Here is a 57,671-nt window from a genome sequence, read left to right on the forward strand (position 1 = left end):
CTATTACCTTTTTATCATGCTTTCTGTTTTACAAATGGCACTCGTAATGTTTATAACACCAGGATTAACTGCAGGAGCCATTAGTTCTGAGCGTGAAAAACAAACATTAAATATGCTCTTAATGACAACGCAAAGCTCATGGCAGATCATATTAGGTAAGCTCATGTCATCTATCGCGTTTTTAGGTCTACTGTTAGTTGCAGGATTACCATTATATAGTATTGTATTTTTATTCGGTGGTGTTTCGCCGTTACAATTAATCACTATCTTTTTCTTTTATTTCATTACGATGCTGGCAATCGGAAGTATCGGGATCTTCTTCTCGACCTATACAAAGAGAACCATTACTTCTATGATTGCGACATACGGCTCTATGGTGTTTTTAGGTGGCTTTACAGCATTTTTCTTCTTCGTAGGTGTGATTATTGACCAAACAGTTATAATGGGAACAACATCGTTATCACCGTTAACTTATTTTTGGGCAAGTATTAATCCTGGAGCGTTAGTCCTTTCAATCCTATCAGGCGATATGGTAGAAGGGCTGTATGATTTAGTAGGAATCGAGGTACCATTATGGATTCCGTACTTAATTTTCTATGTTGCCATTACAGTTATTACACTTTGGCTTTCTGTGCGAAAATTACGTGTGAATATGAAACGTGGTTAAAGGAGGCTCACTGAATGGACCGAAAAAAACGACTATGGCAAACAATCACTCAAGTTCGTTTGCATTTAACGTTCGAGACTCTATTTCGTAATATGCAAAAAGGATTGCTTTATGCGGTCCTTTCCTCATCCATTATTCTATTAGTATCGCGGCTGTTTGTTTTACCTTACTATGCAAACGTAGCCTTTGGTGCTGGAATCATTGCATTTATAGCCTTGCTTTCAAAAGCATTTATCGACCGAACAACAAAATTAGAGGCTCTACACAAGCTTGATGCCTACTATCCATATAATGAGCTCGTTACAGCATTAACGAATAGTAATGAAGAAAACCCTTTAGTACAATCGCTATTAAAGCGGGCTTTTGATGAAAAAGATCAAGCATTCAAAAACTTTAAAAAACGACAAAAAAGGCTGTTTTTACCTAAAACTTTAGCGGTCACAGTTGGTTTAGTAGCTTTCCTCTTAGTTTTAACGATATTCCCAGCTGCAACTCAGCAAGAGGCGAAGGTCGTAGAGGAAGAGCGGGCTATCACAAAGGAAATAGAGAAAAAAATAGATGATTTGGAAAAGAAGAAGCTTTCCGAGCAATCTAAGAAGGAATTACAGGAGCTGAAAAAAAAGCTAAAGGAAACAGAAGATGCTGAGCAGGCTTTACGTGAAATAGTGAAAAAACAAAAAGAGTTAAAGCTTGAGGAAAACAAGCTGCAGGAAAAGCAGGACATGGCTAACACAAATGGAGAAGGCCTTTCAGCTCAAGAATCAAAGCGATTAGCCGAGCTTAAAGAAATGAATAAGGAGCTAGCAAAGTCAGCAAGCACAGCTCAAGGTTCATTAAGTAAGCTAGGTAAGCCAGTTGATTTGAGTCTTCAAAATACAATTGCCAATGCACTTAATAATCAACAGTCTAGTGCTGCATCAAGTCAAAATCAATCGTCTAATGGACAAAACAGTAATCAAACAGGACAGGGGCAGGCTGGACAAAATAACGGCTCCTCCCAAGGAAACAATCAAAGCGGATCTGGAAGTGGTAGTCAGGGTAATAGCCAAGGTAATAATAATGGATCCAATGGGCAAGGAAACGGTAGTGGCTCTGGCAATGGTCAGGGAAGTGGCTTGGGGAATGGTGCTGGACAGGGGCAGGGTCAAGGATCTGGTACTGGAAAAGGTCAAGCTGGCGGTCAAGGGGGCAGTGGCGCTGGTACAGGTGCTGGTAACCGAAATTTATTAGCCATCCCGTCGCGTCTTGGTGGATCAAGTAGCACAACCGTAGATGGTGGTAAGCTAGGGGAAGGAAAACCTATCGAGGAAAAAGGTCCAGTCCCTACAACAAAAGGAGAAATACGACCCTATCAAGAGGTTGTCGGTAGCTATCGGGATAGCTATATGAGATCTACAGACCGTTTACAGCTACCAACCGATTTACAGCAAATGGTTCAATCCTACTTTACGTCGATTGAATCTAATAATTAGGAGGGTTCCAATGGCATTTAGTGAGCAGCAATATAAAGAAATGAGCGAAAGCTTTCAAAAAGTAAGGCAAGAAATACAGCAATTTATCGTTGGTCAGGAGGAGGCTGTAGAATTTACACTATACGCCATTTTAGCTGATGGCCATGTGTTACTTGAAGGGTTACCTGGTCTCGGAAAAACGATGCTCGTTCGTACCATTTCAGATGTGTTGGATTTAAGCTTTTCTAGGATCCAATTTACGCCAGATTTAATGCCGGCAGATATTACAGGAACAAGCATGATTGAGCGTCTTGAAAATGGAAAACAACAATTCACCTTCCAAAAAGGGCCAGTTTTCAGTCAAATGGTGTTAGCGGATGAAATTAACCGTGCTACCCCGAAAACACAAAGTGCCCTGCTAGAGGCGATGGGTGAAAAAACGGTTACGATATTAGGGGATACGAAGCAGATGGAAAGGCCCTTTTTCGTATTGGCTACACAAAACCCGATTGAAATGGAGGGGACATATCCACTCCCTGAAGCTCAGCTTGACCGTTTCCTATGTAAAGTCTTACTACCTTATCCTAGTAAGCAAGAGCTACTGACAATCATGAAGCGAACAACAGGGGCTGAGCCAATTAACTTATCGAAGGTGATGAACACAGACGAGCTATGTATTGCACAGCAAATGGCGAAGGAAGTAATAATAGCGGATGATTTACTTGGTTATGCCATTCAAATTGTTACAGCTACAAATCCCTTTAGCGAAGATGCTCTGGAAGAAATCAAACAATATGTTCAATACGGTAGCGGACCTCGTGGTGTACAAAGTGTCATCAAGCTCGCGAAAGCTAGAGCATTAGTACAGGGTCGCTTCCACGTATCGATTGCAGATATTAAAGCTGTAGCTAGGCCTGCTCTTCGACATCGGATGCTACTAAATTATGAGGGAGAGGCTGCAGGGAAAGTGCCGGATGATATGATTAATATTATTTTAGAAAAAGTACAGCAAGGAGTAGCACTATGACGAAGCCGGCACTGCTTCTGCAAGATGATTGGCAAATCAAGCTACGTCGATTTTCACTCTCATCTCGCTCAAAACTAAGAGGGCAGCATAAAGGCTCACATCGTTCACAGCGCTTTGGTACAACGATGGATTTTAGCGATTTTAGAGAATATCATCCTGGAGACGATGTGCGACAAGTAGACTGGAATGTTTTTGCGAGGACGGATAAATATTTTATTAAACGCTTTTTAGATGAGCAGGAAATGCGCGTCCATGTGTTACTTGATGCTTCAAAATCGATGGCACAACCTGAAAAATGGCGCTTTGCATGTCAGCTTTCTCTTGCATTAGGCCTAACTGTTCTACAAAATGACGATCGATTTTCCTTTTCAGTAGTAGCTGGGGATAAAACACCACCATTTCGAAAAAAAGGAGCTATTTATCGACAAGCATTAACACAGCATATTTCAACATTGCCAATTCCATCTTTAAAGGATTCCTTTGCGAAGTATGCGCTACAGGCATTACCTAAAGGACAAACAATGCTAGTCATAATTACAGATGGACTGGAGCAAATGTCAGAGTGGGAGATGGTCATTAGTAAATTACCACGCTTCGCTAAAGATATTCGTATCATTACAATCGGAACGGAACAGGAAATGAATCCTAGCTTTTCAGGTGATATCGAGCTTCAGGATATCGAAAGAGATAACAAATTAAATGTTTCAATGACTAGCAGAGTAATTGAGCAATATATGGAAAAAAAGCAAGCTCATGAAAAAGCATTTGAATCTCTTTGTTCTAAATATGGAATTGCTACGATGCAATTAGTAGTAGACGAAGGATTTCAGCATGCCTTTTTTAATAAGCTAAGAAAGGCGAACTGGATACAGTGAGGTGAGCATATTGGGATTTGGTAGCTTAAACTTTTTATGGACACTCATTGTGCCATTAATCGTACTACTCTATTACTTTTTCAGAAAGAAATATAAACAAGAAACGGTATCTTCAACAATATTCTGGGAAGAAGCAATGCAAGAAACAAAGGTATCACCTTATCTAAAACAGCTGCAAAAAAATGCTTTACTATTTTTACAGCTTGCTGCACTACTCCTACTCGTTTTTGCTCTGATTAAGCCGTTTATACCTTCAACAACAGTTGCGGGATCACAAGTTATTCTGATTGTTGATACTTCAGCAACGATGTTAGCTGGAAAAGAGCAGCCGATTTTTGAAGAGCATATTAGGCAAATGAAAAAGCTTACGGAAGAGCTTCACAATAAACCTGTAACTCTTATTACGTCAGGAAATTCTCCAGAAGTACTCTTAAGGCAGGAATCAGATAAATCGGTCATACTTCAAACCTTAGATTCTTTATCTGTTACATACGAAGAGGAGCAACTGCCAAAAGCAATTAATGTAGCACAAGCACTTATTGGCAATGAGGCAACCTCTATTTATGTGTTTACAGATTCTATCGAGCGAAATATGCTTCCAGTGGAAAATAACTTAGTAGAATGGCATGTTATAGGGGCCGAAAATGCAAAGGATAATATTTCAATTACAAAGCTTGCTGCCACTTCAAATGAGCAGAATATTACAGCACTTGTGCAGCTTCAAAATGATACCGAGGAAAACGTAACATTTAACCTTAAGCTTACAAATGATAAAAAGGAACAACTTGCACAAGAAGAAGTGACAATTGAGCCCCATGAACAAGTTTCCAAGCTCTATGATCAAATACCTACTACATCAACCATATATGCTAGCATCGATGTAGAGGATGATTATAAAGTGGATAATGAAGCCTTGACGTTACTTCAACCCAATACAATGGAAGTGTTAATCGATCCAACAATGCACAGGCTTGTTCAAAAAGGGTTTATAGCCGTGTACGATGAGGTAACTTATTTTGACGAAGCATCAACAAAGAATGCAACAGAAAATGCATTCTTTGTTTCAAATGATGTTGAATTAATGAATAAAATAAAAACACCTATGTTTTTGATTGGTCGTAATGACAAGGAACCAAAAGAAATAAACGCCATGGCTGATAACACTAAGCATCCACTATTCAGCTTTAGTCCTTTAGAGGATGTATATATTAGCAAGCTTTATCCGCAGTTTGATGATTATGAAACAATCGCTACAGTGAATGAAGAGCCATTTATTCAGCTATCACCCTCTGGAGATATCATTTTATTAACTGATCTTGAGGGTACAGATTGGCCACTGCATCCTTCGTTTCCACTATTTTTATGGAGTACTATCCAGGAGTTAACTACAAGTGGACAAGCTCTTGGTACATTTACACCGCTAGAAGAAAGGGCTATTCCTTTAGTAGAAGGAGATTGGTCTATTTATCGGGCGGATGGAGAATATGTATCTTCATTCGAAAATGGAAAAAGGTTCAGGGCACCAGCAGAACCTGGTCTATATAGAGTGGTAGCGGAAGGTGAAGAAAAGCAATTTACCGTTGGGCTATCACAAGGAGAAAGGCTCATTAAAGAAGGAGCAAGCTTTACAATTGGTCAATTACAGGAAAAAAGTAAGAAAGAGCAACAGAAAATTTCAATTGTTCCGTATTTAATTATTTTAATATTAACAATAATCGTTATCGAGTGGGAGGTGCAAAGACGTCGTGGATTTACGAATTGAGTACCCTTTAGCTCTCATACTTTTTATCCCACTTTTCATCTATTTGTTTTGGACATGGAAGCGGCACCGGAAACAACTGAAAAAAGTTCATATGGCTGTGTTTGCAACGCGTATTTTAACGGTTTCCATATTAGTATTAGCGTTGGCAAATCCTTATCTTTTATTGCCGCTAGAAAAGGAGCAGGTTGTATTTTTAATCGACCGATCTGCATCCATTAAAGGTGAAGGGGATAGCGCAGTTAAGTTTATTAATGATAGCTTAGATTCTAAACAAGAGCATCAGGATGTCGGTATTTATTCTTTTGCGGAACGTTTGCAAACTGAAGTATTATTATCGAACAAGCTAGATAGTGTTCCTGAACTTAGTACTATAACCATGGATAGCCAAACAAATATAAGTAATGCATTGCAATTAGTTTCAGGCATTGCTGATCGACAAAAGGCAACGCGCATCGTACTTCTTTCTGATGGATTACAGACGAAGGGAAATGCACTAGATGAGGTAACGAAATTTTCCAATTCTAATGTAACTGTAGATGTTGTTCCATTAACAAAACCAGCTTTACAGGATGTCGTCATCGAAAGCTTTACCTCGCCACAAGTTGCTTTTGATGGGGAAGAGCAGCTATTAATTACAGAGATTTCCTCATCAACAAGAACAACTGCTAGCCTTACACTTTACGAAAACGATGTGGTCATTCATCAACAAGATGTAACTCTAGAAGAAGGTGATAATCGGTTCACATATTCACATATCGGTTCGGCACAAGGGTTAGTCAAATATGAGGCAATGATTGGCGTCGAAAATGATGCCGTATTAGAAAATAATAAACTAACAAGTGCAACAACTGTAAAAGCACCGCCGAGAGCGCTAATCGTTCATAACCACGAGAACGGTACGTCCATCCCGAGCATCTTAGGAGAAAATACAATAGCCTACGATGTGATGTCAGCAGCAGATTTGCCAAGCTCTTTATCTAGCTATTTAGCGTATAACGCCATCATTTTCGATAATGTTCCAGGTCATCTTGTTGGGGAAGCAAAAATGGACGTAATCGAGCAAGCTGTGAAGCATTTTGGAGTAGGCTTTATGATGGTCGGTGGTGAAAATAGCTTTGGTCTAGGTGGATACTTTAAAACGCCAATCGAAGCTTTACTACCCGTCGAAATGGAGGTTAAAGGGAAGCATGAACTCCCTACCCTTGGGCTCGTACTTGTAATTGACCGCTCAGGTAGTATGATGGGCAGTAAGATGGAGCTTGCAAAAGAGGCAGCCGCTCGCTCTATCGAATTATTGCGAGACAGTGATACGCTGGGTGTGATAGCTTTTGATTCAAAACCATGGGAAGTAATCAAAACAGCCATGTTAAAGGATAAGAAGGATGCGCTTGATAAAGTATCCTCAATTCCAGCGAATGGGGGGACAGAGATCTATTCTTCCCTTGAACTTGCCTATAAAAATTTGCAGGATTTACCCTTACAGCGAAAGCATATTATTCTTTTAACAGATGGGCAGTCCGCAACAAATTCATCCTATGAGGACTTACTATCCACTGGCTTAGATAAAAACGTTACGTTATCAACCGTAGCAATTGGGAGCGATGCCGACCGTACGTTATTAGAAAATTTAAGTTTGTTAGGAAATGGCCGTTTTTATGATGTAACTGATGCAACAATGATCCCCTCTATTCTATCTAGAGAAACAGCTATGATTTCACGGACATATATTGAGGACAATCCATTCTATCCAACCGTTTATAATGCTACTAATTGGAATACCTTATTCAACGAGGGTGTGCCGGAAATGAATGCTTATATCGGTACGACAGCAAAAGCAATGGCTAACGTTATTGCTGAGAGTGATAAAGAGGATCCTATTTTAGCCCAGTGGCAATACGGTTTGGGAACAACCATTGCCTTTACATCGGATTCATCTGGAGCTTGGGCTGGAGATTGGGCACGCTGGGAAAATTGGCGGAAATTGTGGCAAACAGCCATCGCTGAAATGCTACCAAGCTATCACGAAGTTGCTTATGATATAAAATCTCAAGGAAATGGTAGCTACATTATTACAGACTCTACTAATGAGGCAGCATTTCTAAATATTGCTGCAGTAAATGAACAAGGGGGAGAGCTACCAATAGAAATAGAAGTACTTTCCTCAAGTAAAGTACGAGTAACTGTTGATAGTGATCCAGGGCTTATTTTCTTTAGTGTTGCGAATAAAGAAGGGCAAATTTCCCAATCCGGTATACACGTACCTTACGGAGATGAGTATGCAGCACTCCCGTCGAATACTGCAATGCTCAAAAAAATCGCAGAACTTGGAAACGGGAAATTATTAGAAGATCCGGAAGAAGCTTTTCGTGAATTTAAGCAACAGGGGGTCGAAAGCAAGTCTATTTCCCACTGGCTCTTATTAGCAGCGATGTTACTATTCTTTATGGATATTACACTTCGACGCTTCGGATGGTCGTTCGTGTTAGCTTTAAAGGGAAAATCTAAGCCAACAAAAGAATACCCAATTGAAACGAATGTAGGAAAAGTATTACAAAAAATGAAAAAGAAATAATAGAAAGAGTCACATCGATAGGTATTTTGTCTGATGTGACTTTTTCTGTATTTTTTTGCGAATTCGCAACATTTTTACTATATTATTCGCAAAAATCTTCTAAAAAATAGAATTAAAACTACAAAGTTGATTAAAATGATAGAGTGATTTTAATACATAGAATTACTATTTTTACTAAAGTAATTTAAAAACAAAAGGGGAGTAAAAATGTTTAATTTCACATCAATTCGCAAAAAAATCTTGTTTAGTTTTAGCATCGTTGTATTCATTATGATCTTAAATAGTAGCTATAACATTTATACGACGAACAAAAATAATACACTTACAGATGAAATGGTCAACGAACAAATTAACCTGTTAATTACAGATTATGAACTATCAAATTCAATTGCTCTTCGAATTGCAGCTGTACGTGGCTATGTACTTTCAGGTGAGCAAAGATATAAAGATATTTATATGGAAAATGTTGAACGTGCATTAGAGAACGAAAAAATTCTGTTATCATTAACAAAATCTGAGGAGTTCGAGCATTATGCTTCAATGGCAAAGGAATGGAATAGCTTTATCAAAAAAGAAGTATTTGATGTATATGATGCAGGTAATGCCGAGCTAGCGGTAAAAAACCTTACTACTATGAATGAAACGGCAACTGAAATACGTGAAGGGTACGAAAGCTTAGCTGCAAATCGTAAAGCCTTTATTACAGAAACAGGGAACGATTTGCTAGAACAGGGAAAACTGTCTCTCATTCTCGGGTCTATAGTTGGCATTGCTATTGTAGTATTAGCCATTATAATTGCGATAGCTAGCGCACGCTCCATTTCTAATCCTATTAGAATCGTTACGAATAGAATGCAGCAAATTGCAGCTGGGGATTTAAGCGGGAAAGCTATCGAATCTTCTGCAAAGGACGAAACAGGGCAATTAACAGCTGCTACTAATGAAATGGTAGAGCAAATGAATGATCTATTAAAGCATATTCAAGCCATAGCTGAGGATATCGCCTCTCATAGTGAAGAATTAACGCAATCCTCCCATGAAGTCAGTACGGGTGCAGAGCAAGTAGCGTATACGATGACAGAAATTGCAAATGGCTCTGAAATTCAAGCAAATAATGCAAGTACAGTAGCGTCAACAATGAATGATTTTACTACACAAGTAACGGATGTTAATAACCGTAGTATTGAAGTCACACAATTCTCTACAAACGTATTACAATTATCGCATGAAGGTCGAGAGCTCATGTCATCTTCTACACAGCAAATGGCTACAATTAACACAATTGTTAAAGATGCCGTTGTAAAAGTAGAAACATTATCTAATCAAACCCAAGAAATTTCTAAGCTTGTTTCTGTTATACATGACATTGCTGACCAAACAAATTTACTAGCATTAAACGCTGCAATTGAGGCCGCTCGAGCAGGTGAGCATGGAAAAGGCTTCGCTGTCGTTGCGGACGAAGTAAGAAAATTAGCCGAAGGAGTATCCCACTCTGTAGTTGATATTACGAATATCGTGAATTTAATTCAACAGGATTCAAGAATGGTAACAGCATCGCTAGAGATGGGTTATTCGGAAGTAGAGAAGGGTTCAAAACAAATTTCATCTACGAACGAGACGTTTTCAAATATTTCAAGATCAATTGATGCCATGTCTGAGCATATTTCGGATATGTCAGAAAAGCTAGAAGTTGTAGTACAAAACACTGCTACGATTAATAAATCTGTAGATGAAATTGCCGCGGTTTCGGAGCAATCAGCAGCTGGTGTACAACAAACGACCGCAACAGTAGAAGAAGCAGTAAGTTCGATGGAAGAAATTACAACAAGTGCCTCTAATCTATCTCAAATGGCAGATAGCCTACAAGAACGAGTAAATAAATTTAACTTAGTATAGTGCATGAGGGCTATTACGGTTCAGTATCGTAATAGCCCTTTTTATTATCTATATTTTGGAACTAATTCCTTATCGTTTCGTTTTATATGTGAGTGGAATTTTAAAGGAGGTTATTATGGAAGCTGATGTTACGATAATGCTTGCTTTTGGTGCGGGGCTCTTAACATTTCTATCCCCATGTGTATTTCCACTGTATCCTGTATTTCTGTCATACATAACAGGTATTAGTATTAACGAATTACAGAGTGGCGAAATACGAGGAAAGTGGAAACAGGTTCTACATACGATTTCTTTTTTACTAGGTTTTTCAATTATATATTTAATCTTAGGGTTTGCTACTTCAGAAAGTGCCCAATACTTGAAAGTTTGGTATTTCGAGTATGGTGATTTAGTTCGCCAAATCGGTGCCATTCTAATGATTTTATTTGGTTTAGTAACAATAGGTCTGTTACAGCCTAAGTTTTTAATGAAGGAACGAAAACTAAACATTCAAAATCGACCTGCAGGCTACTTTGGCTCTATGCTCATTGGCTTAGCCTTTGCAGTGGGCTGGACCCCTTGTACTGGACCTATTTTGACTGCAACGCTAGGGCTAGTTGCTACCAATCCTTCACAAGGCCTATGGTATATGGCCGCTTACATTTTAGGCTTTAGTATTCCGTTTTTACTAATGGCATTTTTTGTTACAAAATTCTCTTGGTTAAAAAAATACAGTGCAACAATCATGAAGGTAGGAGGTGGAATTATGATTGTTATGGGACTTATCTTATTTTTTGATAAGTTTTCAATTATTAATTCGTTATTCCAGCCTTTTTTTGGCGACTTCCAAGGGTTTTAAATTGCCTTCCATTTAATTTTTTTTTTTGGAGTTGGACCTATTAACCGGTTCAGCTCCTTTTTTCGATAATCACACTAATTTATCAAAATATTTACATTTAATAATAGACATGCTTTATAATTTTCATAAATAGAATGTAATATAAAGGGAGTGAGAACACTTGGAAATTTTCATTTATTTACTCGTTAGCTATTTAATCGGAAACTTTATGACAGCCTCCTTTGTTGGAAAACTATATGGTGTTTCGCTTCAAGATGAAAATAGCGGGAATTTAGGAGCACGAAATGCTGGCCGCACATTAGGCAAGCTTGCATTTATGTTGACATTACTAGGAGATGCATTCAAGGGAGCGTTAGTAGTTATCATAGGAAATTCACTAGATTTCTCATCGTTTCTCATTACTTTAGGTATATTATTTGTTATTTTAGGACATTTATATCCATTTTGGCTGCGGTTTAAAGGCGGAATGGGGATTGCTACGATGATTGGCTCTTTTTTAGCTTTTTCTCCAACGTTCATGCTTGCTATGATTGCAGGAACTGCGCTGTTTCTTATTTTTACTAGAAGCTTAACGCTTAGTATGATAGGTGGTTTCATGGCCTATAGTTTTGCTATTTTATTTAGTGGCAATTTTCACTGGAGCCTGTTGATTGGCGTGTTAGTTTTATTAACTTATGAGCATCGTGATAATCTGATGAAAAGAGTGAGATAATATGTATTGGTGTAAAATTGCTACAACCGATCATGAATTTAATGAGATTGCTGCACTTACTTACGAAACTTTCGTAGAGGAAATACCTCAGCATAAACCAAATAAGGAAAAACGACTGGTCGACCGATTCCATCATGAAAATACATATGTTGTCGTATATAAACATAGTGAGCTTGTAGGAATGGTTACTTTTCGAGATCAACGACCATTTTCATTAGATGAAAAAATTGGAGAAATAGAACAGTTTATATCGCCTGAGCAATGTGAAAAACTTTGTGAATTGCGATTACTAGCTGTAAAAAAAGAGCACCGAAACGGGCGAGTCTTGATGCGGTTAATGAAGGCGCTCTATGCTTATTTTTTTCATGAAAACTATTCAGCCTGTGTGATTTCCGGTACAACAAGGCAGGAAAAGCTATATAAACAAATTGGTTTTACACAATTTGCAACAGCCTTTGGGACCGAAGAGGCAAAATACTTGCCAATGGTCTTAACGAAGGAGAAAATTCATTCCTTCAAAAAGCGACTTCTGGATGAGCGTTATACGTTTTATCCTGGACCCGTTTTACAGCAAGGACCACTTGGATTGACGAATTTATCTCATCGTTCACCCGAATTCAGTGATTTATACGATACAATGATTCATCAGCTTTTACTGTTGAGTGGAGCAAGGAATGTCACAACCCTCGTCGGATCAGGTACATTAGCAAATGAAGCTATGCTTGGTCAGTTAAAGTCTGATTTTAATAATGACGTAGGTATAATTATTTCGAACGGTGAGTTTGGCGAACGTTTAGCTTCTCAAGCACAAGCATGGCAGCTGCAATTTCAAAAGATTTCATACGCTTGGGGTGAGCCATTCCAACTTAAAAACATAAAGAGCCTTTTAGAAGACGGTCAATATAAATGGTTGCTATTCGTACATGGAGAAACATCTACTGGTACGATAAATCCGATAAATGAATTAGCAAAATATTGTAGAGAAAACTATGTAAAACTTTGCGCCGATTGTATTAGCTCATTTGGCTCTAAGCCTTTTTCTATGGATGAACTCTATTTAGCAACAGCTGTCAGTGGCAAAGCAATAGGAGCATTAAGCGGATTATCTTTCGTTTTTTCCAATGAAACGTTCCTTTATAGTAATGCACCGCGCTATTTAAATTTACCTTATTACAATAAAGGTGAAATTCCTTTTACAATACCTGCTTATTTAGTGCAAAATGTGGCACGAGCACTTCTAGCTTACCCACAGCGCTATCAAGAGCTAGAAAATCGAATGAATCAACTATTATCGTCAGATTTATTCCATCGGCACGGTATTAAGACGAGCCATTACCCGATGATTGCAACACTTCAGTGTAATCCGAAGTTTAGTAGGGATGCTAAGCTTAATGGATTGTTTCTCCATGATGAAAGCAATTATTTAAAAAGGAACATGTATACACAAATTAGCGTTATTGGACCTGATTTTACGGAAGCCTTTAAAAAGCTTCAGCAATACTACGATCAATATTTAAAAGTACTACAAAAATCTGAACAGTACTTAGGATAATTTAGTAAGGGTGATCAATGATGAAGGATACAAGTTTAATATTAGAAGGTGGAACATTCCGAACCCTATTTACAGCAGGTGTGCTCGATGCGTTTATCGATGAAAAAATAACTATGCCGTATGTAGTTGCAATATCTGCAGGGGCCATTAATGCTTGCTCTTACATTTCCGAGCAAAAGGAACGTACACTGCGTGTTATTAGAAATTACCGTCATGATAAGCGATATATGGGCATCGGCAATTTCCTAAAGGAAAAAAGCTATTTCGGATTAGATTTTGCCTATAATGTTCTACCAAATAAGCTAGAGATCTTTGATTGGGACAAATATCAGGCTTATAATGGTAAGATTGAATTTGGTGTTACAAATGCAGTTACTGGGGATGTAGAATACCTAGATGCCCTTCATATGGATAAGGAATGTATGCTGCTTCGGGCAACTTGTGCAATACCGATCTTATTTCCAGAAATAAAGATTAATGACACTCCGTATTACGACGGGGGTTTAGCAGACCCCATTCCAGTGCAAAGGGCGGAGCAAAGCGGTTTTGAAAAGCATGTCTTTATTCTTACACGTCCTCAAGGATATCGTAAAAAAATGGACCGAAAAAGCAAATGGGTAATGAAGCTATTATCTCGTAAATATCCAGCACTTTCTAATCTTATGGCAACTCGTGTAGAGCGTTATAATAGAACACTCTCTTATGTTGAGGGGCTAGAAAAAGAGGGACGTGCATTTATATTCCGACCAGATTATTCTCTTAATAGCTTTGAAAAGAATATCGGCAGAATGAATGAAACATACCAAATGGGCTATGACCAAACAATGAAGCAATTAGATGCTTTTACGAAGTTTATTCAAACATAGAAGGGAACACTGTATCGAAAGCAAAGCTCAAAAAGAAAAGATGGTGAACATGAGGCAAAAACCGATTTATGTAGAAATTGAAATGAACAGCCATATAGATACATTATGGCGCTATACGCAGCAGCCTGAACTTCATGAACAATGGGATTTACGCTTTTCCTCAATTACTTACAACGAAAAACTTCCTCATGATGAAGCACAAACGTTTACATATACGACAGAAATAATGCCAGGAATTTCTGTAAGTGGCTGGGGCGTAAGTAAAGGAACACACGAAAAGTCTAACGGTGTCAGAACATCTTCTCTCCATTTTGGTACAGAGCAACGACTATCACCAATAGCGGAAGGAAAGGGATATTGGCAATATATTCCGAATAGAAAAGCTGTAACCTTTTTAACACAGTATGATTATCAGGTACGATTCGGTTTTTTAGGAAAAGCCTTTGACATACTATTTCGTCCATTAATGGGCTGGGCGACCTCGTTAAGCTTTGATGTACTAAAGCGATGGATAGAGGATGGAGAACGACCAGCCACACAATACCGCCGATTTTTTTCGTTTTATTCTATATGCTTTTTATTTTTCTTTATTTGGTTGTATCAGGGGCTTGTACCAAAAATTTTATATATTCATCCACTTGAAATTCAACTATTGATGCAATTAACTGGGAAAACGGAAAATATAGCCGAACTGGCAGTTTACGGAATTGGAGCCGCTGAAATCGCTTATGCCATTTTATGGTTAACTCCTGTTAAAAAAAACTATTATTAGGATTACAAATTATACTATTTCCCGTTCTTACTATTGCTACTGTATTTGCAGACGCCTCTACAAGTACAGGACCGTTTAATGTTATTTCATTGAACATGTCTCTATGGGTTTTATCTATTATTGGTTTCTTACTTTGTACTAATTTACCTACCGCAAAAAGCTGTAACCGTAAAAGGGGGAGAAAAAGATGAACATTTATTCAACACTTTTAGGAGAAAATTTTTCTAGGCTACACCCTAAGCTACAACAACGTTATATGCTATCATTTGACAAGCCATTTGAGGCAAGTGGGACAATGCGAGCAATAAAGTCAGGAACGAAACTACTCTTTCCCTTTTATAAACTGGTGACGAAAACGAATTTTTTATTTCCAGAATTCGGACGGGATATCCCGTTTCAAATTAAAAATACAGCTTATTATAATTCAGCAGGGGAAAGAGCTTTTCATTTTCCTCATATTACTCGTTACTTTAATGCAAAAATGACCATCGATCAGGATAAGAAAATCGTCAAAGACTATTTAGGGGATCCTTCATTTTTTTATTCTGATTTACGTTTTGATGTAACAAAAAACGGGCATTTACTAGTTCGTTCTGGAAAGCAAAAGCTAGTTTTCGGATCCTTGGAGCTACCGTTTCCACAAAAATTAGAGGGAAGAGTGATAGTGGAAGAAGGCTATGATGACAGAAGAGAAGTATTTACAATTCATGTATCGATTTACAATGACATTTTAGGGAGGATTATGATGTATGCTGGAGAATTTACTGAAGGTACTTCGTAGTCCTCTCATTCTACTCGGTCTTGTATTATTTATTATTTCACTATTTTTTGGTACTCAACCCTCCTATTTATACTATTTAACCGTTGCTCAGCTAATTTATACTCCCATCATGGTGGAGCATATTGTGAAATTACATAACTGGGAGAAGCTAATCATTGCCACGGGGATGCTTTCAGTTTCTATACTGACTGTTGAAGTAACACCTGAATTAGCGAATATTGCAGCAGGAATGTATGTATTAGCAACGTTTGTCATTGCCAAAAAGGGAATAGAACGATTTTTACACAGAGGCTTTACGAATAAGGCTGAAATTGTTATAGATATTGGTGTTATATACATTGCTATTGGTGGGCTTTGGTTTTTGGCCTATATAGCTGGAATCGATACAGGCTTTCCACCCATTATTAATTGGTTAACCTCTATTCATTTTCATTATTCAGCATTTCTACTTTGTATTTCTCTCGGATTAATCGGTCGTTTAACCCAAGGAAGGCTCTACAATTTTATCGCTGTTATATTTGTAACTGGACCGATGCTTGTTGCGTTAGGCATTACATTCTCGAGAATCCTCGAAATCGTTTCTGTGATTCTTTATATACTTGCTATTTATGCATTATTTTTTATGCTATTTCGTATTAGAATGCCATTTCTGCAAGCGCTTAGTATCCGATTAACAATTGCTTCATTATGTTTTACGATTTTGTGGTCTCTATTATATGCTTACGGAAATTTAACAGAAAAAACGATTGTTACGATTCCAGATATGCTTCATTTTCATGGATTCTATAATTGTGTTATTTTCGGCCTTTTCACTATTGTTGGATGGTCTATTAAAGTTCCGGAAACAAAACAGCCGCCCTATTCTTTCCCAGTAAGTGGGATTCGTGGGAAACTAAATGAAGTAGGGGAGGGCTTTCCTGGATTAGTAGATAGCTTAGCAGATTTTGTGGATTGTTCGACACTTCCGAGGAGTATTACGCATTTTTATGAGCATACAAACCAGTATCGCTTATTTGCCTCAGTTACTTGGAAGCCTTGGTTTAAACCATTTGCATTTATCTATCAAGGAATTAGTAAAAAGATAGGTCAATTAAATTTACCGTATTCTTCTCATAGAGTGGAGATGACTGGCACGATTCATTCTGTAGATAATTCATTAGATGGTCGAGAAAAACCTCGCGTTTGGAAGCGACAGATTGAGGATGAGACTGTATTTGTAGCCATTTACTCGAAGCATACATCTAACGATAAAACGTATATGAATATCGCTTTACCATTACCTTTTTCTACAATGGTCGGTATATTAGAGCTCTCTGAACAGCACGGAGAACTACATATAAAGAGCAACGGGACCGGGGATAGTGGTACCTACTTAGCAATAGGCAATTATGTAATGAAGCTACCTCTTCACGAATATTTTATCATTACTGAAGAAGCAGGCGATTTAATAGCAACACATATTATGACTATATTCGGTTTACATTTTTTACATATCGACTATAAAATCGTATTGAAATTGCAGAAAGAATAGCAGGAACTAGAATGAAATTAATAGAGTTGGTCAAGTTAAACGAGTGCAATTTGGATGAAGTCGGCTGCTATTGACTTCGGAGCAAACCGAAATCAGCCCGGGATAGAAAAGATTGAATAATAGTTATTAGAATGTGGGGGAAATATGGAATCCAAGCTAATTATTATACGAGGTAACTCTGGGAGTGGAAAAACAACGATTGCAAAAAGTCTTCAAAATTATTTGGGACGAGGAACATTATTGGTTTCTCAAGATGTTATTCGGCGTGAAATGTTGAAAGTTCAAGATAGAGATGGAAATCTATCTATTGATTTGATTCGTCAAATCGCGGAATATGGTAAAGAAAAATGTGAATTTATTATCGTGGAAGGAATCTTATGCAAAAGTCGTTACGGTGATATGCTGAATGATTTAATCCAGTTCTATAATCATAAGGCCTATACATATTATTTTGATTTATCTTTTGAGGAAACAGTAGCACGTCATAACTCTAGAGAGAAAAAGAAGGCATTCGGAGAGGAGTCTTTACGTGCCTGGTGGAATCCAAATGATTATCTCGATTTGGATGGAGAAATGAGATTGACCCATGATATGTCACAAGATTATGTGTTGAAACTGATTTTAAATCAACTGCAAGCGTAATTTAAGTTTGTAATATCAATATATTTCTTCAGCAATTAGCCCAGATTGTCCAACAACCATAGGTAGATAATCATCAACTCTTTTTATAAAACCGAAACATAAATCTACTGAAAAAGAATCCATTTTGATTATTCTTTTTTTCAAAATAGATTCTTTTTATTTGCCGTAAAATACAGATTTTCTATCAATCTTTATTTAAAGCCAACATCAAATAAGGTCCTGGCTCATCATTTTATAGTTCTTCTAGTTCCTGCATTTTTTCATAAATTCTTCGTTTTCGATAGAGCATCATTCCGGCTTCGGCTACATCGTGAATCATTGATCTATTCGCATATGCTCCGAAAAGAATGCCTGCGATTGGCACCAATTGAAATAGCTTTTTCCAGCCGAATTGATCTCGGTACGTGAAAAATACCTCCTGCCACCCTTGTAGCTGGGAAATCATGTTTTCAGATGCCTGATTGTTCTCGTGCATTGTTGAAAGCTCCTTTAAAATCGCTTCTTTACCTACAATATCTGCTGAGGAAAATTGTAAGCATTTTACGATAAACACACGCTCTAATTTATCATTAGGGTCATACCCATGAAGTATGGCGATTTCCTGAAGCGTTTTTAGTGCCATTCCAAGTACTACCGGAATATCAATTGCTAAAGTAAATATGCCACCAATGCCTGTTGAAGCACCTTGAACCGTTGCTAGCTTTACACGATTTTGCTGAAGCGCTTCACTTAAGGAGATCATTGATTCAATTGGTAAATTAGCAATATCCTTAATGGACTCGATGTTTTGAACCTTACTTTCTTTTTTGACCTTTTCAATCATTCCTCGTTCACTTATTAAATAACGTCCACCTGTTTGAATATAATTACCTAGCTCTGCTACTAACTCAGCAATTTTATTTTGAATAAATGCAGGCGTCACCTTGTCCAAAATTTTGAAAGGAATTCGACCAATTTTTTCCCAAAACCATAATCCTTTTTGATCCTTCTCCCATTTTTCAATTGTTAATAAATGCTGCGCCAATTGTTCTTTCGTATCCATTTAACTCTCCTTAGATTATGAATTCATTGGTATTATTACGTATTATTGCATCAAAAAGTTTCAATAATTTAATTCGTCCTTAAATTTTGCAAGTATATTATGGCGAAAGAAAAGCACACTATTCACGTTAAATAAAATTTTCTGGAGGTAATAGAATGTCTAATCAACACCAGCCAAATCCTGATGATCGATCAAATAATGTCGAACGCTTAAACAGCATGGTACAAGACACAATAGATAATTTAAATAAGTCACAGGAAACACTAAAAAATGCAGGAAGGGAAGAACGTCAAAGAATTGAAGAAAAAAATAAGCGACGTGAACAGTCCATATCCGCAATGAGAGCCGAAATAGAAGATGAAGCAGCTTCTAGAGAACGAGGTTACCATTAAGATTACCGTAATCCCTAATTCAAACATTGAGTTAGGGCTTTTCTTCTCCTTTTAACGTTCGCCCAAAGTGAAGCCACTTTTATTATAAGGAGAATTTATGATACCATCTGTATGCAAGGCAAATAGATTATCTAGTATTAAGAGGTATGAAAGGTATGAAATCATTCATCATAAATTTAATTGAAATGAATATAGTGCTTGGAGCTAGCTTTAGCTTTTTGTTGATGGTTATACTTGCATTTATACCTGCAATGCCTATACCATTAGTTGCAAGTATCATTGGGAATATTTTCTCGATACCGGTCGCATTAACAATCAATTTAGGTGGAAATGTACTCGGGTCTTGTCTTATGTTTTTATTAAGTAGAACTAGTTTTAAGAAATTTGCGGAACAAAAAATGAACAAATGGAAATCGGTTACAGGTTTCTTTCTTCTACTTGAAAGAAATGGTTTTTTAGCAGTGTTAATCGCTCGGTTGATTCCGATTATGCCCTCAGCAGCGATTAATTTAATTGTGGGTATTTCTAACATCTCAATGACCTCGTTCATATTAGCAACAATTATAGGCAAGTTTCCAACAATGCTTGCTGCAACAATTGCAGGTAGTCAGTTTAATGAACATCCAGCCATTTCGATTTTACTTTTTTCGCTCTATTTTTGTGTTCTTATAATAATAGGCTATAAACTAAAGAAACATTGGACATACAAAAACGAATAAAGATAACAATAAATAAAAAGGGGTATAGTCTTGCTAAAGAAATTATTAATAATCGAAGATGAAGTAATTATGTTAGATTTATTTAAGATACATTTAAAAAATCAATATGATTTAACTTTAGTAGAAGACGGAGCAAGGGCATTAGAAGTTATTCAAAACAATACATTTGATTGTATCATTTTAGATATAATGCTTCCTTATATTGATGGCTGGTCGATATGTAAAATTATTCGAGAACAATCAATAACCCCCATATTAATGTTAACAGCACGCTCTGAAATAGAAGATCGTGTAAGGGGACTAGAATTAGGAGCAGATGATTATTTAACGAAGCCTTTTGATTTTGAAGAATTAAAAGCAAGGATTTCTGCTTTATTACGAAGAAGCGAATACCAAGATCAAAATCTCCAAAATAATATCTTATCATTTAATAATGGTTTACTTCGAATACATAAAGATAGTCGAAAAGTTTATTTTGATAATAACAGAATTGATTTAACCTCTAAAGAATTTCAATTATTATGTGTGATGGGCGAATCCCCATCCCGCGTTTTTACTAGAGATGAATTACTAGACTTCATAGGTGACTTACACGATTCAAGCAAGTTGCGATCGGTCGATTCACATATTAAAAATATTCGAATAAAATTTAGACAAGTCCAGACCGGTGTAAAAATCATTAAAACTGTTTGGGGTCTAGGCTATCAAATTATCCTTCCTGGAGTAGAGTAATGAAAAAAAATAGCATTGTATTTAAACTAGGAACTATCATTTTCATTTTATTTCTTTCAATACTAATTCCATTTGCATTTTTTATTGATCGAATATTTTTAAATGTTTATTCGATCTATTTAAATGAAAACATTAAAGAAACTGCTGATCGAATTGTAAATGCCGCTTCAACCTCCAATGAATCCATGGCTACTTATTTAGAAAATCTAGATAATATTACGGATCATGAATTAATATATTTTAATAATGCAGGAACAATTTCAACTGAGGGCTTTAAGAAGTTTGAGAAGGGCGATACTCTTCCTAGCGAATGGCAGACAAAACTGAAACAAGGATTATACATAGATAATGAATGGTTAGATGAAAGTACAAATGAAAAATTTTATTATATTATTCAACCTTTCATAAAGGATGAACAGTTTCAAGGCGGTGTAGTTGTTGTAGCTTCAATTACTGAGCTACATAGTAAAATGCACGGTGTCCGAAATTGGATTATTATCGCTTTTATCGCTGCGATCATTTTAGCATTGGGTTATACGCTCTTTTTATCATGGCGCTTATCCAGACCATTAATTCGAATGGAGCATGCTACTAGAGAGATTGCAAAAGGGAACTTACAAACCCGTATTGAAGTAACTTCTAATGATGAAATTGGTTCCTTGGCAAGAGCTATTAATGACTTGAGTATTGAATTAAACAACTATCGGAGTAATAGAAGTGAGCTGCTAGCAAATATTTCCCATGAATTACGCACACCTATTTCGTATTTAAAGGGGTATGCACAAATAATTAAAGATGAACAATATGCAAGTAAAGATGAATTGCAAAATTACGCCGCCATTATAGAAGGCGAGTCGAATAGACTAGCTAAGCTTATCCAAGAGCTGTTTGAATTATCTAAAATGGAAGAAGGTAACATTCAATTATATGTTCAATTAATTGATGTAGAAGATTTAGTCCAATCTGTCGTTCAAAAAGTACAATTAAAAGCTAACGAAAAAGGATTACACTTATATTCAATAGTCGACGAAAGAATTCCAGATATCTATACAGACGGCTTGCGATTAGAGCAAATTTTGATTAACTTATTAGAGAATGCACTTAACTATACGGAGCAAGGAGAAGTATCAATAAAAGTTAAGGCAGATAAAAATCATATTTGTTTCATTATTAAAGATACTGGATCTGGTATTCCGGAAGAAGATATACTCTTTATTTTTGATCGCTTTCATCGAATAGAAAAGTCTCGAGTACGCCATATGGGAGGTACAGGTTTAGGACTAGCTATCGTAAGAGAACTTTCTAAGCATTTGCAAGGAGAGATTACCGTAAAAAGCTCACAAAATAATGGATCGAGCTTTATTGTTACACTTCCAATCATACTTACAATCGAAGATGAAAATATAAAGCGAAATGGCGACTAACAGTTAATTGTTTGTCGCTATTTTTTTCACCCCATAAGACGATATTCATATTTACTCCAAACTTTCTCCATACTTTCTCCATATTTAACAATTAATATAAAGGTGAAAATTGTATATTAGGAGAGAAGTATATGTGTGGTTTTATCGGATATATTAATGGACAAAATAAAATTAATCATCAACAAACAATTGAAGCTATGATGAATACAATTATTCACCGTGGTCCCGATAGTGGTGGTATTCATACTGATCATCATATTACACTCGGCTTTCGTCGACTTAGTATCATCGACTTATCTGAAACAAGCAACCAGCCATTATACAGTGAGGATGGTAATGTAGTTCTTGTATTTAATGGTGAAATATATAACTATCAATCACTATTTATAGATTTAAAGGAGAAGGGGTATCACTTCAAAACGAAATCAGATAGTGAAGTATTAATTTATGCTTACATAGAATATGGATTTGATTTTGTGAAAAAGCTTCGAGGTATGTTTGCTTTTTGTATTTGGGATAAAGCAAACAATCTTGTATATATTGCACGAGATGGTTTCGGAATTAAGCCGCTATACTACACAAATAACACTATAGATGGGACGTTCATTTTTGGCTCTGAGATCAAATCATTTTTACCTCACCCAGCTTTTATAAAAGAATTAAATAAGGACGCACTTCGACCTTACTTAACGTTCCAATACTCTACGATGAATGAAACTTTCTTTAAAGGGGTATACAAATTACCTCCCGCTCACTATATGGTTATTAAAGACGAAGCTATACAGTTAGTAAAATATTGGGATAAAAAATTCAATGCTAAAGAGAATAGCCTTGAACATAATGTAAAAGAAATTCAACAAACAATGCGTAATTCAGTAGACATGCATCAAATTAGTGACGTAAAAGTAGGATCATTTTTATCAGGTGGTATTGATTCAAGCTATATTACAGCACTTCTTCGCCCAAAAAAATCTTTTTCTGTAGGCTTTAAGGATTATGAAGAAATGTTCAATGAAACAAACCTCGCTATGGACTTATCTGAGCAGCTTGGCGTTCAAAACGAACGAAAATTTATCTGTGCAGAAGAAGTTTTTGAAGCATTACCAAACATTCAATATCATATGGATGAACCTCAATCCAACCCTTCTTCTGTTCCGCTATACTTCCTTAGTAAATTAGCAAGTCGTGACGTTACTGTTGTATTATCTGGAGAAGGAGCAGACGAAATTTTCGGTGGCTATTCTTGGTATCAAAAATCAGACCGTAGACAAAAGTACGAAAAAGTCCCTTTTACACTTCGTAAACTTATTGGCCGTATCGCAAAAGATTTACCAAAAAATACCTGTACAAATTTCCTTATAAAGGGTGGGCAAACTGTGGAAGAGCGTTTTATTGGGCATGCAATCGTATGGGATGAAGAAGATGCCCTACAAGTGCTTAAACCTGCTTACCGTCAAGGTCCATCTGTAAAAAATATCACCAAACACATTTATGATGAAATTCCTGGTGAAGATGATGTAACAAAAATGCAATACTTAGACTTGCATTTATGGATGCCTGGAGACATCTTATTAAAAGCTGACAAAATGAGTATGGCACACTCAATCGAGCTCCGAGTGCCTTTTTTAGATAAAGAAGTGATGGAGGTTGCTAAAAGTATTCCGACTAAATATCGTATAAATGGTACTCAAAAAAGTGACACAAAATATGCCCTACGACAAGCTGCGTTGAATGAACTCCCTGAAGATTGGGCAAAACGAACGAAACTTGGATTTCCGGTCCCTATTCGTCACTGGCTACGTCACGAAAAGTATTACAATTTTGTAAAAGAAACCTTTCAAAAAGAGTATGTTAATGAATTTTTTAATCAAGACGACCTTATATACTACTTAGATCTCCATTATCACAATAAAGCAAATAAGGCGCGTCATATTTGGACAGTTTATATCTTTTGTATTTGGTATGAGCAATTCTTTGCTGAAAATATTAACAAGGAATATAATTAATGGTAAATCACTTCCGTAAAGTGAGGCAAAGAAATGCTATTTTTAAACAGCAAAACCAATTATCCATTTTTTTATTTTCTTTTGGAACAAAACATTGTACTCGTGTATGAATTCAAAACCCAAAATTATATAACACAGCTAGACTTTATCAATTTAATCTCACTATATGAAATACATACTGAAGATGAGTTTGATCAGTTTAATCATGAAAATTATAATCCAATGGCTGGAGGGGTTTATTTAGAGCTAGAGGATACTAATCAAATGGTAGCTGAAATCAACAACAAAATTCAAAAACAACGTGCAAATTTCCAATCCCTTCAACAAGGACCGATTCACCTTGTGATGTCAGAATCAGCAGCAGGATCTTTACGCGTAGGGCTACCTAGACCTAAGACAGTTATTGGTATACCAGATTCCTTTGACAGTGGTCCGTTGTGGCAGCTCGATAAAAAAACAGGTTTAATGTTACGAAATGAATGGCTATATGACCATATCAATGACGAGCAAGAGGACGGAGAATATTTAAATCGTTTCAACAGAGCATTACGTCAAATGGAGGATATTTCAACAAACGTCCCAATCTTTATTTGGTATAGCGATAATGAGGATGAACAGGTAGGTTTTCGCTTTATTCTCTACTTATTAAAGGAAAAGGGAAATGATATTTTTCTAATGAATACTACGGAACTTTATAGGGAAGTAGGGCAGCCTATTTTCCATACAAGTCAAATGGATTCCGACAATCTAAGACTACTTTTTGAAAACAACTCCAGGTGCAAACCATTATCAGAAAAACAATTACTTCGATTTCATGCAGAATGGGAGGAGCTTGCCGAAACAGATGGACTCCTACGTATATGGGATGGCGGTAATATACAGCATGTATCAGAGAATTATTATGACTCATATATCATTGAATCAGTCAAAAAGCTCCATAAGAAACAAGGACAGCTAGATTGGATTAGGACTGCAAAGCTCCTTGAAGAACTGCTGCAAGATATGAAAATATCTAAAAATATTTTCTATTTAGAATACCGAATCAGGCATTTAATCAATAATGGACTTCTAGAGTTAAAAGGAATACCAAAATCAATGAGACACTATAGTATAAAGCTTCGGTGAATTGATTTAGTTATAGATGCCTCTAATACGCTGACTTTGGCGGTAATCCACTCAAATGATGATGTTACTGCGAGAAATATTTGAGTGAATTGTTGAAAAATTCACATTGCTGTGATACAATCTATCTAATTTAATAGTCTTATCAAGAGAAGCTGAGGGACTTGGCCCTTTGACGCTTCAGCAACCTCTAACCGTGTTAGAAAGGTGCTACTTCCAGCAAGGTATTTCCTTGAAAGATAAGAGCGAGTAACGTTAAACCTCTCATTCTTATACTGGAATGAGAGGTTTTTTAATGGTTAGCTTTGTATATTTGATAGACGAGAAATGGGGGATCAGCATTGCCAATCAATATTCCGAAGCAATTACCGGCTGGCGAGCATTTACGACAAGAGAAAATTTTCGTGATGGAGGAGGACCGCGCGAAAACACAGCAAATTCGTCCACTAAATATATTAGTGTGCAACTTAATGCCAGAAAAAGAGAAAACGGAGTTGCAATTATTACGGTTATTAGGAAATACACCACTGCAAGTCAATATTACTTTTTTAAATACAGCTACATATGAATCAAAAAATGTATCTAAATCTCATCTGGAGCTTTTCTATAAAACATTCGATGAAATAAAACATCGTCGCTTCGATGGCATGATTATTACTGGAGCACCCGTAGAGCGGATGGAGTTTGAAGAAGTATTATACTGGCAAGAAATCACAACGATTATGGATTGGGCTAAAGTAAACGTAACGTCTATTATGTATATTTGTTGGGGAGCTCAGGCAGCGTTATACCATCAGTTCAATATTGGTAAATACGAGCTACCGAAAAAATGCTCTGGTGTTTATTCTCACGTTATTACCGATTTAACTGTAGATTTAGTCCGAGGATTTAGTGATGAATACGTAGCTCCGCATTCTCGTCATACATCGGTTTCTATTGATGAGGTTCGTGCGCATCCAGACTTACACTTATTAAGCTATTCTGACGATGCAGGCGTGTTTATTGTTCAGTCGAAGGATAATAAGCATATTATGATTACCGGACATTTAGAATATGATGCTACTACGTTGCGTGATGAGTATGAGCGAGATATTGCAAAGACAGATAATGTGGAAATGCCTGTGAACTATTTCCCAAATAATGACCCAGCACAAGAGCCAAAAAACACATGGCGTGCTCATTCACACTTGCTGTTCTACAACTGGTTAAACTACTATGTATATCAAGAAACACCATATAAATGGGATTTTGTTGAAGAAAATATTGAATTTCATATTTAAGAAATACCGCATGGCAGAAAGATATGTCATGCGGTTTTAATCCTTTTTACAAGCAGTATAACGAAGGTTACTATTAAAATAACAAAGGATGATGTATATGTTTCCAATCTTAGAGACAGAAAGACTTTTGCTGAGAGAAATCACAGAGCACGACACACAAGTAATTTTTAACCTCTTTTCCAATGATGCTATTACACGATTTTATGGCCAGGATAATTTAACACTTATAGAGCAAGCCGAGCAATTTGTTCACTTTTTCGCTAAGAGCTACAAGGAGAAGCGCGGTATGAGATGGGGGATAGAATTAAAGGGACAAAAAGGCATAATCGGTACTATAGGCTATAATCATTATTCCCCGAAGCACAAAAGAGCTGAAATAGGCTATGAATTACATCCAGATTATTGGGGATACGGCTACGCTAAGGAGGCTGTATTAAAGGCTATCTCATATGGATTTAGCGAATTAGGCTTAACAAGAATAGGAGCTATTGTATTTCTTGAAAATGATAGCTCTAACCATTTATTAAAATCCATTGGTTTTCAACAAGAGGGTATATTAAAAGCATATATGTATCAGAACGGCCAAGCTTATGACACTTACATTTATTCATTGTTAAATGAGAATTAACGAAAGGAAAATCCAATGACCACTTCATTTTTAATTATTCTTCCTATTGTTTTTACGATTTTTATCGTTGCTTCCTGTTTTGCATTTTACAAGTTTCGTCATTTTTTCTCACGAGGTCAATAAAACAAGGTAGCACTCACATATTGTGGGGGCTACCTTGTTTTAAACTAATTTAGAGAGTAAATCTTGAGAAGGTGCAGCGTCTAGATCACCATTGTTTGCTGCCTTCCCCAATAATCTTAGGAAGGTCTGTTTCATCTCTGTATTTAACGCCTCTAAATCAAACACATCAAACTTGCATTTTGAGAGAGGTATCGTTTCGGATTCACTAAATCCATCCTTATAAAATAGATTCCAAGTAATGTACTCACCGTCATCATCAATTCCAATCGAGCACGTGAGCAAAAAGTTTTCAGCAGTTGCCTCTGCTACAACTTCCTCATAAAAATCCTCATCTTCTAATAGCGCATGTAAATTGTCAAAAGCTTTGGATGTTACAATCGTTATCATCACGTCAACTCCTCTGTTACCATACTTAATTATAAGCAGAGCTTTCCTTACCCGTCAAAGCAAAGAATAGCTTTTCATTAATTTTCAGCGCCCATTGAACAATCGGTCCGAGTCCAAAAGACATAATAACTGTACCAACCCCAATCGGACCACCTAGTAAGAAACCAATAATTGCTACGAGAACTTCCATTGTCGTTCGTGCCTGACCAACACTCCAGCCAAGCTTATGTGAAAGTAGTAGCATTAAAGCATCACGTGGTCCTACACCGAGGTTTGCCACAATATACATCCCACAGCCAAAACCTAGCAACAATAAGCCAATACAAAATGACAGTAATTGTGGGAGGAATCCCGTAAAAGGGGGTAAGATAGCATTAAAAATATCAATAAAAATGCCCGCTAAAAACATATCAAGAAATGTGCCGATTTTCGGTAATCGTTTCATGAATAAGGAGTCAATAGCTAAAATGATCAGTCCGATAATGATAGACCATGTGCCAATTGTTAAGCCAAACGTATCTGCAAGACCAATATGAAGTACATCCCAAGAGCCTACACCAATTGATTTCGCTTTAATTGTTAGTGTAATACCAAAGGATAAAATAACAATCCCTAATAAAAAAAATGTACTGCGCCAATAAATATGTCTTTCCATGCATGTATCCCTCTATCTCTGTTGTAGAAATAATTCTAAGCTGTCACAATTTATTATAGCTAAGGACAGAGCCAAACCGCATTTTTCTGCCAATTCCCAAAATAAAGACTTTATAAGCTACAAAGTCAAAAAATCCCCACTAGAATGAATTCTAGTAGGGGAGTTTAGCTAAAGTTTATATTGTTTTACTAAAATATCTAATTCTGTGGCCAATGAGGCGAGCTGTTCTGTTCCTCTTGACACTTCTTTGATTAATTCACTTGATTGGATAGCAGTTGCAGCTGTTTCTTGCACCCCTGCTGATGCTTGTTCGGTAATGACTGTTACTTCTTGAATAGAAGCATGGATTTCTTGACCTTCATCTGCCATTCCATGTACATTGAGCAACATATTTTCGACATGTGTAGCAACTCCCTGCATCGCTGTATTAATAGAGTTAAAGGTTGCTGTAGTTTGCTGTAATTGGCTAGATCCTTGTTGTACCTTCAAGAACCCCGCCTCAAGCGATAGATTAACATTTGAAGAATCCCGTTGAATCGTGCTAACAATCATTGTTATTTCATCTACGGATTTGGCAACTTGTTCAGCAAGTTTTCGAACTTCTTCTGCTACAACAGCGAACCCTTTTCCATGTTCACCTGCACGAGCAGCTTCAATCGATGCATTTAATGCTAACAGATTCGTTTGATCAGCAACATCTTTAATAATCGATACAAAGGATGAAATATCCTGAGCTTTAGCATCTAAATCTTTCATTTTCTCCATTGAGTTTTGTACAATTTCATAGATAGATTGCATTTGGTCATTAGAGTGAGTAATTAACAATCTTCCCTCATGTGATAGGGCAACAACTTCGGCTGTTCCTTGCTGTAATTCGGTTGCACTCTTACTTGTATCTTGAAGTTTTGCCGCATAGTCATTCATTATCGTTGATAACTCTGTTGTTGCTAGTATTTGTTTTTCTGTTCCTGTTGCCAGCTCTTCCATCGTATTTGCTATTTGTGTAGCACCTGAAGCAACTTCCTGTGATGCATAGGATAATTCTTCACTGAATGAGGAAACCTCTGTTGCAGATTCCGCTACTTCAGTGAATGTTTGATGTAGGTTCTTTTGGAAATGCTGCATATTTTCAATCAAGTCACCCACTTCATCCTTAGGCTTCTTAAGTTCCAATCGATTACGTAGATCACCTGTTGCTAAAATAGACATTTGTTGTGAAACAGCCTTAATTGGTTTGGAAATAGAACGACTAAATAGTAAAGAAATAATCACTACAACAATTATCGTAGCAAGTAGAACAGTAGTAGCGATTATAAGAGTTTGTCTTTTCGTAACGGCTATAACCGATATGTCTTGACTAGCTTGTATAATTCCGATAATTTTCGTGTTTGTCGGATCATACATCGGCATATACGTTTCAATTATTGAATCATTGTCCAAGCGAACCTTATCGCCTTTCTGAATTGAAGCCAGCAGTGTATCATTTTGTAGTATTTGACCGATATTCGTTTTTTCAGAAGAAACGACAACAGTTCTTTCTTCATTATATAAATCTATGCCAATATCCGGTAGTAAAGCTTGTAGTTCACCTAAAAAAGTATCATCTAAGCCCGTTTGTAGCGTTCCAATAATTTGACCATTCTGAACTAGAGGAACAAATGCACGAACCGATAGCCCACTACTACCAAACTCAAAGCCAGCACTCGTATTTCCTTTCAAAGTAGACTGAATTGCTGGTAAATCCGTTTTACTGTCACCATATGTATCCGGTTTATGGCTACGGAATATAACAATTCCATTAGGATCTCCGACTTCAAATACCGTCACACCATGCTCTGTTTGTAATCGCTGAAAAATAGGGATTAAAGCTTCTTCAATTTTATTACGATCACCAGAAGAGAATGCACTTAGTACGCCTTCATCTTCAGCATAGAGCTTTGAAAGGCTTAAAAGTTTGTCTGCGGTTGCTTCAAAATGAGTTTCTACTGTATGTTCGATTTCGATTTGCTGATTTTCACTCATATCATTCAAACTTTTTGTTGAGGTGAAAAATAATATCGTAACTGTTGTTATTAACGCAAGAATCGTTAACGATAAAAATACAGCTAATAGCTTTTTATTTAGTGTGTTAAATTGCATATGTTCTCCTTTCTACACATTCTATTCCAATATAACATAAAAATAGTTCGATTCGTCTATAGGTTTTGCGGGTTAAGGGTATAAAAGCACAAAAAAGCGTGGACTAGAAAGTAATATCTCTCTGGTTCACGCTATATTTTTGTCGTTGTTTATTTAGAAATGATGCACTCAAAACAAGTATGTCTGCTTTTCACACTGCCCGTTTATATTCATAAGTTAACTCATCTAACCTCTTATTTACTGTTACATATAAATCGTGCTCATTGAAAAACCACTCATCCGCTTTTTCTATATAAAAATGGATGCCTTCGATCACTGCTTCTACACCCATTTCATGTGGCATTTCACGATTCATCCCGATTGAAAAACCTTCATGGAAAGGGGAGGAGCCACCGTACCGTGCATAAAAACGAATATGGTCTCCTTGTTTAACTTCCATTTCGTCTTTAAACCAATGTAGTGCCTCATTTGTTACGATTATATTCATCCTGTTATCACCTCATGTATTATTATGCCATAACAATCTAATAAATATAAAAAAAGCCCTCTAATATAGAGAGCTTAAATCCACTTAACTTTTGGTTCAGTGCCTGCTTTAATACGTTTAATATTTTCTCGGTGGCGATAAAAAATAAAAGTAAATAGGAATGCTACTAAAATAAATAATGCCCAGTCTTCTTTAAAGAATCCATAAACTATACTATAAATTAGGGCTACTGATGCAGCAATCATCGATGTTAAACTTACAATCTTCGTAACTTTTAAAGAGAGAAAGAATGTAAAAAATAGTACAACAAAAAGTGGCCACGAATATCCTAATAACACACCTGCACTTGTTGCAACTGCTTTTCCTCCACGGAATCCTGCAAAAATCGGGAACATATGACCAACTACTGAAACGATCCCTAAAATTAGTGGATGAATTGTCGAATCTGCGAAAAACGGCATAAGTGGAAGTAATACGGCTGCTGTTCCTTTAAATACATCAATAATTGTTACAACAATACCTGCTTTTTTCCCTAAAATTCGGAATGTATTCGTCGCACCCAAATTTCCGCTACCATGTTGACGAATATCTGTCTTGTAAAACCATTTGCCAATCCATAAACCAGATGGAATAGACCCGATTACATAAGCACAAATAAGTATCAAAGTATTTGTCACAAGTTGTGCTCCTTTCAAAAATCAAAATTATTAGTTGGTACTAATAGGTTGTGATAACATTTTACACTTTTTTGATGTGGAAGGGAACAATTTGTACTACTTTTTATTTTTTTAGAAGGAATTCCTATCCATTTTCGTGAATACCAATAGAGCGTGAACTTTTAAACAACACATTTAAATGATACAATAAATGTCTAAAACCACTGTTAGACAATATTGACAGTGAATGCTACGATCAGTACGATGGAATAGCAACAGAACGTTTGTTTGTTTTTTGGAGGGGAATATATTTGGCAAAACAACAGCCTGGGATCGCATATAATGACGATGCCATTCAAGTATTAGAAGGATTAGAAGCAGTTCGAAAAAGACCTGGGATGTATATTGGTTCCACTGATGGTCGAGGCCTTCATCACTTAGTGTATGAGATTGTTGATAATGCAGTTGATGAAGCACTAGCCGGATTTGGTTCACATATTGTCGTAACAATTCATGAAGACCAAAGCTTAAGTGTACGTGATTTCGGACGTGGTATGCCTACAGGTATGCATAAAATGGGGAAGCCTACACCCGAAATTATCTTTACAGTCTTACATGCAGGTGGAAAATTTGGACAAGGTGGCTATAAAACAAGTGGAGGACTTCACGGTGTAGGTTCCTCCGTAGTGAATGCTCTGTCAACATATTTAGAGGTAACGATTCATCGCGATGGACAAATTCACCGTCAACGATTTGAACAAGGCGGAAAGCCAGTATCATCTCTTGAAATCATTGGCAAAACAAAGGAAACAGGAACACTTGTTCATTTCCTTCCCGATGCTTCAATCTTCTCTGTCACTAAATTTAATTATGATACGTTAGCTGAACGTTTACGAGAGTCTGCGTTTTTACTAAAAGGATTAAAAATCGAATTAATTGATAAGCGTGGCGAAGGTCAACATAATGTTTTCCATTATGAAAACGGCATTGAGGCATTTGTATCGTACTTAAACGAAGAAAAGGACGTACTGCATCCAGTAAAATACGTAGAAGGCACTCAACAAGAAATCGAAGTGGAATTTGCTTTCCAATTTAACGATGGCTATTCCGAGACAATCCTATCGTTCGTTAATAATGTTCGTACACGTGATGGTGGGACACATGAAACGGGTGCAAAAACAGCCTTGACACGCGTCTTTAATGATTATGCACGAAAAATTGGCCTCCTGAAGGAAAAGGATAAAAATTTAGAAGGTGCAGATATTCGCGAAGGCTTATCTGCCATTGTTTCAGTTCGTATCCCTGAGTACCTACTTCAGTTTGAAGGACAAACAAAAGGGAAGCTAGGAACAAGTGAAGCACGTTCTGCTGTAGATTTAGTTGTATCTGAGAAGCTCCTATATGTGCTCGAGGAAAATGCTGAGCTATCCGCTTCACTTGTTCGTAAAGCAATTCGTGCACAGCAGGTTCGTGAGGCAGCTCGAAAAGCGCGTGAAGATGCACGTAATGGGAAAAAGAATAAAAAGGCAAATACTCTTCTATCAGGTAAGCTAACACCCGCACAATCTAAAAATGCTTCAAGAAATGAACTTTATTTAGTAGAGGGTGACTCTGCAGGTGGTTCAGCTAAGCAAGGGCGTGATCGAAGCTTCCAGGCGATTCTACCACTGCGCGGAAAAGTTATTAATACAGAAAAAGCAAAGCTGCAGGATATTATGAAAAATGAAGAAATCGCTACAATCATTCATGCAATTGGAGCAGGTGTTGGAGCTGATTTTTCTGTTGAAGATTCCGCTTACGATAAAGTTGTCATAATGACCGATGCTGATACTGACGGTGCACATATTCAAGTACTCCTACTTACATTCTTCTATCGCTATATGCGTCCTTTAGTAGAGGCAGGAAAAGTTTATATTGCTCTTCCGCCTCTGTATAAAGTATCTAAAGGTAGCGGTAAAAAAGAAGTGCTCGAATATGCTTGGACAGAAAACGAATTACAAGCAGCAATCAAAAACATTGGCAAAGGCTATGTGATTCAACGCTATAAAGGTCTTGGTGAGATGAATGCGGATCAGCTATGGGATACAACGATGAATCCTGAGACGCGAACGCTAATCCGTGTCACGATTGAAGATGGAGCTCGTGCTGAACGACGAGTAACAACATTAATGGGCGATAAAGTAGAACCTCGTCGTAAATGGATAGAAGCCAATGTAAACTTCGGTATGGAGGATGAAGCCAATATTTTAGAAAATGAATTCATCCATCAAGAGGAGGAATAACAAATGACGAGTGAACGTTTTCAAGATTTACCATTAGAAGAAGTTATGGGTGACCGATTTGGTCGCTATTCAAAATATATTATTCAAGACCGCGCACTACCTGATGCACGAGACGGTTTAAAGCCAGTACAAAGACGTATATTATACGCGATGTTTTCAGATAACAATACACATGATAAACCATTTCGTAAATCTGCCAAAACAGTCGGAAATGTAATCGGTAACTATCATCCACATGGTGATTCATCCGTTTATGAAGCGATGGTTCGTATGAGTCAGGATTGGAAAGCGCGCCATATGCTAATCGAAATGCATGGTAATAACGGTTCTGTAGATGGCGATCCAGCTGCTGCGATGCGTTATACAGAAGCCAGATTATCGGCTATTGCTGCTGAAATGCTACGTGATATCGGAAAGCGTACCGTAGAATTTGTACCAAATTTTGACGATCAGGATGTTGAGCCAACTGTTTTACCTGCACGATTCCCTAATTTACTTGTGAATGGCTCTACCGGAATTTCTGCAGGCTATGCAACAGATATTCCGCCACATAACTTAACAGAATCTTTAGATGCCGTATTAATGAGATTGGACAAACCACAAGCATCAGTGGACGAGCTCATGACAGTATTAAAGGGCCCTGATTTCCCAACTGGAGGAATAATTCAGGGGGTAGACGGGATTAAAAAAGCTTATGAAACTGGTCGTGGGAAAATCATTGTTCGAGCAAAAGCTGAAATTGAAGCGATTAAAGGGAGTAAGGAGCAAATTGTTGTACACGAGCTTCCTTATGACGTAAATAAAGCGAACCTTATTAAAAAAATTGATGAGCAACGTGTTGATAGACGCTTAGAGGGAATTGCAGAAGTACGAGATGAATCTGATCGAACAGGGCTTCGTATTGTGATAGAAATGAAAAAAGATGTTCAGGCACATGGTATCTTAAATTATTTATATAAAACGACAGACCTGCAAGTAACGTATAACTTTAACATGATTGCCATTCATAATCGTCGCCCAACAATGATGACCCTACCTCTGCTTTTAGATGCGTATATTGCGCATCAAAAGGAAGTCGTCACAAAGCGTTCGGAATACGACTTAATGAAAGCAAAAGACCGCTTACATATTGTTGAAGGACTTATGAAGGCTTTATCCATTTTAGATGAAGTCATCGCAACAATTCGTGCTTCTCAGGATAAACGCGATGCAAAAAATAATTTAATTACGAAGTTTCAGTTTACAGAAGTCCAATCAGAAGCAATCGTTAGCTTACAACTATACCGTTTAACAAACACTGATATTACAGAGCTTCGAGCAGAGCAGGATGAACTATCGAAGCTAATTGAACAGCTAACAGCAATATTAAATGACGAGAAAAAGCTTGTGAAAGTGATAAAACAAGAACTATCGGATATCAAAAAACGCTTTAGCGAGCCACGTCGTTCGCAAATTCAAGCTGAAATTGAGGAAATCAAGCTAACATTAGATGTGCTTGTTCCGAGTGAGGAAGTCGTCGTGACCGTTACAAAGGATGGCTACGTGAAACGAACGAGCCTTCGTTCACATAGTGCATCTAACGGTAAAGATTTCGCTATGAAGGAATCGGATTACTTACTATATGAGGAAAACATAAATACACAGCACCATTTGTTAATATTTACGACTAAAGGGAACTATATTTATCAACCAGTGCATGAGTTACCAGATATTCGTTGGAAGGATCTCGGCCAGCATATATCAAGTATTGTACCACTCGATGCCGAAGAAGAAATTGTATCGGTTATCGGTATAGAAAAATTTGAACAAGATAATGTTTACGTCTTTACAGCGACAAAAGACGGACAAATTAAACGTTCAGCACTATCTGATTATGCTGTTACACGTTATTCGAAACCAATTAAGACAATGAATTTGAAGGGTGACGATGTAATGATTCTTGCTTCACTCGTCACACCTGAGCAAGAACTATTACTAACGACTAATACAAGCTATAGTATTCGTTTCCCAATGGAAGAACTTCCTGTTACTGGCGTTAAAACAGGTGGAGTTAAAGGCGTACAATTAAAAAATGACGAGTATTTGGCCTCTGCTAATGTGTTAAAGCCTGGAGCAGAGCAGGATATCGTTATCGTTACGCAGCGCGGCGCTGTCAAACGTATGAGCTTATCAGAAATTGACCTTGGCAATCGAGCAAAGCGCGGTGTAGTAACCTTAAAAGAATTAAAATCTAATCCTCATCGCGTATATGCAATAGTTGTCGTGACTGTTTCTGACACGGTCCTACTTGAGACAGAGAAGGGCGTACAGGAGGAAATTGCTGTCGTAAACCTATCTCGAGCAGATCGATACTCAAACGGCTCCCTACGCATTGATACCGCTTCTGACGGCGCACTTGCCCGTGTAACTAGAGTAAAAAAATAATCCACATTAAAGGTAATCTCGGAAGATGAGATTACCTTTTTTTCGATTACTAAATTATAGCTACCTAAAGTCGTATTGACTTCCTAACGTAATTTCGTTACACTGCAGTTATTTCGTATATCTAAATAAAGGACGGAATTTATGTGGCAGAATCGAAATGTTTGGATCATTTTAATAGGGGAATTTGTGGTGGGGCTCGGTTTATGGGCTGGTATAATTGGAAACCTTGCTTTTATGCAGGAAATCATTCCTTCAGACTTTAAAAAATCAATCCTACTTGCTATTGGTATGCTTGCTGGGGTAATCGTTGGCCCATTAGCAGGAAGGTTGATAGATAGCAGCAAAAAGAAAAATGTTCTAATCTGGGCAAGTATCGGAAGAATCATTAGTGTATGTATTATGTTTGTTGCACTAGCAACTGACTCTGTCATTTGGATGCTTTTATTTTTAATCAGCTTACAAATAGCAGCTTCTTTCTTTATGCCTGCATTACAAGCAGTAATTCCAATGATAGTGAAAGAAAAGGATTTAATGGAGTTAAATGGCTGGCATATGAATGTCCGTACCGTTTCAAGGATTGTCGGAACAGCGGTCGCTGGGCTGATGCTAACATATTTAGATGTAAAATGGCTTTATATTGCTTCCTTAATCATGTACATTATGATGTTATTCGTTGTACTTGTATTCAAGCTTGAAGAAACAATTGAACAACCAGCCGTTAGACAAAAAGGGCAGGGGAGCTTTAAGGAAGTCCTTCCTATGTTAAAGGAACAGCCAGTCGTGTTAATGACGCTTGTACTAATGATTATTCCAATCTTATTTTTAGGCTCGTTTAATCTAGTCATTATGAAATTAACTGAAATTCATCAATCCACTAGTTTATCTGGTTTGATTTATACAGCTGAAGGTATAGCCTTTATGCTTGGAGCCTACGCAGTGAAATACTTACAAGCGGCAGTAAAAACTGGAACTATGCTCTTTGCAATAGCGTTTATATTGGGGGCATTAGAATTATCGTTGTATTTTGCAGATGTAAAATTACTTGCTATATTAACCTTTGCAATCTTTGGCTTTTCTGTTGGATGTTTTTTCCCATTAACGATGACAATTTTTCAAAAGCAAGTACCAAAAGGCTTCCATGGCCGATTCTTCTCCTTTCGTAACATGTTAGATCAAATGCTATTCCAAGTAATTTTATTATCTACCGGAGCGCTTTTAGATTTAATTGGTTTACAAGCAATGGGTATTGTTTTTGGTTTATTTAGCTTAAGCTTAACAGCATATTTCTATATTCTTATGAAGCGTAAAAATATTACAATGTCCATATAAAATAGGATGTACGAAGCGAAATTTAATCGTTTCGTACATCCTTTTTATATTTTTTAATTTCTTTATCCATCGATTCTCGCTTCGTTTTTGTTTTGCGCTCATGTGTAGAAAAGTCCGCTACACCGCGTTGTATTGTTACATCTTTTTGTTGATTTCGTAATAGTTTCATCCGCTTCTTTTTTGCATCAGAATTAGACATGGAATCACCTCAATATATACTGTACATGAAATTTTAGCAAAAGAGTAGGGGAGTCTAAAAGAAAAAGCCCCTGACCGAAGTCAGAAGCTTTTAACCCATTAGTGTGAAACGTCTTGTACAGAAATACCAGTTTGTGCTTTAACATCAACTTCACGGTAAACTGCTGGATTTTCTTCTTTAGATAGTAAGCTTCCAATCCAACCACCGATAAAGCCAAGTGGAACTGAAATTAACGCTGGGTTTGTTAAATCGATTAATGGATCACCAACGAAAATTGCCTTTCCTGCAACTGGGTTCCAAACGTTTGGAGAAACAGCTACTAGAACTAATGCAGAAATTAAACCAGTTAACATTGCAGTTACAGCACCAGTAGTGTTAAAGCGTTTCCAGTAGATTGTGTAAATAATTACTGGTAAGTTAGCAGATGCGGCAATACAAAATGCTAGCGATACTAGGAACGCAACGTTTAATGTTTGAGCACCTAATGCTAAAAGGATCGAAACAACAGAGATAATGATCGAACCGATACGAGCAGCCATAACTTGCTCTTTCTCTGAAACTTGTCCTTTTTTAATAATTTGACCATAAATATCATGTGATAGGGCAGATGCACCCGAAAGTACTAAACCTGCTACTACTGCTAAAATTGTCGCGAATGCTACAGCACATACGAACGAGAATAGAATGTCGCCACCAAGTGCCTCCGCTAAAAGTGGGGCAGCCATGTTACCTGCAGGGTTCGCAGCGATAATTTTTTCTTCTCCTACGAATGCAGCTGCACCGAAGCCTAAGAAGATTGTTAATACATAGAATAATCCTACAATCCAAGTAGCCCAAATTACAGAAGAACGTGCAGTTTTTGCGTCTTTTACTGTGAAGAAACGCATTAAGATATGCGGTAGACCCGCAGTACCAAGTACTAATGCAATTAGCATTGAAATTGTATCAATACCGTCTGTGTAACGTAAACCAGGATTTAAGTAAGCTTCTCCATTTTTAGTTACAGTGCTCATTTGCTCGAACATTGTTAAAATGTTGAAGTTGAATTTTGCTAATACTAAGAATGAGATAATAACAGTACCTAACATTAATAAACATGCTTTAATAATTTGAACCCATGATGTTGCTGTCATACCACCGAATAATACATACACTGTCATCATCACACCAACAAGTAGTACCGCTACCCAATATTCAATTCCTAAAAGTAATTGAATAAGTGCACCCGCACCAACTAATTGTGCGATCATATAGAATAAAACAATTGTAATTGTACTTAATGCTGCCGTACCACGAACCTTTGCTTTATCAAAACGTGCAGTAATCATGTCTGCTAAAGTGAATTTACCAAGGTTACGTAATGGCTCTGCTACGATGTAAAGAACCACTAGGTACGCTACTAAATAACCGATAGAGAAGAAGAATCCGTCGAAACCAAATAGGGCGATCGAACCTGCAATCCCTAAGAATGAAGCAGCTGATAAATAGTCACCTGCGATAGCTAGTCCATTTTGCCAACCTGTTAAACCGCCACCAGCAGTATAGAAGTCGCTTGCAGATGATGTACGTCTAGACGCCCACCACGTAATAACAAGTGTTAAACCAACGATTGCAACGAAGAAGAAAATGGCTGTAAAGCTTAAATCATTCATGCGTCACGCCCCCCTTCATATTCTTCAATTACTGCTTTTGCTTCACGGTCAAACGTGCTTGCTTTTGCTACATATAAGTGCGCTAATCCCCATGTCATAATAAATAATCCCGCTGCATAGAACCAAACTAACGTAATGTTACCAATAGCTTTTTGATGTAAAATATCCGTATAGGATGTTAACACCGGTAATAGCATATACGCTACTAGGAAAACTACTGTGAGTGTCCAAAGAAAAGCATTCTTTTTCTTCGTCAGTTTCTTGAACGACTCAAGTTGTGCAATTTTGTCATAATCAACAACTGGTTTGTGATTATTCCCCATCAAACATACCCCCTAAATTGTGTTAAAAATTACTGCTTTGTGTACGTAAAATTCTACTTGAGATATTTTACAATTTTCATTTTATTTGAGAGTTCACACAATTGCAATAGTTTTCAAAGAAATTATGTAAAAAAAATTTTGAGAAAAATAGTTTAAACGACAATTTTTATTACATGTTATAGAAAAATAACGAGCGAACCATTCATAGGGAACCGCTGAGAACGTTGATATACCAACCTCTATTGAACTATTGATTGATAATTTATTTACATGAGCGAGAGAATAATTGCTTTTAAATAGAGGAATAAATATAGGAGAAGATTTATAAAATTAAAACGATTTTTTAAAAAATAATATAGTCTTATAAGTAATTATTTATAAGAAAAATGAAAAAGCACCAGGATAATTCATCCTGATGCTAGTAAAAAAATTAGTGTGATATATCAGAAACTGACACACCTGTATTTGCTTTAACACGGATTTCTTTGTAAATTTCTTCCGCATCTTTTTTGTTTACTTTGCTGCTTCCAATAATAGAACCTACATAACCAGCTAGGAAACCTAATGGAATCGTAATAATCGCTGGTACTGAAAGTGGAACTAGTGGATCACCAACAAAGATCGCTTTTCCTTCTACTGGATTCCATACATTTGGACCTAAAGCACCAAGCACTAAACATGAAACTAAACCTGTAACAATTGCCCATACAACACCTGTTGAGTTGAACTTTTTCCAGTAAATTGTATAGAAAATTACCGGTAAGTTTGCAGATGCACCGATACAGAATGCAAATGATACTAAGAACGATACGTTTAAGCTTTGCGCGAATAACGCTAAAATAATAGAAATAATAGCAATTGAGATTGAACCGATACGTGCAGCTAATACTTGTTGCTTCTCAGTTAATTTACCATCATTTAAAATTTCACCATAAATATCATGCGAAATTGCCGAAGCGCCAGTTAATACTAAACCAGATACTACCGCTAGAATAGTAGCAAATGCAACAGCAGCGATGAATGAAAGTAATACGTCTCCACCTAGGAATTCAGCTAACAGTGGGGCAGCTGTGTTACCAGCAGCGCTTTCTTTAATAATTTCATCGATTCCTACAAAATGCATAGCGCCAAAACCTAAGAAAATAGTTAAAGAGAAGAAGATTGCAGTAATCCAAGTTGTCCAAGTAATTGATGCGCGAGCAGTTTTTGCATCTTTAACTGTAAAGAAGCGCATTAAAATATGTGGTAAACCAGATGTACCAAGTACAAGTGCCATCATCATTGAAACCGAGTCAAGCGTCGATGTATATTTGATTCCCGTATTTAAATATTCCTCACCATGATCCGTTGCAATAGTATCAAACATTTTCATTAGAGACCAATCAAATTTTGATAATACTAAAACGGCTAATAAGCCTGTACCGAATAATAAAAGACCTGCTTTAATAATTTGTACCCAAGATGTTGCTGTCATACCACCGAATAATACGTAAGTTGTCATCATTACACCTACGATTAATACAGCAAGCCAGTATTCAAGACCAAATAGAAGTTTAATAAGTGCACCAGCACCAACAAGCTGAGCAATCATATATAGAATTACAATAATAATTGTACCTGTTGCAGCTACACCGCGAACACGTTTTTCATTGAAACGAGCAGTTAACATATCAGCTAACGTATAGCGTCCTAAATTACGCATAGGTTCTGCGATTACATATAGAAGTACTAAGTTTGCTACTACATAACCTACAGAGAAGAAGAATCCATCAAATCCTGTTAGAGCAATTGCCCCGGATACTCCTAAAAATGCAGCTGCCGATAAATAATCCCCTGCAATTGCAAAACCATTTTGCCAGCCCTTTAATCCACCGCCAGCAGTATAGAAATCACTAGCACTTGAAGTTCTTTTTGCTGCAATATAAGTAATAACTAGAGTTAAAGCAACGATTCCAAAGAAGAAACCACCTGTTGTCCAATTCATTATTTCCCACCATCTCTTTCATATTCAGCTAAAACATCCTCTACACCTTTATCAAATGAAGGTGCTTTAATTGTGTACACAATCGCTAATATTACTGTCATTAAAAATAATGCCGCTGAGTACACCCATACACCCGTAATATTACCAAACCATTTCTGTTGTAATACAGATTGGAAAGCTAGGATCGGTAATAAGATGTAAAATGTCAAGAATGCAATAGCAGTACCGAATAGGAACGTTTGCTTTTTCTTAACAAACTTGTTGAACGACTCCATTTGGTCGATCTTTGCATAATCAATATTTTTTTGATTACTGTTGTTTGAAGTTTTTACTTCCGCCACTATAATTCCCCCTAATGAATTATTATTCTGTTTTAAACGGTTTATTTCTGTTTGCCTCCCGTTATAAGTCCTTATTGTAGGAGAGAAATCTTTATAATGCAATACTAAATTTTCAGAATTAAAGTACAGAATATTAAATTCAGATAAATCTAATTGTATAGAATTATCAAGTACTAAGTAGAAAATACGAGTACAAAACAGAATCGTCACACCAAAAGGAATAATATTATCGATATAATTAATCAGAAAAAAATAAACGCAAAACAGAATAAAATTGCACGATGTAGAAATTAATGTTTCGTTAGTCTAAAATAACATTTACACAGAAAAAGAGGTCTAACAACTAATTTGTTATATAACAATTTCAGTTTTTGTACTTTTTTGATATTGAAATGAAATAAAAAATAATTTTCTTGACAATCTATTTTTATCTAAAACGAACATAAATCAACTAAAAAATGGAATGAACTCCTCTAGTTAATAATTGAAAGATACTAATTTAACTGAAAATTGATATGAGAAAAGACGGAGAGTAATCAACGCGAGCACCTAGTAATCGTGATTCCTTGCGAGAGTATTACATTCTTCTGTATATTTTATAAGTATCGAATAATGAACAATAGAAAAGAGGGCTTTGCATTGAAATATCTTATATTTGATTTTGATGGTACACTAGCTGATTCGACCCAACTATTTATGAAAGCATGGAATACATTCTCAGACAAATATCAATACACTCCCGTGAACTCAGAAGATTTATTGCTATCGAGAAATTTAACAATCCAGCAGCGAGCAAAGAAGTATCATTTTCCGATGCATAAGCTTCCCGTAATCCTACCTAAGATGTATCGTTTCTTTAAAGATCACGTCCATGAAGTGAAGCTATTCAATGGTATAAAGGAAATGTTGGATACCCTTGCAGACAACGGTTTCACCATTATTATTCTTTCATCCAATGCTAAAGAAAATATAGAATTGCTCCTGCAGCAAGAACAAGTAACTAGTGTTTCGCAAATTCTCACTTCTAGTAAATTATTCGGTAAGGATACAGTACTCAAAAAATATATGAAAAAACAGCAAGTTCTACCTGAAGAAATCCTCTATATTGGAGATGAGGTAAGAGATTTACTCTCATGTAATAAAGTTGGAGTACCATTTATGTGGGTGAGTTGGGGACTAGATGGGTTAGATTTAATTCAAAAAGAAAACCCTAAATATATCGCACATACACCAATAGAAATAATAAATACAATATTAAAACCAGTGTAAATTGAAAGTCTGATAGAGAGTACGGTTCAATCAAGTGAAAAAATCCAGCAGTTTAGTATACTGATAGCAGAATTATTGCAAGACAGCCAGCTAGAAAATCAAGTATTTAACGCTTTATATGAACATATTCATGCAAATGCTGCCAACAGTCAGGAGTTACTGTCCATGATTGATGAAGTTTCAAGTTCAATGGAGAGGTTAAACGTCTTATTAGCAAACGTATCTAACAGTACACAGAAGCTGGAAAATATATTTTAAACTGTAACTAAAAATTAAAAGCATGTTTTGAAAAAATGATTTCAAAACATGCTTTTTTTTAATTCCTAAATCTAAAATTGAATTAAATCAGGAAGCTTTCTTATAGGTATAGAATAAATAGAAGTGGGCAAATTTATAAGAGAATTTAAGTTAGGATAATTTTTATTCTATTCGATCTGAGGGATTCATTTGTGAGACATTTTCTAAAGTGGGTAAATAAAAATGAAAAACGTAATAATGAAAAGCAAACGGTAGAACATCAAAATGAATTTAAAATCGCACTCAGTACAGATTTAGATGAAAATCTGAGAAGTTTACAAGAAATGTTGGGTAATCCCAGTGATTTAATTATCCGTGAAGTTAATATTGGTAAAAATAACCTCAAAGGTGTCATTTGTTATTTAAATGGTTTGACCGACAATAACCTTGTTAATAATAACATCCTAAAAAGAATACAAGAGAACAGCAAACAAGTTAGTTCAGATATGCTAGAGCAAATTTATCAAGACGTTATTGCTATAACTGATATTAAAAAGGTTCGAACATTAGATAAAGTTTCTTATGCTATTTTATCTGGAAGTACAGTGCTTTATGTAGATGGTAGCGATACAGTATTGATTATGGGGACTGAAGGTGCAGAGAAACGTTCAATTGAAGAGCCACAGACTGAATCAGTAGTTCGTGGTCCACGATCCGGTTTTGTGGAGTGCATACAAACGAATATTACTTTAATTCGTCGGGAATTAAAGGACCCGAATTTAAGAGTTGAGACATATGAAGTAGGAAGACGCTCAAAACAAAAGCTCGTAGTTTGTTATGTAGCTGGAATTGTCAATCCTGAAATTGTAGACGAAATTAATCGTAGGTTACAAACAATAGATATCGATTTTTCAGCTGGTTCTGGCTTCGTGGAGCAATGGATTGAAGACAGTTTCCTTTCGCCATTTCCGCAATTATTGGATACGGAAAGACCGGATCGATTCGTTTATTCTATTTTACAAGGGAAGGTAGGAATCTTTGTAGAGGGTAGCCCTTTTGCATTGGTTGCACCGGTCGTATTTAATGATGCACTAGAAAGTCTGGAAGATTATACTCAACGTTGGGTAATTGGCACGTTCTTACGATTAATCCGATACTTATCAGTTTTTATCGCTGTTTTCCTTCCAGCTATTTATGTAGCTTTAGTGTCCTATCATCCTGGCTTAATACCGGCACAGCTCGCTTTTTCTATCGCAGGAACGAGAGAAAATATGCCTTTTCCAGCTATTGTAGAAGCGCTGTTAATGGGCGTCACATTTGAAATTCTTCAAGAGGCTGGAATAAGACTTCCAAAACTGATCGGTCAAACGATTGGGATCGTTGGAGGGATTGTCATTGGAGAGGCAGCGGTTAGTGCAGGAATTGTAAGTCCGGTAATGGTTGTTGTAACAGCTCTTACTGCCGTTGCTTCCTTTACCATTCCTAATTACAGTGTTGCCATAGGACTTAGAGCCTTACGTCTAGCCTTTATAATTATTGCAGGAGTATTGGGGATTTACGGCATCATTTTAGGATATATCATGCTCAATATTCACATGGTCAATCTCAAAAGTATGGGTGTTCCTTATTCAGCTCAATTTTCTCCTAAGTTTCCTAGTGACTTTAAAAATTTGTTTATTCGTCCACCTATTATCGCCTTAAAAGAGCGACCTTCTTATATTCAAGCAGTAGATAAACAAAAGTTAAACGATGGAGGTCAAAAGGAGCCATGACATCTTTTAATAGTGTAGATGAACATATAAGTGAATATGAATTAATGCTTTTGGTAACAACAAATACTCTAGGCGTATTAATATTGTCTCTACCTAGGCTAATTGCTAATAAAACGATTTCTTCCGATGGATGGATTGGCATTGTTATAGGTGGGGGGCTGGCTTGTTTATTTAGTTGGATGATCGCGAAATTAGTATGTAAATTTCCACGACAGTCTTTTTTTTCTTTTTCAGCTCAATTGCTCTCAAAGCCAGTTGCTATCATTCTTACGTTTTTATTCATTATTCAATATATACTAACATCTAGTTATCATGCCAGGGTCCTTTCAGAGCTTTCTCGACAATATTTATTTGATAGAACACCCATTGAGGTGCTATGTTTAGCCTTTTTGCTTGTTGTTGTATACGCTGTTTCTGAATCTCGGGTAGGCATTTTTCGTGTTAATGTCTTATTTTTACCTATTATCATAGGGATTACAGTGATGGTTCTGATTTTTTCTTTAGGATCTGCTGAAGCGCAAAATATATTTCCGGTCTTTCAGACAGATATTCAAGGGTATTTCCATGCCACTTCTATTAGTTTTCAAGCATTCATCGGACTTGGGATTGTTCTTTTTTATATATCGCTTGTCGAGAAGCCAAAAAATGCACCAAAAATAACAGCATTAGGTGTTTTTTGGGCAATGCTTCTTTATCTAGTGACCTATATTGTTTGTATTGGTGTTTTTGGTAATATTACCACTTCAAACATCATGTATCCTACATTAGAAGTAGCAAAATCCATACAATTTCCCGGAGGCTTGTTCGAACGTTTTGATTCAGTGTTATTTTCGGTTTGGGTAATGACTGTATTTATTACATGTCTAATCGCATTCGATATTGCGGTCATGTTGTTTCAACTGATTTTTTCCAAGATGAAAAAAATCAATATTGTACTCCTGCTTTCTCCCATTATTTATTTCTTAAGTATGATACCTGAAGATTACATTGAATTAATGGAAATTACTTCTTTTTTCAATTACTTTATTCCAACGTATTTGTTTATCGTGTTCGTTTTATTGGCCGTTGCGTATAAAAAGAAGGGTATGAAACATATTGGCTAGATTTGTACTAATCACGATTCACCTCATTGCATTATTATTTCTTACTGGCTGCTGGGACCGAATAGAAATTGAACAGAGAGCATTTGCTGTTGGAATCGCGATTGATTTTAACAAGAATCAGGATGCTCCACACAATCCGATTCAAATAACACAGCAGGTGATCGTACCTTCTGTATTTAATTCTGCTCAAGACAGTGGTGGTGACGGTCAAGCCTTTCGAAACCTAACAAAAAGCGGAGAAACAATTTTTGAAGCTAATCGGAATACGACCAATCTTGCTAGTCGTACAATTAGTGCAACACATTTAGAAGTAGTACTTTTTTCAGAAGAAGTTGTAAAGGAACCAAACCTATTTGCTAATTTAATGGACGTGTTTTTACGTGAAATGGAGATGCACAGAACGATAAATGTCGCCATTGTAAACGGGGATGCACATGAGCTGTTTAATGTAGAACCCGAACACGAAAAGCTTCCAGCAATATATATTCATGGGCTATTAGAAAATGAAGAAAGTATCAATGTTATAAAACCGATTACATTCGGTGATATTCAAGAGAATTTATTATCCAAAACGAGCTTTATTATTCCTCAAATTAGTAAATTTAATTCCAAAAGCGTGGAATATGAGGGAATTGCTGTTTTTCATGGTACGAGGAATAAGGTTGTAGCTACTTTTCATAGAGGGGAAGAAAAAGGAGTAATATTTATGAGAGGTGAAGTGCAATCAGGCAGTATCGTTACGAATGTAGAAGGGAATAAGATAGCCAATGAAATACTTGATATGAAGAGAGATATTGCTCTAACGAATAAAGATAAAAACAATTTATCATTTGACGTAAATCTTACAGTAAGGTCTAGTATTGCAGAAGTATTAGGGGTAGAACATTTACTAAGTGAAAAGAATTATGCACAAATCAAAAAAGCGCTGGAGGATGAGATTAATAAAGTCTCACAAAATTCAATTAATGCACTACAAACTGAAATCAATGCAGATGTTCTGGGACTTAATCAACATTTATATAAATATCATTATCAGCTTTGGGATTCGATTAAAGATAATTGGGAGGATGGGGAAAACTATTTTTCTAAAAGCAAAATTAACGTAAACGTCAATGTCATCATTGATCAGTCTGGCAATATTAACAAAGCACAATAAAAGGGAGGGATAGTATGTGGAATATAGTTGCTGATCGCTTTCCAGGCATACTCACGATTATTTGTACCATACTTGCATATGCTATCCCTTTTTCTATATATAAAATTAATCAAAAACTACATAAAGATAATAATCCACCGTGGAAAAATGAAAAGAAATAGGGGATTCAAAACAACCGTCATATAAGTAAATAATTATTTACAAATACATAATCTATCGTTAATATATAAGTGGATTCTTATATAAGGGGTGATAACTATGCAAATCGAACTGATGGAAAAGCAGTTAAAAGCATTAGGGGATCAAAATCGGCTGAAATTGCTTTCCTGTTTAAAAAAAGGGGAAGTGTGTGTATGTGAATTTGTGGAGGTGTTGAATATTTCGCAGCCTGCTGTTAGTCAGCACTTACGAAAATTAAAGGATGCGGGCATCATTGCAGAAAGAAAAGTTGGCACATGGAAGCATTATCGGTTAACTGAAAATCAATCACCCATTGTTCAGTGTGTGATTGATGAGTTGAAAGCTGTTTCTATTTGTACATGTAAAGTTACGGAGGATAGTTCATGTTCGTCTTAGCAAGTTTAATCTTTATTGTTACATTAATTTTTGTTATTTGGCAGCCTAAAGGACTTAATATTGGCTGGTCTGCCTGTGTGGGTGCGCTAATTGCACTCGCTGTAGGTGTGGTAGATTTTAACGATGTACTCGATGTTGTCGATATTACATGGAATGCCACATTAAGCTTTATAGCGATTATTATCATCTCGCTTATTTTAGATGAGATTGGTTTATTTGAATGGGCGGCTTTACATATGGCTCGCGCGGCAAAAGGGCACGGCATCAAAATGTTTGTCTATGTAAGCTTACTTGGTGCAATCGTTGCAGCACTTTTTGCCAACGATGGCGCGGCATTAATTTTAACACCGATCGTTCTTGCCATGGTTCGTAATCTCCAATTTAAAGAAAAGATGATTTTCCCGTTTATTATGGCAAGTGGTTTTATTGCTGATACTACATCTTTACCGTTTGTCGTCAGTAATTTAGTGAATATCGTATCTGCAGACTTTTTTGGAATTGGTTTCGTTGAATATGCAGTACGCATGTTTTTACCAAACATTTTCTCATTAATTGCAACAATTACGGTACTGCTATTGTATTTCAATAAATCGATACCACGTACTTATAATTTAACGATGTTAAAGAAACCTGAAGAAGCTATTAAAGATAAAAAAATGTTTCGCTTATCGTGGTACGTGCTAACGATACTTGTCATTGGTTACTTCTCAAGTGAATGGACAGCAGTTCCTGTATCTTTCATCGCAGGGCTTGTCGCTATTTTCTTCTTACTGATGGCTAGGAGAAGTCAGGTTGTCAATACAACAACGGTCATAAAAGGCGCACCGTGGAATATTGTGTTCTTCTCCATTGGTATGTATGTAGTCGTTTATGGGTTAGGGAATGCAGGGTTCACAGAAGCACTCGCTAGTGTTATTGAATATACAGCTGAGCAAGGGCTGTTTATCGGTACGATTGCAATGGGCTTTATCGCTGCCTTTTTATCTTCTATGATGAACAATATGCCGACAGTTATGGTCAATGCGCTCGCAATTGCTGAAACGAATACGACGGGTGTACTTCGAGAAGCACTAATCTATGCCAATGTTATTGGTTCTGACTTAGGACCAAAAATCACTCCAATTGGTTCTCTAGCCACACTTGTATGGCTGCATGTATTAAGTCAAAAAGGTGTGAAAATATCATGGGGCACTTACTTTAAAACAGGGATTGTGCTGACGATTCCAATATTATTTGTTACATTAGTAGGCTTATATATTACACTGCTAATCGTTTAAAAGGAGCTAAACAGTTATGTCTAAAAAACTGATTTATTTTTTATGTACAGGGAACTCATGCCGTTCTCAGATGGCAGAAGGTTTTGGGAAAAAGTATTTAGGTGAGGAGTGGGAAGTAAAAAGTGCTGGTGTAGAAGCACATGGCTTAAACCCGAATGCAGTAAAGGCAATGGCTGAGGTAGATATCGATATATCAGATCAAACATCCGATATCATCGATGTAGAAACACTAAATAACGCAGACTTCATCGTCACATTATGTGGAGATGCAGCTGATAAATGTCCAATAGCACCGCCACATATCCGTCGTGAGCATTGGGGCTTTGATGACCCAGCAAAAGCAACGGGGGCAGATGAAGAAAAATGGAGCGTATTCCAACGTGTACGCGATGAAATCAGTGAACGCATTAAACATTTTAGTACAACAGGCGAATAATCAAGGGCATGTCTCTTGATTTTTTCACCCTTTGTATATAATGAAATACTTATATAAGGGGAGAGAAACGAAAATCATTAGAACCATTTGGAGGGAAATCATATGGAATTCAACATCATTAACCAATCTTCAGCTTGCTGTGAGCCAAGTCATTCTTGTTGTGATACAAAACTTCCTGTAGCGATTATCGGTGCGGGTCCGATTGGATTAGCAGCCTCAGCACATTTAAAACAACGTAATATCCCATTTTTCGTGTTAGAAGCAGGGGAGCTTGCAGCAAATATTCGCTCTTGGCAGCATGTGACGCTTTTTTCACCTTGGCAATACAATATTGATTCTGCCGCACGTGCATTACTAGAACAAACGAATTGGCAATCTCCACAAAATGAAATCGTTCCTACTGGTAAGGAGCTGATTGAACTTTATTTAGAACCACTAGCAACGTTGTTCGAGAAGCAAATTTATACGAACCATCGTGTTGTTACTATTACACGTGAAGGAACAGATCGTATGAAATCGGTAAAGCGCGAAAGCAAACCGTTTCTCATTTATGTTAATACATGCTGTGGCACTAAAACACTGAAGGCAAGTGCGATTATTGATGCTACAGGTACTTGGGGTAATCCGAATCCAGCGCTAAGTAACGGCTTATTGTTACCGGCAGAGCAAAAGTTAGCTGACCGAATCGAATATAGTATTCCAGATGTTCATAACAATGAAAAAGTCTATGCAAATAAGCGTATTGCGGTTGTTGGTGGTGGCCATTCAGCAATCAATTCTTTATTAAACTTAACAACATTAAAAGAAAAATATCCGGATACAGCCATTACATGGATTTTGCGTAAACCGCGAGTAGAGGATGCTTTTGGTGGTGGTTCTAACGACGAACTAGCAGCTCGTGGAGAGTTAGGCTTACGTATAGCAGAGCTAGTAAAAAAGGGCGTTATTCAAGTGGAAACACCTTTCCATATTCAATCTATTCGCGAACAAGAAGGCATTGTATTAAGAGATGAAAACGAATCGCTAGAACCATTTGATCGACTGATCGTTAATACAGGGAGTCGTCCAAGCTTCGAGATCCATCGTGAATTACGATTCCAGGCAGATGCTATTACAGAAGCTGTACCAGCACTTGCACCATTGATTGATCCAAACGAGCATAGCTGTGGCAGTGTACCTGCACATGGCGAAAAGGAATTACGCCAATCCGAGAAGAACTTTTATATTGTCGGCTCAAAATCATACGGACGCGCGCCAACATTCCTAATGGCAACAGGCTACGAGCAAGTCCGCTCAGTCGTAGCTTATTTGGCAGGGGATTTAGAGGCTGCCAGCAATGTGCAACTTCATTTACCTGAAACAGGTGTTTGCCATAGTGGAGCAGGTGGTTGCTGTTAATAATTAGCGATTCCTTTAAGGGAATCGCTAATTTTCCTTTCAAATGAGTTTGCAATTCCTACTAACGTTGGCAAAGGTTTATCTAATAGATCTTCCTCAATACTTAATATATAAGTCCAATTATTCTTATTAAACATGAAAATAAATATTTTTTTACTATTCGTTCCGGATGTTGAATAATAAGCTTGTGTACCATCTTTTAGAAGGATTTTAGAATCTGTACTTGAAAATAACTTTACCCCTTCTTCAACTGGGAAAATATTTATAATGTAATTAAAATGTTTTTCTTCATTTAAGTATTCAATCTCAAGCCCTAAATGTTTACCATTAAATCTCCCGAAAGAGTGCGTAAAATCCAATGGTGGCAATTCTATTGGTAAATCTATGTTTGATTTATAATAGGATTCAGCTTCCCGGATTGCATTTGAAATTGATTTGTAACCCAATTCATAATAATCCTCTTCTACAGACTTTTGTTGAGATGCTTTAACAGATTGCCATCCAAAGAGAAAAAGGGAAATCCCAATAATTAAAATAGTTAATTTCTCTTTTGTCATTGGTATATTGCTCCTTATAAGGATTTTTTTAAAAAATAGGAGTGACGTGAGAATTCTGACAATTTATAATAACAAAGTTACTGGTGAGATATAATTTTTATTGTTTGTTAAGCTAACAGAAACATGCGAGGTAATTTATAGGAGTAGGATCTGCGAAAAGGTATGCTCTGGTAGGATTTAAAGTTGGCGAATAGGAAATACGCCATATCGAAAAGAAATTTGAAATTGACGGATATATAGTTCAAATGCATACGGTCGCGTCAAATTTTATGGTAACAGACTAGCAAGTCCATTCGGTTATTACATATTTATAGTAGGCTGCAACTAAAAAGTTATTAAAAGATTGACAGTTTATTGAGGTGTCAAAACTGTTTATCCTGGATCAAATTATATATGGTGAAAATTGTCCATATACAACAATTTTCACTGTTTCGTCTCACTATTTAAAGTATACTTATGAGATGATACATAACTTCCTCTAATTTATATTATGTAAACTAAAATTATTTTGCGTGGAGGAGGGCTTGGATATGTCAACTCCCCATAATATATTCTATACTTTATTTGTAATTCTAAAGGTCCTTTTAATTTTCATGTGAACGATAACGCTCCTCTATTTTGTACAGATAATAATTAATGTTTAATACGATAGCTGGAGATTTTATACTTGCAGCTTTGAAAAAAGTTTAATCAAAAACAGCTCGCAAACGAACATACCTGCAATTAAAAAAGCATCCATTTAGAAAAAAAGATTGATTAAAATGGATGCCTTTCAAGCAGATTTTAATTGGATTTTTATAAAAAAAGTTTGATCATTTTATATTTGCGTATCTTCCGCAATCGCGCTCGATTGTTGAATAATGAAATATGAGAAAAATCTTTATAAATGAATCCTCAGTTATTGACGTTTGATAATTCTCTTTCAACTATACCTCCTTCATAAAAAAACGTTTAAATATGCTAAACTCTCCTGTAAAAAAGTTTGATGCTCTTCAATACCTCTTCTTTTACACCAACCAATTGCATTAAACGCATCGGTAAAGAGATAAAACGGTAAGACTTCTTGTAAATCAATAAGTGGACGAATGGACTCATAGCCTTTTTGATACGCATCCCATGTTCCGGGATATTTCATCAGAATATCACAATTAATTTTTGTAAAGTCAATTTCGGTTGCAACAATTCGGACACTTTCAAAATCAATGATGCCGACAACTTGATTTTCATGAACTAAAATATTACCTGGTCGAAAATCCATATGTATAAAACTAGGTCCATCTGGAGATGGAAGTAATTTCACTTGACGGTCGAAATACTTCAATGATTGTTCGTATAAACAAGGATCAATCACTTCTTTTACATCTTCTGCAAAGGAATAAAATTGTCGCTCGATAAACTCAGACCATCGACCATATACATTGGAAACGGAACTTTTGAAATCCTGCTCATTTGGAATGATTGCATGCAGCCTTGCGTGGTGTACTCCGATATCATAGGCTAAAGCTGGATCCACCTTCTCTGTAATCGGCACACCGTTGATTTCGGATAATAATAAAGCACCAGTGACATCTTCATTACCTTCCCAATAGTCTAACATTTCTGGTACAGGTAGCTCATTGCGTAATCGATTAAGTGCAGTATACTCACGTTCAAGTTTTACTTTGGAATAAGGAATTTTTATATATACCGTACGATGATCAATTAGCTTGATTTTATATACAGTAGAACTAAAAGACTCAGGAACGTTCTCGCTAACACATTCAACTTAAATTTATCTATTACTTGTTGCAACATATCCATTCAAAAAAAACCATTTCTGTACCGTTTATCTTCTTCACAATCTCTAACAATATAACATATATATTCATAATTTTTGGAAGTCTTACTCCATTTAAATGGTCCGTTTGCGGGAAAATATTATTTTACCTTAAGAAAAAAACAGCCATACTAGATGTAACAAAACACCTAATCCAGCTATGTTATTATTTCAATTTATTAGAAATTTATATTGTACAATTATATTTCAACCTCTGTTTCAGACAAATTTAATGCTTTTCCGCCTACCTTTACCTCAATAATTTCTTTCCCTTGAGTGGTTAACGCTATAACTATTTCTGAAGGTTTTTTCATAGAGTAACCTTGCTCAACAGATATATTAATAACATGTTCAGGTTTGATTTTACCATATTTATATAGATAACATGAAAGGGCACCATTGGATGTACCAGTTGCAGATTCTTCTGGAATTCCATATAAAGGTGCAAAATTTCTACAGTGGGCATTTGAACCCTTTAGTGATTCAAGGGTAAAAATATGATAACCAATGGTATTATATTTACTGCTGATATTTGTTACTTTTTCAAAATCTGGCTTTATAGAATTTAATATATCTAAGTTTCTAATCGGTACAAGTATATCCCTAAGGCCAGTAGATACAATTTGCACTGGTAGATCCCCGAACATTTCATCTATAGTAATATTTAAGGAATCTGCAATTTCCTCCTTGTCTATTATTTCATAATAGCTTGGAGCATTTTGATCCATCATAATTGATAGGTCTTCCATTACTTCTACATTTAAAATTCCAACCTTTGTTTCTTGAGAATATTTTCCTGGTTTAATATATCCTTGGCTTGAAAGTGTATAGAACACTGCTATCGTTGCATGGCCACAAATATCAACCTCTTCATTAGGTGTAAAAAATCTAACCTTGAAGTCAGCCAGGTCTGACTCCATGACAAAAGCAGTCTCACTAAAACCGATGATACCTGCTATTTTTTTCATGTCCTCTTCTGATAGATAATCAGCGCTAAGTACCACTCCGGCAGGGTTCCCTCCCTCAATGGATTTTGCAAATGAATTTAATGTATAAACTTTTATCTTCATAATGTGATCCCTCCAAATTATATATCGATTTTATATTTGCACGATTGTCCCAATATTCATTTCTTCTGCTTTTGATACAATATATTTTGAAACTGCAAGATCCTGCAATGCTATGCCAGTACTATCAAAAATCGTAATTTCTTCATCACTTGTACGTCCTTTTGCATTTCCAAGTATGAATTGTCCGATTTCAGTCAAATTGTTTTTGCCTAATATACCAGCCCTTATAGCACTTTGTGTTTCTCCGACTGTCGATGCTTGTGTAATATCATCTACATATACAGAAGCTACCTCAAAGATCTTTTCATCTATTTCCTGTTTTCCAGTCATGTCTGCCCCCACACAGCTGAAATGTATGCCTGGCTTAATCCACTCCTTAAAAATCAGTGGTTTTTGCGAAGGCGTTATTGTAATTACTGCATCGGTTTCTTCCAAAGCTTTCACTGGATTTTCTACAGCTACAAACTGAACTGACTCAATTCTTTGTTTCCAGCTCTTATTATAAGTATCTTTGATATCATTTTTGATTTTTTCTAGTTCCGTCTTTATTGAATGCTGTAATTTTGATGCATTTTCATATTTTACGGGGTCATATATATATACTTTGTTGATTGTCTGAACTTGAGATAGAGTGGCTGCTATTTGAAAAATCGCCTGAACTCCTGTACCAACAATCATTAGTGTTTTTGAATCTTGTTTTGACAGGTGTTTCACGCCTATTGAACCTGCTGCTCCAGTACGCATTCCTGTCAAATAACTTGCGTTGATCATTGCCTTAGGAAATCCATTCTTCAAATCAAATAACATATTCATCCCTGTTATAGCTAGAAGTCCTTGATTTTTATTATCACCAAACCATGAAACGAGTTTTAATCCAAACACATCTTCTTCATTAAGCATCCCTGATTTAATATCCATTTCTGCTCTACCCTCAAAAATCACCTCAGATACCATGGAGAATAGTCTCGCCTGATTGTTGGCTTTAAGTGCATAGGCTTTTTCTACACATGCTACTGTATTCTTGATATCAAGAATGTTCTTAATATCAGTATCACTTAGAATTCTTATTGGTACCATAGTTATCATTCTCCTTTAAAATTTCAATATCTGTTAAAGTAATTGTATTTGAACAACAACAAAAAGTCTCCAACCATTCTTGGTTGTTATTTAACCAACCAAATGATAAAGTACAAGTACTATGATTTTGGAGGAATTTCATGTTAGATATCAACTGGAGACCTGATAGAAATAATCCTACTCGATTGAATTTACAGATTGTTAACTTCATTAAGGACAAAATAGCAACTGGAGAATGGCCGGTTGGTTTCAAATTGCCAAGTCAGCGGGCACTTTCTGAAATTTTCAGTGTAAACAGAAGTACCGTAGTATCTGCCCTTGAAGAGCTGGCAGCTGAAGGCCTTATTAGTGGTAATGCTGGTGGTGGTACAAAAGTAATAAACAATACATGGACATTAATGTCCATTAATCAATCACATAATTGGCTTCCCTATATATCTTCTGGATTACATCAATCAAATCAAAATATAATGCAGCAGATCAATCAGGCTGAATTCCAACCTGATATCATCCGAATGGGGTCCTGCGAACCTTCCCCTGAATTAATACCTAACAAAATGATTCAGGGCGTACTAAAAAAACTGTCTAAGTCTACGGGATCGCTGGGTTATGAAGAACCAAAAGGAAATATCCATCTAAGAAGAGAGGTATGCACATACCTAAAAACAATAGGAATACAAGCTGATCCATCCTCAGTTTTGATTACCTCTGGTGTTTTGCAGGCACTGCAGCTTATTTCCCTTGGCCTTTTGCACACGAACTCAGTAGTATATGTTGAAAAGCCATCCTACCTATACTCTCTTAGAACCTTTCAATCCTTAGGAATGCAGCTTTCGGGAATTAAGCTGGATGAAGAAGGCATAGAAATAAAAGAATTGATTAATCGACATAGGCGGAGAAAAGGAGCAATGCTTTTTACAATACCTACTTTTCAAAATCCTACCGGAAGCGTCATGTCACTTGAAAGAAGAAAAACGCTTGTTGATGCGTGTGATAGGGAACGTTTGCCTATTATCGAGGATGATGTATATAGGGAGCTTTGGTTTGATGAACAACCTCCACAGCCAATAAAGGCATTTGATAACAATGGACTTGTATTATACACTGGTGGGATATCGAAAAATTTAAGTCCTGGTCTTAGGATTGGATGGATTGTTGGATCAGAAAAAGTCATTGAAAGATTGGCAGATATAAAAATGCAAACTGATTATGGAACCAGCTCACTCTCCCAGAGTGTAACCACAGAACTATTCTCTAGTGGTCTTTATTATCAGCATAACGATATAATGAGGAAAAATGTTAAGCTCCGAAGAGATGTTGCTCTTGAAGCATTAAAGAAATATTTTACCGGCATCGGTACATGGAACATTCCTAGGGGCGGATATTTCATCTGGCTTAAGTTAAATGAAGGTATATCCATGTACCAGCTTTTTACTAAAGCCTTAAGTCGGAAAATACTTGTTCACCCTGGAGATTTGTATGAGTTTCACTCTGATCAATATTTAAGAATTTCTTATTCTTATGCATCCTTAAATGAAATTGACTACGGAATTAAAACTCTTTCAGAATTGGTAGCAGAACAAATTTTTTAAGTTTTATTTATATAGAGATTTAAATATTGTAGATAATTATAAAAATGAATATTGAATTACCACTG

51 protein-coding genes, 1 pseudogene and 1 riboswitch (1 of these 53 cut by a window edge) are annotated in these 57,671 nt (G+C 36.5%); of the genes and pseudogenes, 37 read left to right on the forward strand and 15 right to left on the reverse strand.

All coding sequences use genetic code 11. The features are described from left to right. From V4T18_RS01100 to V4T18_RS01170, 15 genes are all read left to right on the forward strand, one after another. Positions 1-667, forward strand: partial view of an ABC transporter permease gene (locus V4T18_RS01100; RefSeq protein WP_332645587.1) — the 3' portion only. 176 nt of this gene lie to the left of the window's left edge; only the last 667 of its 843 coding nucleotides appear in the window; its start codon lies beyond the left edge, outside the window; it ends in the stop codon at positions 665-667. A 14-nt stretch (positions 668-681) separates the two neighbouring features. Then, the gene (locus tag V4T18_RS01105) at positions 682-2,139 is read left to right on the forward strand and encodes a hypothetical protein (protein ID WP_332645589.1); all 1,458 of its coding nucleotides are present in this window, start codon (positions 682-684) and stop codon (positions 2,137-2,139) included. 10 nt (positions 2,140-2,149) lie between these two features. Further along, positions 2,150-3,145, forward strand: a complete 996-nt coding sequence (locus tag V4T18_RS01110; RefSeq protein ID WP_332645592.1) for an AAA family ATPase — start codon at positions 2,150-2,152, stop codon at positions 3,143-3,145. After that, positions 3,142-4,020, forward strand: a complete 879-nt coding sequence (locus V4T18_RS01115) for a DUF58 domain-containing protein (protein ID WP_332645594.1) — start codon at positions 3,142-3,144, stop codon at positions 4,018-4,020. Before V4T18_RS01110 ends, V4T18_RS01115 begins: the two co-directional genes overlap by 4 nt. Positions 4,021-4,030: 10 nt before the next feature. Continuing rightward, the gene (locus V4T18_RS01120; protein WP_332645597.1) at positions 4,031-5,782 is read left to right on the forward strand and encodes a vWA domain-containing protein; all 1,752 of its coding nucleotides are present in this window, start codon (positions 4,031-4,033) and stop codon (positions 5,780-5,782) included. Between the two features lie 91 nt (positions 5,783-5,873). After that, positions 5,874-8,354, forward strand: a complete 2,481-nt coding sequence (locus tag V4T18_RS01125) for a VWA domain-containing protein (protein ID WP_332645598.1) — start codon at positions 5,874-5,876, stop codon at positions 8,352-8,354. Positions 8,355-8,561: 207 nt separating this feature from the next. After that, complete coding sequence (locus V4T18_RS01130) at positions 8,562-10,250, forward strand: methyl-accepting chemotaxis protein (RefSeq protein WP_332645601.1); 1,689 nt, start codon at positions 8,562-8,564, stop codon at positions 10,248-10,250. 115 nt (positions 10,251-10,365) lie between these two features. Further along, complete coding sequence (locus tag V4T18_RS01135) at positions 10,366-11,088, forward strand: cytochrome c biogenesis CcdA family protein (protein ID WP_332645603.1); 723 nt, start codon at positions 10,366-10,368, stop codon at positions 11,086-11,088. A 160-nt stretch (positions 11,089-11,248) separates the two neighbouring features. Beyond that, entirely contained in the window at positions 11,249-11,800 is a 552-nt protein-coding gene (locus V4T18_RS01140) for a glycerol-3-phosphate acyltransferase (RefSeq protein ID WP_332645605.1), read from the forward strand. 1 nt (position 11,801) lies between these two features. Further along, on the forward strand, positions 11,802-13,352 hold the full coding sequence (locus tag V4T18_RS01145; protein ID WP_332645607.1) for an aminotransferase class V-fold PLP-dependent enzyme: 1,551 nt from the start codon (positions 11,802-11,804) through the stop codon (positions 13,350-13,352). A 20-nt stretch (positions 13,353-13,372) separates the two neighbouring features. Continuing rightward, positions 13,373-14,218: a patatin-like phospholipase family protein gene (locus V4T18_RS01150; RefSeq protein WP_332645609.1), complete on the forward strand. Its 846-nt coding sequence runs from the start codon at positions 13,373-13,375 to the stop codon at positions 14,216-14,218. 49 nt (positions 14,219-14,267) lie between these two features. Continuing rightward, positions 14,268-14,990 carry a DoxX-like family protein gene (locus V4T18_RS01155; protein ID WP_332645611.1) on the forward strand — a complete coding sequence of 241 codons (723 nt, stop codon included), beginning with the start codon at positions 14,268-14,270 and terminating at the stop codon, positions 14,988-14,990. Between the two features lie 187 nt (positions 14,991-15,177). Further along, positions 15,178-15,771, forward strand: coding sequence for a DUF4166 domain-containing protein (locus V4T18_RS01160; RefSeq protein WP_332645613.1), 594 nt, complete (start codon positions 15,178-15,180; stop codon positions 15,769-15,771). Beyond that, positions 15,740-17,302, forward strand: a complete 1,563-nt coding sequence (locus V4T18_RS01165; RefSeq protein ID WP_332645615.1) for a YndJ family protein — start codon at positions 15,740-15,742, stop codon at positions 17,300-17,302. The genes V4T18_RS01160 and V4T18_RS01165 overlap by 32 nt, the downstream gene beginning before the upstream one ends. 144 nt (positions 17,303-17,446) lie before the next feature. After that, positions 17,447-17,944, forward strand: a complete 498-nt coding sequence (locus V4T18_RS01170) for a kinase (protein WP_332645617.1) — start codon at positions 17,447-17,449, stop codon at positions 17,942-17,944. 232 nt (positions 17,945-18,176) lie between these two features. On the opposite strand, the gene V4T18_RS01175 is transcribed toward V4T18_RS01170, so the two are convergent. Continuing rightward, positions 18,177-18,986, reverse strand: a complete 810-nt coding sequence (locus V4T18_RS01175) for an EcsC family protein (RefSeq protein ID WP_332645619.1) — start codon at positions 18,984-18,986, stop codon at positions 18,177-18,179. A 155-nt stretch (positions 18,987-19,141) separates the two neighbouring features. On the opposite strand from V4T18_RS01175, the gene tlp reads away from it, so the two are divergent. The 8 genes from tlp to V4T18_RS01215 all read left to right on the forward strand — a co-directional run bounded on the left by tlp (position 19,142) and on the right by V4T18_RS01215 (position 27,289). Continuing rightward, a complete protein-coding gene (gene tlp, locus V4T18_RS01180) occupies positions 19,142-19,378 on the forward strand; it encodes a small acid-soluble spore protein Tlp (RefSeq protein WP_332645620.1) in 237 nt (78 codons plus the stop codon). 155 nt (positions 19,379-19,533) lie between these two features. Then, positions 19,534-20,097: a TVP38/TMEM64 family protein gene (locus V4T18_RS01185; RefSeq protein ID WP_332645623.1), complete on the forward strand. Its 564-nt coding sequence runs from the start codon at positions 19,534-19,536 to the stop codon at positions 20,095-20,097. A gap of 30 nt (positions 20,098-20,127) precedes the next feature. Further along, positions 20,128-20,829 (forward strand): response regulator transcription factor, encoded by a 702-nt coding sequence (locus V4T18_RS01190; RefSeq protein ID WP_332645625.1) that lies wholly within the window; start codon positions 20,128-20,130, stop codon positions 20,827-20,829. Beyond that, the gene (locus V4T18_RS01195; protein WP_332645627.1) at positions 20,829-22,253 is read left to right on the forward strand and encodes a sensor histidine kinase; all 1,425 of its coding nucleotides are present in this window, start codon (positions 20,829-20,831) and stop codon (positions 22,251-22,253) included. Before V4T18_RS01190 ends, V4T18_RS01195 begins: the two co-directional genes overlap by 1 nt. A gap of 131 nt (positions 22,254-22,384) precedes the next feature. Next, positions 22,385-24,259 (forward strand): asparagine synthase (glutamine-hydrolyzing), encoded by a 1,875-nt coding sequence (gene asnB, locus V4T18_RS01200; RefSeq protein WP_332645630.1) that lies wholly within the window; start codon positions 22,385-22,387, stop codon positions 24,257-24,259. An 81-nt stretch (positions 24,260-24,340) separates the two neighbouring features. Further along, a complete protein-coding gene (locus tag V4T18_RS01205) occupies positions 24,341-25,384 on the forward strand; it encodes a DUF1835 domain-containing protein (protein WP_332645632.1) in 1,044 nt (347 codons plus the stop codon). Positions 25,385-25,520: 136 nt separating this feature from the next. After that, positions 25,521-25,627, forward strand: a riboswitch (SAM riboswitch). Between the two features lie 95 nt (positions 25,628-25,722). Next, positions 25,723-26,661, forward strand: coding sequence for a homoserine O-acetyltransferase MetA (gene metA / locus V4T18_RS01210; RefSeq protein ID WP_332645634.1), 939 nt, complete (start codon positions 25,723-25,725; stop codon positions 26,659-26,661). 97 nt (positions 26,662-26,758) lie between these two features. After that, positions 26,759-27,289, forward strand: a complete 531-nt coding sequence (locus V4T18_RS01215) for a GNAT family N-acetyltransferase (protein WP_332645636.1) — start codon at positions 26,759-26,761, stop codon at positions 27,287-27,289. 162 nt (positions 27,290-27,451) lie between these two features. Here V4T18_RS01215 and V4T18_RS01220 read toward each other — a convergent pair whose 3' ends face one another. The 5 genes from V4T18_RS01220 to plsY form a co-directional block, all read right to left on the reverse strand. After that, positions 27,452-27,799: a hypothetical protein gene (locus tag V4T18_RS01220; RefSeq protein WP_332645638.1), complete on the reverse strand. Its 348-nt coding sequence runs from the start codon at positions 27,797-27,799 to the stop codon at positions 27,452-27,454. Positions 27,800-27,824: 25 nt separating this feature from the next. Then, positions 27,825-28,454, reverse strand: coding sequence for a YczE/YyaS/YitT family protein (locus V4T18_RS01225; protein WP_332645640.1), 630 nt, complete (start codon positions 28,452-28,454; stop codon positions 27,825-27,827). Positions 28,455-28,622: 168 nt separating this feature from the next. Continuing rightward, positions 28,623-30,593 (reverse strand): methyl-accepting chemotaxis protein, encoded by a 1,971-nt coding sequence (locus V4T18_RS01230; RefSeq protein WP_332645642.1) that lies wholly within the window; start codon positions 30,591-30,593, stop codon positions 28,623-28,625. A gap of 190 nt (positions 30,594-30,783) precedes the next feature. Beyond that, entirely contained in the window at positions 30,784-31,080 is a 297-nt protein-coding gene (locus V4T18_RS01235) for a HesB/YadR/YfhF family protein (RefSeq protein WP_332645645.1), read from the reverse strand. A gap of 74 nt (positions 31,081-31,154) precedes the next feature. Then, positions 31,155-31,757, reverse strand: coding sequence for a glycerol-3-phosphate 1-O-acyltransferase PlsY (gene plsY, locus V4T18_RS01240; protein ID WP_332645647.1), 603 nt, complete (start codon positions 31,755-31,757; stop codon positions 31,155-31,157). 290 nt (positions 31,758-32,047) lie between these two features. Here plsY and parE point away from each other — a divergent pair, with 290 nt between their 5' ends. The 3 genes from parE to V4T18_RS01255 all read left to right on the forward strand — a co-directional run bounded on the left by parE (position 32,048) and on the right by V4T18_RS01255 (position 37,771). Next, positions 32,048-34,018 (forward strand): DNA topoisomerase IV subunit B, encoded by a 1,971-nt coding sequence (parE, locus tag V4T18_RS01245; RefSeq protein ID WP_332645650.1) that lies wholly within the window; start codon positions 32,048-32,050, stop codon positions 34,016-34,018. Positions 34,019-34,021: 3 nt separating this feature from the next. Then, positions 34,022-36,442, forward strand: a complete 2,421-nt coding sequence (gene parC, locus V4T18_RS01250; RefSeq protein ID WP_332645652.1) for a DNA topoisomerase IV subunit A — start codon at positions 34,022-34,024, stop codon at positions 36,440-36,442. A 141-nt stretch (positions 36,443-36,583) separates the two neighbouring features. Then, positions 36,584-37,771 carry an MFS transporter gene (locus V4T18_RS01255; protein WP_332645653.1) on the forward strand — a complete coding sequence of 396 codons (1,188 nt, stop codon included), beginning with the start codon at positions 36,584-36,586 and terminating at the stop codon, positions 37,769-37,771. A 22-nt stretch (positions 37,772-37,793) separates the two neighbouring features. Here the strand turns inward: V4T18_RS01255 and V4T18_RS01260 are convergent, their stop codons facing one another. The 5 genes from V4T18_RS01260 to V4T18_RS01280 form a co-directional block, all read right to left on the reverse strand. Then, positions 37,794-37,970 carry a hypothetical protein gene (locus V4T18_RS01260; protein ID WP_332645655.1) on the reverse strand — a complete coding sequence of 59 codons (177 nt, stop codon included), beginning with the start codon at positions 37,968-37,970 and terminating at the stop codon, positions 37,794-37,796. A gap of 98 nt (positions 37,971-38,068) precedes the next feature. Next, complete coding sequence (locus V4T18_RS01265; protein WP_332645657.1) at positions 38,069-39,622, reverse strand: solute symporter family protein; 1,554 nt, start codon at positions 39,620-39,622, stop codon at positions 38,069-38,071. Continuing rightward, positions 39,619-39,945: a DUF485 domain-containing protein gene (locus V4T18_RS01270; RefSeq protein WP_332645659.1), complete on the reverse strand. Its 327-nt coding sequence runs from the start codon at positions 39,943-39,945 to the stop codon at positions 39,619-39,621. The genes V4T18_RS01265 and V4T18_RS01270 overlap by 4 nt, the downstream gene beginning before the upstream one ends. A 430-nt stretch (positions 39,946-40,375) precedes the next feature. Continuing rightward, positions 40,376-41,929: a solute symporter family protein gene (locus V4T18_RS01275; protein ID WP_332645660.1), complete on the reverse strand. Its 1,554-nt coding sequence runs from the start codon at positions 41,927-41,929 to the stop codon at positions 40,376-40,378. Beyond that, a complete protein-coding gene (locus V4T18_RS01280; protein ID WP_332645662.1) occupies positions 41,929-42,270 on the reverse strand; it encodes a DUF485 domain-containing protein in 342 nt (113 codons plus the stop codon). Before V4T18_RS01280 ends, V4T18_RS01275 begins: the two co-directional genes overlap by 1 nt. Positions 42,271-42,909: 639 nt before the next feature. On the opposite strand from V4T18_RS01280, the gene V4T18_RS01285 reads away from it, so the two are divergent. The 10 genes from V4T18_RS01285 to V4T18_RS01330 all read left to right on the forward strand — a co-directional run bounded on the left by V4T18_RS01285 (position 42,910) and on the right by V4T18_RS01330 (position 51,494). Next, positions 42,910-43,539, forward strand: coding sequence for an HAD hydrolase-like protein (locus tag V4T18_RS01285; RefSeq protein ID WP_332645664.1), 630 nt, complete (start codon positions 42,910-42,912; stop codon positions 43,537-43,539). A 75-nt stretch (positions 43,540-43,614) separates the two neighbouring features. Beyond that, complete coding sequence (locus V4T18_RS01290) at positions 43,615-43,797, forward strand: hypothetical protein (RefSeq protein WP_332645666.1); 183 nt, start codon at positions 43,615-43,617, stop codon at positions 43,795-43,797. 191 nt (positions 43,798-43,988) lie between these two features. Continuing rightward, complete coding sequence (locus V4T18_RS01295) at positions 43,989-45,548, forward strand: spore germination protein (RefSeq protein ID WP_332645668.1); 1,560 nt, start codon at positions 43,989-43,991, stop codon at positions 45,546-45,548. After that, positions 45,545-46,651 carry a GerAB/ArcD/ProY family transporter gene (locus V4T18_RS01300; protein WP_332645671.1) on the forward strand — a complete coding sequence of 369 codons (1,107 nt, stop codon included), beginning with the start codon at positions 45,545-45,547 and terminating at the stop codon, positions 46,649-46,651. The genes V4T18_RS01295 and V4T18_RS01300 overlap by 4 nt, the downstream gene beginning before the upstream one ends. Then, positions 46,644-47,807 carry a Ger(x)C family spore germination protein gene (locus V4T18_RS01305; protein ID WP_332645674.1) on the forward strand — a complete coding sequence of 388 codons (1,164 nt, stop codon included), beginning with the start codon at positions 46,644-46,646 and terminating at the stop codon, positions 47,805-47,807. Before V4T18_RS01300 ends, V4T18_RS01305 begins: the two co-directional genes overlap by 8 nt. 14 nt (positions 47,808-47,821) lie before the next feature. Then, positions 47,822-47,968: a hypothetical protein gene (locus V4T18_RS01310; RefSeq protein ID WP_332645676.1), complete on the forward strand. Its 147-nt coding sequence runs from the start codon at positions 47,822-47,824 to the stop codon at positions 47,966-47,968. A gap of 97 nt (positions 47,969-48,065) precedes the next feature. Further along, the gene (locus V4T18_RS01315) at positions 48,066-48,383 is read left to right on the forward strand and encodes an ArsR/SmtB family transcription factor (protein ID WP_332645678.1); all 318 of its coding nucleotides are present in this window, start codon (positions 48,066-48,068) and stop codon (positions 48,381-48,383) included. Next, the gene (locus tag V4T18_RS01320; protein ID WP_332645681.1) at positions 48,371-49,660 is read left to right on the forward strand and encodes an arsenic transporter; all 1,290 of its coding nucleotides are present in this window, start codon (positions 48,371-48,373) and stop codon (positions 49,658-49,660) included. The genes V4T18_RS01315 and V4T18_RS01320 overlap by 13 nt, the downstream gene beginning before the upstream one ends. Positions 49,661-49,676: 16 nt before the next feature. Further along, positions 49,677-50,096: an arsenate reductase (thioredoxin) gene (gene arsC / locus V4T18_RS01325; protein ID WP_332645683.1), complete on the forward strand. Its 420-nt coding sequence runs from the start codon at positions 49,677-49,679 to the stop codon at positions 50,094-50,096. A gap of 102 nt (positions 50,097-50,198) precedes the next feature. Next, entirely contained in the window at positions 50,199-51,494 is a 1,296-nt protein-coding gene (locus V4T18_RS01330; RefSeq protein WP_332645687.1) for an NAD(P)-binding domain-containing protein, read from the forward strand. Here the strand turns inward: V4T18_RS01330 and V4T18_RS01335 are convergent. From V4T18_RS01335 to V4T18_RS01350, 4 genes and pseudogenes are all read right to left on the reverse strand, one after another. Further along, positions 51,491-52,051 (reverse strand): hypothetical protein, encoded by a 561-nt coding sequence (locus tag V4T18_RS01335; RefSeq protein WP_332645690.1) that lies wholly within the window; start codon positions 52,049-52,051, stop codon positions 51,491-51,493. The genes V4T18_RS01330 and V4T18_RS01335 overlap by 4 nt on opposite strands. A 937-nt stretch (positions 52,052-52,988) precedes the next feature. Further along, positions 52,989-53,851 (reverse strand): annotated as a pseudogene (locus V4T18_RS01340) (phosphotransferase). Between the two features lie 216 nt (positions 53,852-54,067). Continuing rightward, a complete protein-coding gene (locus V4T18_RS01345; RefSeq protein WP_332645692.1) occupies positions 54,068-54,937 on the reverse strand; it encodes a PhzF family phenazine biosynthesis protein in 870 nt (289 codons plus the stop codon). A 30-nt stretch (positions 54,938-54,967) separates the two neighbouring features. Further along, entirely contained in the window at positions 54,968-56,014 is a 1,047-nt protein-coding gene (locus V4T18_RS01350) for an ornithine cyclodeaminase family protein (RefSeq protein WP_332645694.1), read from the reverse strand. 140 nt (positions 56,015-56,154) lie between these two features. Here V4T18_RS01350 and V4T18_RS01355 point away from each other — a divergent pair, with 140 nt between their 5' ends. After that, entirely contained in the window at positions 56,155-57,606 is a 1,452-nt protein-coding gene (locus V4T18_RS01355; protein ID WP_332645697.1) for an aminotransferase-like domain-containing protein, read from the forward strand. Positions 57,607-57,671: the final 65 nt, after the last annotated feature.

Source organism: Lysinibacillus sp. 54212, from assembly GCF_036662795.1.
In the GTDB taxonomy this organism is placed as follows: domain Bacteria; phylum Bacillota; class Bacilli; order Bacillales_A; family Planococcaceae; genus Lysinibacillus_B.

What these genes read in the sequence shown, in the direction of transcription:
- V4T18_RS01330 (WP_332645687.1), top strand. Translation starts at nt 50,199, where the DNA reads ATGGAATTCAACATCATTAACCAATCTTCAGCTTGCTGTGAGCCAAGT.
- V4T18_RS01125 (WP_332645598.1), top strand. Translation starts at nt 5,874, where the DNA reads ATGGCTGTGTTTGCAACGCGTATTTTAACGGTTTCCATATTAGTATTA.
- V4T18_RS01165 (WP_332645615.1), top strand. Translation starts at nt 15,740, where the DNA reads ATGCTGGAGAATTTACTGAAGGTACTTCGTAGTCCTCTCATTCTACTC.
- arsC (WP_332645683.1), top strand. Translation starts at nt 49,677, where the DNA reads ATGTCTAAAAAACTGATTTATTTTTTATGTACAGGGAACTCATGCCGT.
- V4T18_RS01320 (WP_332645681.1), top strand. Translation starts at nt 48,371, where the DNA reads ATGTTCGTCTTAGCAAGTTTAATCTTTATTGTTACATTAATTTTTGTT.
- V4T18_RS01220 (WP_332645638.1), bottom strand. Translation starts at nt 27,799, where the DNA reads ATGATAACGATTGTAACATCCAAAGCTTTTGACAATTTACATGCGCTA.
- V4T18_RS01185 (WP_332645623.1), top strand. Translation starts at nt 19,534, where the DNA reads ATGAAATCATTCATCATAAATTTAATTGAAATGAATATAGTGCTTGGA.
- V4T18_RS01265 (WP_332645657.1), bottom strand. Translation starts at nt 39,622, where the DNA reads ATGAATGATTTAAGCTTTACAGCCATTTTCTTCTTCGTTGCAATCGTT.
- V4T18_RS01310 (WP_332645676.1), top strand. Translation starts at nt 47,822, where the DNA reads ATGTGGAATATAGTTGCTGATCGCTTTCCAGGCATACTCACGATTATT.
- V4T18_RS01345 (WP_332645692.1), bottom strand. Translation starts at nt 54,937, where the DNA reads ATGAAGATAAAAGTTTATACATTAAATTCATTTGCAAAATCCATTGAG.
- V4T18_RS01275 (WP_332645660.1), bottom strand. Translation starts at nt 41,929, where the DNA reads ATGAATTGGACAACAGGTGGTTTCTTCTTTGGAATCGTTGCTTTAACT.
- V4T18_RS01150 (WP_332645609.1), top strand. Translation starts at nt 13,373, where the DNA reads ATGAAGGATACAAGTTTAATATTAGAAGGTGGAACATTCCGAACCCTA.
- V4T18_RS01170 (WP_332645617.1), top strand. Translation starts at nt 17,447, where the DNA reads ATGGAATCCAAGCTAATTATTATACGAGGTAACTCTGGGAGTGGAAAA.
- V4T18_RS01350 (WP_332645694.1), bottom strand. Translation starts at nt 56,014, where the DNA reads ATGGTACCAATAAGAATTCTAAGTGATACTGATATTAAGAACATTCTT.
- V4T18_RS01110 (WP_332645592.1), top strand. Translation starts at nt 2,150, where the DNA reads ATGGCATTTAGTGAGCAGCAATATAAAGAAATGAGCGAAAGCTTTCAA.
- tlp (WP_332645620.1), top strand. Translation starts at nt 19,142, where the DNA reads ATGTCTAATCAACACCAGCCAAATCCTGATGATCGATCAAATAATGTC.
- asnB (WP_332645630.1), top strand. Translation starts at nt 22,385, where the DNA reads ATGTGTGGTTTTATCGGATATATTAATGGACAAAATAAAATTAATCAT.
- V4T18_RS01255 (WP_332645653.1), top strand. Translation starts at nt 36,584, where the DNA reads ATGTGGCAGAATCGAAATGTTTGGATCATTTTAATAGGGGAATTTGTG.
- V4T18_RS01130 (WP_332645601.1), top strand. Translation starts at nt 8,562, where the DNA reads ATGTTTAATTTCACATCAATTCGCAAAAAAATCTTGTTTAGTTTTAGC.
- parC (WP_332645652.1), top strand. Translation starts at nt 34,022, where the DNA reads ATGACGAGTGAACGTTTTCAAGATTTACCATTAGAAGAAGTTATGGGT.
- V4T18_RS01160 (WP_332645613.1), top strand. Translation starts at nt 15,178, where the DNA reads ATGAACATTTATTCAACACTTTTAGGAGAAAATTTTTCTAGGCTACAC.
- V4T18_RS01260 (WP_332645655.1), bottom strand. Translation starts at nt 37,970, where the DNA reads ATGTCTAATTCTGATGCAAAAAAGAAGCGGATGAAACTATTACGAAAT.
- V4T18_RS01175 (WP_332645619.1), bottom strand. Translation starts at nt 18,986, where the DNA reads ATGGATACGAAAGAACAATTGGCGCAGCATTTATTAACAATTGAAAAA.
- V4T18_RS01195 (WP_332645627.1), top strand. Translation starts at nt 20,829, where the DNA reads ATGAAAAAAAATAGCATTGTATTTAAACTAGGAACTATCATTTTCATT.
- V4T18_RS01155 (WP_332645611.1), top strand. Translation starts at nt 14,268, where the DNA reads ATGAGGCAAAAACCGATTTATGTAGAAATTGAAATGAACAGCCATATA.
- V4T18_RS01335 (WP_332645690.1), bottom strand. Translation starts at nt 52,051, where the DNA reads ATGACAAAAGAGAAATTAACTATTTTAATTATTGGGATTTCCCTTTTT.
- V4T18_RS01105 (WP_332645589.1), top strand. Translation starts at nt 682, where the DNA reads ATGGACCGAAAAAAACGACTATGGCAAACAATCACTCAAGTTCGTTTG.
- V4T18_RS01270 (WP_332645659.1), bottom strand. Translation starts at nt 39,945, where the DNA reads ATGGGGAATAATCACAAACCAGTTGTTGATTATGACAAAATTGCACAA.
- V4T18_RS01115 (WP_332645594.1), top strand. Translation starts at nt 3,142, where the DNA reads ATGACGAAGCCGGCACTGCTTCTGCAAGATGATTGGCAAATCAAGCTA.
- V4T18_RS01355 (WP_332645697.1), top strand. Translation starts at nt 56,155, where the DNA reads ATGTTAGATATCAACTGGAGACCTGATAGAAATAATCCTACTCGATTG.
- V4T18_RS01300 (WP_332645671.1), top strand. Translation starts at nt 45,545, where the DNA reads ATGACATCTTTTAATAGTGTAGATGAACATATAAGTGAATATGAATTA.
- V4T18_RS01215 (WP_332645636.1), top strand. Translation starts at nt 26,759, where the DNA reads ATGTTTCCAATCTTAGAGACAGAAAGACTTTTGCTGAGAGAAATCACA.
- V4T18_RS01225 (WP_332645640.1), bottom strand. Translation starts at nt 28,454, where the DNA reads ATGGAAAGACATATTTATTGGCGCAGTACATTTTTTTTATTAGGGATT.
- V4T18_RS01315 (WP_332645678.1), top strand. Translation starts at nt 48,066, where the DNA reads ATGCAAATCGAACTGATGGAAAAGCAGTTAAAAGCATTAGGGGATCAA.
- V4T18_RS01230 (WP_332645642.1), bottom strand. Translation starts at nt 30,593, where the DNA reads ATGCAATTTAACACACTAAATAAAAAGCTATTAGCTGTATTTTTATCG.
- V4T18_RS01135 (WP_332645603.1), top strand. Translation starts at nt 10,366, where the DNA reads ATGGAAGCTGATGTTACGATAATGCTTGCTTTTGGTGCGGGGCTCTTA.
- V4T18_RS01235 (WP_332645645.1), bottom strand. Translation starts at nt 31,080, where the DNA reads ATGAATATAATCGTAACAAATGAGGCACTACATTGGTTTAAAGACGAA.
- V4T18_RS01145 (WP_332645607.1), top strand. Translation starts at nt 11,802, where the DNA reads ATGTATTGGTGTAAAATTGCTACAACCGATCATGAATTTAATGAGATT.